Annotated in this window: 59 protein-coding genes and 1 pseudogene (1 of these 60 running past the window's edge); 36 read left to right on the forward strand and 24 right to left on the reverse strand. The window is 45.5% G+C overall.

Annotated elements, in window-relative coordinates; translation table 11 throughout:
* Positions 1-350: 350 nt before the first annotated feature.
* From ACMHLI_RS21960 to ACMHLI_RS22005, 10 genes are all read right to left on the reverse strand, one after another.
* Entirely contained in the window at positions 351-752 is a 402-nt protein-coding gene (locus tag ACMHLI_RS21960) for a type II TA system antitoxin MqsA family protein (protein WP_413531320.1), read from the reverse strand.
* 1 nt (position 753) lies between these two features.
* Positions 754-1,050, reverse strand: coding sequence for a type II toxin-antitoxin system MqsR family toxin (locus ACMHLI_RS21965; RefSeq protein ID WP_013578314.1), 297 nt, complete (start codon positions 1,048-1,050; stop codon positions 754-756).
* Positions 1,051-1,144: 94 nt separating this feature from the next.
* A complete protein-coding gene (locus tag ACMHLI_RS21970) occupies positions 1,145-1,594 on the reverse strand; it encodes a hypothetical protein (RefSeq protein ID WP_413531369.1) in 450 nt (149 codons plus the stop codon).
* A gap of 5 nt (positions 1,595-1,599) precedes the next feature.
* Positions 1,600-1,905 carry a hypothetical protein gene (locus tag ACMHLI_RS21975; RefSeq protein WP_183850747.1) on the reverse strand — a complete coding sequence of 102 codons (306 nt, stop codon included), beginning with the start codon at positions 1,903-1,905 and terminating at the stop codon, positions 1,600-1,602.
* A gap of 2 nt (positions 1,906-1,907) precedes the next feature.
* Entirely contained in the window at positions 1,908-2,150 is a 243-nt protein-coding gene (locus tag ACMHLI_RS21980; protein ID WP_056777926.1) for a DUF905 family protein, read from the reverse strand.
* An 816-nt stretch (positions 2,151-2,966) separates the two neighbouring features.
* Entirely contained in the window at positions 2,967-3,167 is a 201-nt protein-coding gene (locus tag ACMHLI_RS21985; RefSeq protein ID WP_413531321.1) for a hypothetical protein, read from the reverse strand.
* Positions 3,168-3,209: 42 nt separating this feature from the next.
* On the reverse strand, positions 3,210-3,710 hold the full coding sequence (locus ACMHLI_RS21990; RefSeq protein WP_413531322.1) for an antirestriction protein ArdA: 501 nt from the start codon (positions 3,708-3,710) through the stop codon (positions 3,210-3,212).
* A gap of 405 nt (positions 3,711-4,115) precedes the next feature.
* Complete coding sequence (locus ACMHLI_RS21995; protein WP_413531323.1) at positions 4,116-4,586, reverse strand: hypothetical protein; 471 nt, start codon at positions 4,584-4,586, stop codon at positions 4,116-4,118.
* 218 nt (positions 4,587-4,804) lie between these two features.
* Positions 4,805-4,939 (reverse strand): hypothetical protein, encoded by a 135-nt coding sequence (locus tag ACMHLI_RS22000; protein ID WP_413531324.1) that lies wholly within the window; start codon positions 4,937-4,939, stop codon positions 4,805-4,807.
* 1,132 nt (positions 4,940-6,071) lie between these two features.
* Positions 6,072-6,503 (reverse strand): hypothetical protein, encoded by a 432-nt coding sequence (locus ACMHLI_RS22005; RefSeq protein WP_119823513.1) that lies wholly within the window; start codon positions 6,501-6,503, stop codon positions 6,072-6,074.
* 419 nt (positions 6,504-6,922) lie between these two features.
* Between ACMHLI_RS22005 and ACMHLI_RS22010 the strand changes: the two genes are divergently transcribed.
* Positions 6,923-7,351, forward strand: a complete 429-nt coding sequence (locus tag ACMHLI_RS22010; protein WP_119823517.1) for a transcriptional regulator — start codon at positions 6,923-6,925, stop codon at positions 7,349-7,351.
* A gap of 309 nt (positions 7,352-7,660) precedes the next feature.
* Here ACMHLI_RS22010 and ACMHLI_RS22015 read toward each other — a convergent pair whose 3' ends face one another.
* On the reverse strand, positions 7,661-7,996 hold the full coding sequence (locus ACMHLI_RS22015) for an FxLYD domain-containing protein (RefSeq protein WP_413531325.1): 336 nt from the start codon (positions 7,994-7,996) through the stop codon (positions 7,661-7,663).
* A gap of 249 nt (positions 7,997-8,245) precedes the next feature.
* Positions 8,246-8,548, reverse strand: coding sequence for a hypothetical protein (locus ACMHLI_RS22020; protein WP_413531326.1), 303 nt, complete (start codon positions 8,546-8,548; stop codon positions 8,246-8,248).
* Between the two features lie 216 nt (positions 8,549-8,764).
* On the opposite strand from ACMHLI_RS22020, the gene ACMHLI_RS22025 reads away from it, so the two are divergent.
* Positions 8,765-9,205 carry a hypothetical protein gene (locus tag ACMHLI_RS22025; RefSeq protein ID WP_119823523.1) on the forward strand — a complete coding sequence of 147 codons (441 nt, stop codon included), beginning with the start codon at positions 8,765-8,767 and terminating at the stop codon, positions 9,203-9,205.
* Positions 9,206-9,229: 24 nt separating this feature from the next.
* Here ACMHLI_RS22025 and ACMHLI_RS22030 read toward each other — a convergent pair whose 3' ends face one another.
* On the reverse strand, positions 9,230-9,760 hold the full coding sequence (locus ACMHLI_RS22030; protein WP_119823525.1) for a hypothetical protein: 531 nt from the start codon (positions 9,758-9,760) through the stop codon (positions 9,230-9,232).
* A 50-nt stretch (positions 9,761-9,810) separates the two neighbouring features.
* On the opposite strand from ACMHLI_RS22030, the gene ACMHLI_RS22035 reads away from it, so the two are divergent.
* Positions 9,811-10,110 (forward strand): hypothetical protein, encoded by a 300-nt coding sequence (locus tag ACMHLI_RS22035; RefSeq protein WP_119823529.1) that lies wholly within the window; start codon positions 9,811-9,813, stop codon positions 10,108-10,110.
* A 1-nt stretch (position 10,111) separates the two neighbouring features.
* Here ACMHLI_RS22035 and ACMHLI_RS22040 read toward each other — a convergent pair whose 3' ends face one another.
* The 3 genes from ACMHLI_RS22040 to ACMHLI_RS22050 are packed head-to-tail and all read right to left on the reverse strand — an operon-like array spanning position 10,112 to position 12,904.
* Complete coding sequence (locus ACMHLI_RS22040; protein ID WP_413531327.1) at positions 10,112-10,828, reverse strand: hypothetical protein; 717 nt, start codon at positions 10,826-10,828, stop codon at positions 10,112-10,114.
* 7 nt (positions 10,829-10,835) lie between these two features.
* Entirely contained in the window at positions 10,836-12,038 is a 1,203-nt protein-coding gene (locus ACMHLI_RS22045) for a ParB/RepB/Spo0J family partition protein (protein WP_413531328.1), read from the reverse strand.
* Positions 12,035-12,904, reverse strand: a complete 870-nt coding sequence (locus tag ACMHLI_RS22050; protein WP_119823535.1) for a ParA family protein — start codon at positions 12,902-12,904, stop codon at positions 12,035-12,037. Before ACMHLI_RS22050 ends, ACMHLI_RS22045 begins: the two co-directional genes overlap by 4 nt.
* Before the next feature lie 247 nt (positions 12,905-13,151).
* On the opposite strand from ACMHLI_RS22050, the gene ACMHLI_RS22055 reads away from it, so the two are divergent.
* The 3 genes from ACMHLI_RS22055 (at position 13,152) to ACMHLI_RS22065 (ending at position 15,947) form a co-directional block, all read left to right on the forward strand.
* Positions 13,152-13,451: a hypothetical protein gene (locus ACMHLI_RS22055; protein ID WP_119823538.1), complete on the forward strand. Its 300-nt coding sequence runs from the start codon at positions 13,152-13,154 to the stop codon at positions 13,449-13,451.
* 717 nt (positions 13,452-14,168) lie between these two features.
* The gene (locus tag ACMHLI_RS22060) at positions 14,169-15,026 is read left to right on the forward strand and encodes a RepB family plasmid replication initiator protein (protein ID WP_119823540.1); all 858 of its coding nucleotides are present in this window, start codon (positions 14,169-14,171) and stop codon (positions 15,024-15,026) included.
* A gap of 426 nt (positions 15,027-15,452) precedes the next feature.
* Complete coding sequence (locus ACMHLI_RS22065) at positions 15,453-15,947, forward strand: GNAT family N-acetyltransferase (RefSeq protein WP_119823542.1); 495 nt, start codon at positions 15,453-15,455, stop codon at positions 15,945-15,947.
* Positions 15,948-16,360: 413 nt separating this feature from the next.
* On the opposite strand, the gene ACMHLI_RS22070 is transcribed toward ACMHLI_RS22065, so the two are convergent.
* The 3 genes from ACMHLI_RS22070 to ACMHLI_RS22080 form a co-directional block, all read right to left on the reverse strand.
* On the reverse strand, positions 16,361-17,101 hold the full coding sequence (locus ACMHLI_RS22070; protein WP_413531329.1) for a hypothetical protein: 741 nt from the start codon (positions 17,099-17,101) through the stop codon (positions 16,361-16,363).
* Between the two features lie 1,860 nt (positions 17,102-18,961).
* Complete coding sequence (locus ACMHLI_RS22075; RefSeq protein ID WP_413531330.1) at positions 18,962-20,014, reverse strand: hypothetical protein; 1,053 nt, start codon at positions 20,012-20,014, stop codon at positions 18,962-18,964.
* 209 nt (positions 20,015-20,223) lie between these two features.
* Positions 20,224-20,505, reverse strand: coding sequence for a hypothetical protein (locus tag ACMHLI_RS22080; RefSeq protein ID WP_119823548.1), 282 nt, complete (start codon positions 20,503-20,505; stop codon positions 20,224-20,226).
* A 115-nt stretch (positions 20,506-20,620) separates the two neighbouring features.
* On the opposite strand from ACMHLI_RS22080, the gene ACMHLI_RS22085 reads away from it, so the two are divergent.
* The 26 genes from ACMHLI_RS22085 to ACMHLI_RS22210 all read left to right on the forward strand — a co-directional run bounded on the left by ACMHLI_RS22085 (position 20,621) and on the right by ACMHLI_RS22210 (position 46,839).
* Positions 20,621-20,971, forward strand: a complete 351-nt coding sequence (locus tag ACMHLI_RS22085) for a hypothetical protein (protein ID WP_413531331.1) — start codon at positions 20,621-20,623, stop codon at positions 20,969-20,971.
* Between the two features lie 77 nt (positions 20,972-21,048).
* The gene (locus ACMHLI_RS22090; protein WP_119823550.1) at positions 21,049-21,387 is read left to right on the forward strand and encodes a hypothetical protein; all 339 of its coding nucleotides are present in this window, start codon (positions 21,049-21,051) and stop codon (positions 21,385-21,387) included.
* Between the two features lie 542 nt (positions 21,388-21,929).
* Positions 21,930-22,295 carry a hypothetical protein gene (locus ACMHLI_RS22095; RefSeq protein WP_413531332.1) on the forward strand — a complete coding sequence of 122 codons (366 nt, stop codon included), beginning with the start codon at positions 21,930-21,932 and terminating at the stop codon, positions 22,293-22,295.
* Positions 22,292-23,203 (forward strand): DsbC family protein, encoded by a 912-nt coding sequence (locus ACMHLI_RS22100; RefSeq protein WP_119823551.1) that lies wholly within the window; start codon positions 22,292-22,294, stop codon positions 23,201-23,203. Before ACMHLI_RS22095 ends, ACMHLI_RS22100 begins: the two co-directional genes overlap by 4 nt.
* A 15-nt stretch (positions 23,204-23,218) precedes the next feature.
* The gene (locus tag ACMHLI_RS22105) at positions 23,219-23,620 is read left to right on the forward strand and encodes a conjugative transfer protein TraE (RefSeq protein WP_413531333.1); all 402 of its coding nucleotides are present in this window, start codon (positions 23,219-23,221) and stop codon (positions 23,618-23,620) included.
* A 12-nt stretch (positions 23,621-23,632) separates the two neighbouring features.
* A complete protein-coding gene (locus ACMHLI_RS22110; RefSeq protein WP_119823555.1) occupies positions 23,633-23,914 on the forward strand; it encodes a hypothetical protein in 282 nt (93 codons plus the stop codon).
* Between the two features lie 3 nt (positions 23,915-23,917).
* Positions 23,918-24,547 (forward strand): TraE/TraK family type IV conjugative transfer system protein, encoded by a 630-nt coding sequence (locus ACMHLI_RS22115; RefSeq protein WP_413531334.1) that lies wholly within the window; start codon positions 23,918-23,920, stop codon positions 24,545-24,547.
* A 3-nt stretch (positions 24,548-24,550) separates the two neighbouring features.
* Entirely contained in the window at positions 24,551-25,345 is a 795-nt protein-coding gene (locus tag ACMHLI_RS22120; protein WP_119823559.1) for a type-F conjugative transfer system secretin TraK, read from the forward strand.
* Complete coding sequence (locus tag ACMHLI_RS22125) at positions 25,345-26,616, forward strand: TraB/VirB10 family protein (RefSeq protein WP_119823561.1); 1,272 nt, start codon at positions 25,345-25,347, stop codon at positions 26,614-26,616. Before ACMHLI_RS22120 ends, ACMHLI_RS22125 begins: the two co-directional genes overlap by 1 nt.
* A complete protein-coding gene (locus tag ACMHLI_RS22130; RefSeq protein WP_119823563.1) occupies positions 26,616-27,125 on the forward strand; it encodes a TraV family lipoprotein in 510 nt (169 codons plus the stop codon). Before ACMHLI_RS22125 ends, ACMHLI_RS22130 begins: the two co-directional genes overlap by 1 nt.
* Position 27,126: 1 nt before the next feature.
* Positions 27,127-29,667, forward strand: coding sequence for a TraC family protein (locus ACMHLI_RS22135; RefSeq protein WP_119823565.1), 2,541 nt, complete (start codon positions 27,127-27,129; stop codon positions 29,665-29,667).
* A gap of 2 nt (positions 29,668-29,669) precedes the next feature.
* Complete coding sequence (locus tag ACMHLI_RS22140; protein ID WP_413531335.1) at positions 29,670-31,691, forward strand: conjugal transfer protein TraN; 2,022 nt, start codon at positions 29,670-29,672, stop codon at positions 31,689-31,691.
* A gap of 8 nt (positions 31,692-31,699) precedes the next feature.
* Complete coding sequence (gene traN, locus ACMHLI_RS22145) at positions 31,700-33,568, forward strand: conjugal transfer protein TraN (protein ID WP_413531336.1); 1,869 nt, start codon at positions 31,700-31,702, stop codon at positions 33,566-33,568.
* 159 nt (positions 33,569-33,727) lie between these two features.
* Positions 33,728-35,320, forward strand: coding sequence for a TraU family protein (locus ACMHLI_RS22150; protein WP_413531337.1), 1,593 nt, complete (start codon positions 33,728-33,730; stop codon positions 35,318-35,320).
* A 38-nt stretch (positions 35,321-35,358) separates the two neighbouring features.
* The gene (locus ACMHLI_RS22155; RefSeq protein ID WP_119823573.1) at positions 35,359-35,712 is read left to right on the forward strand and encodes a hypothetical protein; all 354 of its coding nucleotides are present in this window, start codon (positions 35,359-35,361) and stop codon (positions 35,710-35,712) included.
* Positions 35,705-36,454 carry a type-F conjugative transfer system pilin assembly protein TrbC gene (locus tag ACMHLI_RS22160; protein ID WP_119823575.1) on the forward strand — a complete coding sequence of 250 codons (750 nt, stop codon included), beginning with the start codon at positions 35,705-35,707 and terminating at the stop codon, positions 36,452-36,454. The genes ACMHLI_RS22155 and ACMHLI_RS22160 overlap by 8 nt, the downstream gene beginning before the upstream one ends.
* On the forward strand, positions 36,454-36,951 hold the full coding sequence (locus ACMHLI_RS22165; protein ID WP_119823577.1) for a S26 family signal peptidase: 498 nt from the start codon (positions 36,454-36,456) through the stop codon (positions 36,949-36,951). Before ACMHLI_RS22160 ends, ACMHLI_RS22165 begins: the two co-directional genes overlap by 1 nt.
* A 48-nt stretch (positions 36,952-36,999) precedes the next feature.
* Positions 37,000-37,824 carry a conjugal transfer protein TraF gene (locus ACMHLI_RS22170; protein WP_413531338.1) on the forward strand — a complete coding sequence of 275 codons (825 nt, stop codon included), beginning with the start codon at positions 37,000-37,002 and terminating at the stop codon, positions 37,822-37,824.
* A complete protein-coding gene (gene traF / locus ACMHLI_RS22175; protein WP_119823581.1) occupies positions 37,821-38,309 on the forward strand; it encodes a conjugal transfer protein TraF in 489 nt (162 codons plus the stop codon). Before ACMHLI_RS22170 ends, traF begins: the two co-directional genes overlap by 4 nt.
* Positions 38,310-38,321: 12 nt before the next feature.
* Complete coding sequence (locus ACMHLI_RS22180; protein WP_413531339.1) at positions 38,322-39,710, forward strand: conjugal transfer protein TraH; 1,389 nt, start codon at positions 38,322-38,324, stop codon at positions 39,708-39,710.
* Positions 39,710-44,164: a conjugal transfer protein TraG N-terminal domain-containing protein gene (locus ACMHLI_RS22185; protein WP_413531340.1), complete on the forward strand. Its 4,455-nt coding sequence runs from the start codon at positions 39,710-39,712 to the stop codon at positions 44,162-44,164. The genes ACMHLI_RS22180 and ACMHLI_RS22185 overlap by 1 nt, the downstream gene beginning before the upstream one ends.
* A gap of 117 nt (positions 44,165-44,281) precedes the next feature.
* The gene (locus ACMHLI_RS22190; RefSeq protein WP_413531341.1) at positions 44,282-44,488 is read left to right on the forward strand and encodes a hypothetical protein; all 207 of its coding nucleotides are present in this window, start codon (positions 44,282-44,284) and stop codon (positions 44,486-44,488) included.
* Positions 44,489-44,570: 82 nt separating this feature from the next.
* A complete protein-coding gene (locus tag ACMHLI_RS22195) occupies positions 44,571-44,915 on the forward strand; it encodes a hypothetical protein (RefSeq protein WP_413531342.1) in 345 nt (114 codons plus the stop codon).
* On the forward strand, positions 44,912-45,421 hold the full coding sequence (locus tag ACMHLI_RS22200; protein WP_413531343.1) for a hypothetical protein: 510 nt from the start codon (positions 44,912-44,914) through the stop codon (positions 45,419-45,421). Before ACMHLI_RS22195 ends, ACMHLI_RS22200 begins: the two co-directional genes overlap by 4 nt.
* A gap of 423 nt (positions 45,422-45,844) precedes the next feature.
* A complete protein-coding gene (locus ACMHLI_RS22205) occupies positions 45,845-46,372 on the forward strand; it encodes a hypothetical protein (protein WP_413531344.1) in 528 nt (175 codons plus the stop codon).
* 98 nt (positions 46,373-46,470) lie between these two features.
* Complete coding sequence (locus tag ACMHLI_RS22210) at positions 46,471-46,839, forward strand: hypothetical protein (RefSeq protein ID WP_413531345.1); 369 nt, start codon at positions 46,471-46,473, stop codon at positions 46,837-46,839.
* 193 nt (positions 46,840-47,032) lie between these two features.
* Here ACMHLI_RS22210 and dnaB read toward each other — a convergent pair whose 3' ends face one another.
* Complete coding sequence (gene dnaB, locus ACMHLI_RS22215; protein ID WP_119823649.1) at positions 47,033-48,376, reverse strand: replicative DNA helicase; 1,344 nt, start codon at positions 48,374-48,376, stop codon at positions 47,033-47,035.
* Positions 48,377-48,720: 344 nt separating this feature from the next.
* Here dnaB and umuD point away from each other — a divergent pair, with 344 nt between their 5' ends.
* The 4 genes and pseudogenes from umuD to ACMHLI_RS22235 all read left to right on the forward strand — a co-directional run bounded on the left by umuD (position 48,721) and on the right by ACMHLI_RS22235 (position 51,762).
* The gene (gene umuD, locus ACMHLI_RS22220; protein WP_413531346.1) at positions 48,721-49,140 is read left to right on the forward strand and encodes a translesion error-prone DNA polymerase V autoproteolytic subunit; all 420 of its coding nucleotides are present in this window, start codon (positions 48,721-48,723) and stop codon (positions 49,138-49,140) included.
* A 6-nt stretch (positions 49,141-49,146) separates the two neighbouring features.
* Positions 49,147-49,248: pseudogene (locus tag ACMHLI_RS22225) on the forward strand (ImpB/MucB/SamB family protein); the annotation flags it as partial.
* A 384-nt stretch (positions 49,249-49,632) separates the two neighbouring features.
* Entirely contained in the window at positions 49,633-50,373 is a 741-nt protein-coding gene (locus ACMHLI_RS22230; RefSeq protein WP_413531347.1) for an SDR family oxidoreductase, read from the forward strand.
* Positions 50,374-51,009: 636 nt separating this feature from the next.
* Positions 51,010-51,762 (forward strand): alpha/beta fold hydrolase, encoded by a 753-nt coding sequence (locus ACMHLI_RS22235; RefSeq protein WP_413531348.1) that lies wholly within the window; start codon positions 51,010-51,012, stop codon positions 51,760-51,762.
* Positions 51,763-51,968: 206 nt separating this feature from the next.
* On the opposite strand, the gene ACMHLI_RS22240 is transcribed toward ACMHLI_RS22235, so the two are convergent.
* The 4 genes from ACMHLI_RS22240 to ACMHLI_RS22255 form a co-directional block, all read right to left on the reverse strand.
* Complete coding sequence (locus tag ACMHLI_RS22240) at positions 51,969-55,052, reverse strand: efflux RND transporter permease subunit (RefSeq protein WP_413531349.1); 3,084 nt, start codon at positions 55,050-55,052, stop codon at positions 51,969-51,971.
* Positions 55,049-56,188, reverse strand: coding sequence for an efflux RND transporter periplasmic adaptor subunit (locus ACMHLI_RS22245; protein ID WP_413531350.1), 1,140 nt, complete (start codon positions 56,186-56,188; stop codon positions 55,049-55,051). The genes ACMHLI_RS22240 and ACMHLI_RS22245 overlap by 4 nt, the downstream gene beginning before the upstream one ends.
* Positions 56,189-56,297: 109 nt before the next feature.
* Positions 56,298-57,467 (reverse strand): sensor histidine kinase, encoded by a 1,170-nt coding sequence (locus tag ACMHLI_RS22250; protein ID WP_413531351.1) that lies wholly within the window; start codon positions 57,465-57,467, stop codon positions 56,298-56,300.
* Positions 57,464-57,671, reverse strand: partial view of a response regulator gene (locus ACMHLI_RS22255; RefSeq protein WP_413531370.1) — the 3' end only. The gene runs 500 nt beyond the window's last position; 208 of the gene's 708 nt are visible here — the last part of the coding sequence; its start codon lies off the right edge, out of view; its stop codon occupies positions 57,464-57,466. The genes ACMHLI_RS22250 and ACMHLI_RS22255 overlap by 4 nt, the downstream gene beginning before the upstream one ends.

A 57,671-nucleotide genomic window follows, 5' to 3' on the forward strand; every position in this document is an offset into this window, starting at 1 on the left:
GAGGGATTCCGCGAAGCTTACCGGCTTGCCGGTTAGCGCAGTCGGGCTCGACAACCGGCCGCAGGTCGGGAGCCGAAGGGGGCCATGCCCTGGGGGGAATTTGTCTTGGAGAAAATGATCAGGAGACGTTCGGAGAGTGATAACAACAACAGAATGACGCACAGCAGCTGCACAACGAAGAATATAGAATGCCCGGAGAGGAAGAGACAGTAAGGGAAGAGAGAGACAAGCCCCCGACACATACCGGGGAAGAGGGGCGGCGCAGCCGCCGCCTGTCTCAGGAACTGGCGGGCGTAGCCCGCTGGGGTGTTTTAAGCGCGGCAAAAGTCAGGGAGCGCCCCCCTGCCCACTTATGCCTGATTGCGCACTTCATCCAATAACTCGGGATGGTGATCGAGTACGCGCAGGAGTTTGATAATAGAAGGGTGTGGCTGTGCCTTACCCTTTTCATAACGCGAAAAGGCATTCACGCCCCCGCCAAAAATCTCGCTGGCCTCTTTCTGCGTGAGTTCAAGTTTTTTACGCACCTGAATGATGTACTCAGGTTCGATGGTTTCCGCGATGACTTTGGCCTTAAATGACTTCACCTTTGCCATGTAGGCCATAGACTGCTCACGATCCATCACGACTTCACCACACGCCGGACAGTGGTCACCTTCTGCCTCGATAACTGTTTTACGGCCACGGAATGAGTAAGGGACTTTTTTGATACCAAACTCAAGTTCTGCACCGCCACAAACGGAACATTTCATATTACTTCTCCTTGAATGAGACGATCAAAACACCGTTACTGACCGTTAGTTTTAGATATACGTCACCACACGACAACTTCGGGCGGTATACGTCCTGCCAGACAGTATGATCATTATAGGTGGTCATACTTTTAAAAAAATCAGCTGCCGTTAATCCCAGGATCGCACTGCACATATCATCAAATGTCAGCCCTAAATCATCCGCGCCGTTGAGCGCCGTATTGGTGGCTTTCACCTTCCCTGCTGCAACAAGTCCCTGAACGATATGAAGGCGCGTATGTGGAGTTCTCTTTTCCATGTTCACTCGGATTATTGGTTTTTGAGAGGTAATTATAACCTCAAAGGTTAGTTTAGACTACAAATATAACCTTTGAGGTTAGTTTCAGGTGACACTATCCCCAGCGTGGTTCGACGTGGTTCGCCTTCATTGCATTTATACGCCGCACGGCTAACAGAGCCATCATCTCGCATTCTGCGAGTGATTCGGCATCATGCAGTGGCTGCACGCCCGCAAAATCTGACGACTCGGCAACGCGGGAATACAGCGAAAATGCGTGAACCCGCTCAGGCTCCGTTATGCTTTCTTCTAACGTGAATGTTTCTACATACTCGCCGTCATCGTAGATGGGGGCGATCTCCAGCTCGATGGAATAAATATGGTCATCGCCTAACACCGAATTGGTCTGGCAATTCCAGCCAACGGTGGGGTCGGCGGATAACTCGTCGATCACCTCCTGTAAAAATTGCAATGCCTCAACGGTCTTAAGCAGGTTTTGCAGGTACTGCGCCGCATGGTTGCTGTAATACGCCACGTCCACCACGCCGAGGGGAACCACGTTCATCGCGTTCACTGTCCGGCCTCCGCTAACAACGTGCGGTCGAGGACATAGGTAAAATGGTCAAAATAATCACAGGCCATCACCGGTCGTCCGTTAACAAACCAGACCAGAATCCACGAAAGAGATTCTTCGCACCTGTACATCTCGGCCTGTGCGCCCGCCGGTAAGAGTCTCGGCTCGAATTTTTGGAAGAATGCCCCGTAGCAGAGGATGTGATAAACCAGATCGCCAAGCTGGGCAGGCGTACAGGTTACGGCCCCCGCTGCGGGGGCCTCAGTGCTGATATTTTGGTTAGAATTTACCGGTGTATTCATGATTAATTCCCCGCCGTCTGGTTTTTTACGCCGTAGCTTTTGATGTAACGGTTAAGCCAAAATCCTGCACCGGCCTCGAAATTCCACCCACGCCACACCATCTCGCCCCCCTCGCGCACGACAAGACGAAAATCTTTCCCGTTATCGTCTTCAATCGCAACGTTACTGTACTGAGACGCGACGGCGGTTGCCTGTTCGCGGGTAAACTCACCCTCCTCCGGTAATACACATTCCTGATCGCACATAAGCCTTTCCTTTTCGTTTGGGGTTACACACATCACCCGTTGAGTTTCTCTTGTCGCGGTTTTGACGTTTGCGGGAACCTGCTGTTTGGTCCCTTCTGGTATGCCATCACCCGTTTGAGACCCCTCGCCGCAAGGGCGTAAACGACACCGACTGACGAAGATGACCAGGGCGAGCGGATAATTTTTGGAGGACTAACGAAGTGGCCGAGAAAAATTCTCAGCGAGTGTATTTACCCTGGACAGCGAGGAGGACTGTGTCGGTATCAGCCCAGGCGAAGGGACTTAAACGGAAAGAGGATGCCGGAGTACCAATGAGCGGGGATCCGCCGCAACGCCGGAGCGCGACAGCGAAACGGGGGTGCGCCGAAAAGTGCCGGCGGTACTATCGCCGGTACGGTTAGCGCGCTGGCGTAAGCCAGCTGCATGTGTTGACGTGCTCCATCAGACCCTAGCCGTCAGGTCGGAACCCCGCAGGGATTCCGCGAAGCTTACCGGCTTGCCGGTTAGCGCAGTCGGGCTCGACGACCGGCCGCAGGCCGCGAGCCGAAGGGGGCCGGAGTAGGATTTTGGGTCATGTCTTTAATCAGCATCGAGAAGTTCGGACATCGAAAAATCGGCACCGAAGCCGCATGCAAGATATTGGCGTTCAGTGAATGATTTGACCGGCCCGCGACCGTCCATTGTTATCTTCCAATCCATTACAGCGATAGCGGAGACGCGCGGCGCCGAAGGCGCAGAGCGGTCTGCTATCGCCAGGCGAAGCCAGAAAGGGGTTTTAGCGCGATAACAGGCGGCTCCCCGCCCGTTTCTTACCGCTTACTTATTGAGTTTTTTGATCCCCGCCTGCTGAATATAGGCTCCGCCGAGATATACCGCGTTCTGATATTTCAGATAAACACAAATATCGTCCAAAATCTGTGTCGTATTGAGCGGGGATAATCCGGCCTCGCGGCGGCTCGCGTTAATCAACAATTTATAGTGTTTCAGCGTTTCGCGGGTTTCAGATGTCAGTTTCATTTTTTTATCCTTACGGCAGGGTTCCCCCTGCCGGTGAGTGTGTCATTCAGAAAATACGTAGCCGTTTACTAAAACCAGCCCGTTCATGAACAGATCGCGCCCAAAAGCTTCATAATCGAAATAGCTCAGCAGTGAATCCGGCATATCATTGAGTAAGCCCGTTTCATCGGCATAATTGCGCGCATAGTCTTCCTCACTTTCGGCCTCACCCTGATACGCTTCCTGAAACGCGTCATAATCACAGGCGTTGAAATACTCGGCCCATTCAACAAACGCCTCCCCCTGCCCTTCCTCCTTTGCCTGCCGGTAGGCATCAATAAACGCCCAGTTCACATGACTTTCCGACGCCAGTCCGGACGGGATCCCTTCCCAGTCCTGAAACATCAGCTCCGGGTCTTCTTCATCGGCGTGCAGCTTGCTGCAAGCTGCCAAAAAGTCTTGCTCGTCGTCAAACTCGGTCAGATCGAGCCATTTCCCGGCGATGCTGCCGCAGTTGTATTTGTGGTACGTACCGACGTAAACGGCTGGTGTGGTTGTGCTCATGTGCCTTTCTCCGCTGGTTGTGGGATCACAGTTCCGGCTTACGCCGTGCCGACACGACAGACGGGCGGAAAGCGGAGGATGCAGGGGCGCTACCGGAGGCCGCAGCGCAAACGAAGGAAGGAGGTGGGCTGAACGGCGGGCGAGTGAATATTGAACGAGCACGCGACGGGAAGACCGCCGAGTGTATGAGTGCGAACGGGTGAGGATAGCGGCGAAGCGAACCCTTGCATACGCAGCGGCCCGTCTACAGTGAAGGCACGGCGTTAGCCGTCGCAGCTCAGGCTATCAGGGGGCGTTTTTAGCCGGGTTGGTGCGCGGTAGCGTGGCAACCCCTGAAAAAGCGGAGTATCACGACATCCTTATCCGCAGTCCAAAACTCCCCCCCGTCGCCGGCGGGGAAGCGCTTTATTGTTTGGCCAGCTCGGCGGCGTAACGGAGAGAGTCCCAGTTGTAACCAATACTGGCATCGTGATTATCGGTGGCGATCTCCATTGCCCGGTGTATTTCCTCCGACGTTAACGTTTCATCTACTTCAAGAAAGTCATCCTCAAGCCAGAATGTCCCGCAACAGAGCGTATCCGCAGGGTACGCCGACAGCCTGGATATAAAGCCTTCGACCGTCACCTCCCGATGGCTGTAGCCGCTCACTACCGGCGTAAAGATTTCTCCCGCCACGTCACCCCAGCTCCAATCCTGCTGATCCGGACAGGGGCGAGTGACGTCCTGGGCGCAGATGCCCGGCACCTTTTGCAATGCCGTCGCGATCTCATCCAGGGTAATGCGATCACCGCTATCATCTTCACTGCCCAGATAGTAGCCATCCAGGTACAACGCCATCTCGCCGTTATCGAGAATCACTTTTGTGAGTTTGTGCATCAGAATATCTCCGCTTCAACGGCACCATTGCCGTGCCGCCACTAAAGACCGGCGGAAAGCGGAAGATGCAGGGGCGGAACGCAGGCCACAGCGCAGACGTTAACGGGCTGAATGCACCGTTAACGTTGAGAATGGGCGAGTATCCGGCAACGCGCACCCTTGCAGCTGGAGCGGCCGGTCTACAGTGAAGGCACGGCTTTGGTGCTTTCACACTTCAGCTACCTGGCTTTGCCCGCATCCTTTGCGGCCCCGGCGTTGCCGGGAAGTGCCGCGTGGCGGTCACGGAATACATTCGGTGCTGTAGAAAACATGCCCTGCTCTTTGGATATTTTGAGATAGTTCCAAGTAGTCATCGGTGACGACCGTAGTCAGGCTCGACCCACCTGTTGTATGTCTGCAAAATCAAAGATGGGTCTGGGCAACGTATATAAGAAAGCGACCAGCGACCGACACAAGATGTAGGGAATGGTTGGAACAGCCTGCCCTGCTATCCAATATTTACTGCCGGTCAGGTCTCGGGTCCATTTTAGGTGAGTCAACTCCATACGTGGCGGGAATTCTGCTGACGATCACTAACCAGTATATGAGTAAAAAAGGGGGGAAAGCGCCTAGGAAATTAGTTGTGAGTTAATACAATAAACGTTTATATAAACATAAATCTAAACACAGTATTTATTGAAAAGGACTATTTTTGAGTCTGGATTTTCGCGTTAGAATTTTTAGTATTAGGTGCCGGCGCGTCTAACATGGAAGATACGGTGGTCACTTAACGTTTGTACCTTGTCTTCCTGCCACCAGTTTGCTCACACCTCGTATTGGGTCCAAAGATTGTAAATCACAGTAGTTATACCATTTCGCAAAGTATGTCGCCTATTCTGCAAAACCAGTTTCGATATCTCGGAATTTTGCAGTTCTCTGGCACGAATTTCTTGATGTAGTTTCCTGCAATCGACTATTGCCTAACTTATTAGTTGAAACTTCTAAAAGTATTATGGTGAGACGTGGCAGGAAATTCACATTACGTGAACTTTATACTGCAACGTTGAAATCAGAGATTTCATTAAGAATCGCTCTAATGCTTGATTCATTTTTTTGCGCATGCGCAAATATCCAAACCACGACACATCTTTTTTGCGCATGCGCAAATTCTCTAAACCAAAATCATTCAGTACCCAAGAAAAATTAGGACGTCTTTTGCAGGATATTGATTTTTACAGATATTTTCTGATTCGCCGAAAAACTCAAACCATTGTTTTGCTGTCAGTAAGTAATGGAGTTTTAGATAGTTAATCACCTCACGACGTGACAAAATTAGCGGCTGCCCATCATCCCAACACTCCACCTCTTCGTAAACATCTGTGTATTCGTACATTGTTTTCCCCAAAAATTCACCAACCTTATTATGATACTATTTTGTATCATAATAAGGTTTTTTTTTAAATCATCACCTTGATCTAATCCTTCCTGTGGCGACTGAATGAACCTTTAGCTTGCCATATCCAACTGTAAAGCCATTGCAAACTTCGACGTGCTCATCCATAGGTCCAATAGTCCAGGACTTTGTACTGCATTGGGGTAGTTGATGAGGCAATTGATCACCGCCTCTTCAATCGTATCGTATTCGCATTCACACAACGCTCCGGCATCCTGGTAGTAATGCGTGTTACGGATAGCATGAGCAGATTGCTTGGGATTAGGTGCAAATACAAATAGGCGTCTACCCGTGGCGAGCTCTAATCCATTGGTGCTTATATAGGTATTGATATGAGCTGATATCTGCTGACAATTCCACATATATATTTCATTATCTATATTATCAATATTTAAATTATTTGATTTGAAAGAAGTGACAAAAGAACCAAATGACCCTAATACGTTATCTCTGAATACTTCAGACAAGTAATCGAACTGCTCCATTTTATTATCCTATTAATTTTAACCAGCGATTAATAGTATCACATACGATTACTATTACTTATAAATTCACAAATTGTGAAATTTATTTTTTATTGTTTCAGTTCTGTGTTATACCTATCAGTATTAAACGACTAGGGAATTCATATGATTATACTATCAACCCTTACATTTACTGAATCTTATCAATCACATATAAAACAAAGGGCCGCGATATCGGCTACTTTTCAGCTACTTAAACGGATGAGGAAGGTATGTTCACCAGCAGTTCTGCAACAGGTCTTTCCTGGTTGTCAGTTGTACGACAAAGATACCTCAACTTGGTTGCTTCCTTTTTCCCAAAACTTAATTATTCTCACAGCACAAATAGATTTCGAGAACGAAGTTTTGATCGCCAAAAAAATTGAAGTGAAGAAGGTTGCATGAATACAGAAATCATACAAAAGCTAATTAATAGTCTGGTCACTGAATTACCTTGGCTTATGGGAATAAAAGATAACATCCAATACTCTGAAGCCCTGGAACTGGCTTCAAAACTGATTGGTGAAAAGGGCGACCATAGAATCCTACTCAAACTGGTATCTCAGTCCATTGTCGATTATGAAAAGCAATTGGCAGAAGTTATCCTATTTAATGCTGAGACAGGTGAGATGACCAGCGGCGTTCCGGCATTAAAAGTTTTAATGCAACACTATGGATTGAAAGCTGCTGATCTCCGGGAGGAGCTTGGTGTTGCATCGTTAGTTTCCCAGATTCTGAGTGGACAGCGCGCTCTGACTATCCCACATATCAAAAACTTATCTCAACGCTTTAAAGTTGATCCCATATTTTTCCTCGACCGTGGCCGTTAAACATAACCCTGGAGCCGCCAAGAAATCCTTTCTTAGCGGCCCCAGGGTTGGACAAGCCAACGGCGCGTCAGCATCCCCAGACACCATAGCTATGTACTTCATATGTGGTGGTTTGATGGAGAAACAGGCAGTCATGTACGATGTGAACTGAGCTCACAAAAGCAATCCAGCAACCTGATAGAGGGAAGGGCGCAAAGAGGGAAGCAAGAGAAGGGTGCTGATCCTAAAACTTACTGATCTTACGTCGTTAGATATCAAAAAAAACGGCCCGCTACGGGCCGAATTCTTTCTTATATCTGACTACCAGAGTTAGTCAGCAACGATTTGATCAATTAAATATTTATTAAACGTTTTAGTGGTTGGCGTTTGCCAGTTGGCAGATTGACCAGGCTCAACTGCTTTCACTACCGCTGTAATTGTATCAACAACACGACCGTGCTCATAAACGTTAATGTTGAGCTTTACGTTGTTAAGGGGTTTATCAGTAGTGTTCTTCACCACACCTTTCAGAATATAGAATGGCTGGTTATAGGCTACGGAAACGTTGGACACGGCAATCTCTTTGTCTAAGGCAGATGCAGGGGATGCGGAGGCTGAAAATGCCGTAAGGGCAGCAGCGAAAACCACAGATTTAATAGCGTTCATATAATTCATTCCTTAAATTAGTTTGCGTTAGTACTAACGTAAAAATTGTTATTAATTTATATTCGACTTGTGAAGTCTATTTTTTATACAGAATTTGCTTTGTGTAGCTTTATGAAGGCTGTTCCAGGGTACTTGTCTTTAATAAGAATTTTATTATCTATGAATATTTCCTTAAGGTCATCCGAATTTGACTTAAGTTTAATAATTCCTAGTTTTCGCCGAAAACTGCTATAGCAAACATAAGTACGCTCATGATGCATGTATGCCTCCGGCAACAATTCTTGTTGGTAACATACTGACAAGATGAGCTTTTCTTTGCAGATTCAAGTGGCTTTCATAGCACTGTCTTTCTACCAAACCTTTAGATTTAAGATACGCATAAAATTCTTGAAGGTAACTTTCATCGTTGCATGCGCGTTCGCGTTTGATGATCGCATTTTTAAAATGCTTGTCGAATGACAAAGCATCAGAAATTGTTTTACATTTAATAGCCGCTACTACTCCCGTATTATAAGTTACTTCTACGGTTCTAAATTTAACAATCACTTTCATGATTTTCTCCGGTTGTGGGCGCAATGCCCTTATCTGATATAACCTTAACATAGGTAATATTAACGAACAAGAGAAAATTCACATTTTGTGAAATTGATTTATCTTTTATTATAATGCGTCGCGTTCTCATAAATGAGTTTGGCCGGATCATACGTAGATTAGTGCCATACGCGGGTGATTACTGCTAGTATGTAATTTTAAATCTGGGATACAATAATGAATTATTTTGTTAATGACGTAACTCGTCAACTAACAATTATCAAGGGTCTTACACACGCTGAAGGTTTAATATATGCAGCCTGGGCATCTGAGAACTCTATATCGTCAGTTATCAAGGCAGAAACAGTTTGCTATGAACAGATCTCGGACGGAGAACTTATTCTTTCATATTATGGGTTTAGTATTGATACTCTAATTGAGGCCATTTTTGAACTTGTTCCTGCACGTTCTCAATCTGTCAATAACATCAAACTTTTCAAACTGTTACTGAAAAACCCTGAACTACCAAAATTACAGTGCTGCGTGCTTTCAAATAAACAAGCTACTCATTACAACAGGTTGGGGAGGGCGGTTGGGCATTACTGCCAGCGGGTGGCGGCATTGAGCGGCGGTAGAAATCCAATGAAATTATTGAGGGCTATACGCGGCGATATTTAACCCTCAATAATTGAGTAATAATTTTTACAGGCGTTCAATACGTGTTTCGAAATGATCTAGTCCTGTGCTGATCGTCACGGTGTTATCCGCGAATTTATAGTGAGTGACAAATTGCCCCTGCTGTTTACACAGGTCTCTTTCTGATTGTTGGCGTACACAGCTAGGCGTTTCACTGTAGTCGCGGAACATGTGCCTTGTGACAAGAACAGATAGGTTTAAGCCATCTTCGTCCGACATAGCTATCACTTCCTGGCTGACGCTCACTTTACCTTTCAATGGCAGAACCTTGGTCATGTCTGCCATTGCTAAATGCTTTTCAATAGTTTGAGAGCCTACTTTGTCTGTGATAAAAGAGATCATCTCTTCCAGATACTCAACCTTTACTCGCACTGAAGTGCTGAAGCAGCTGCTTAGTAGGTGTGTAAACGATTCTGGGGAGCGCGGGAGAACATTTATCAATTCCTTTGCAAAATCCCCTAAGTAAAAATATTTCCGTTGGTATGATTCTACATCACAACATACCGTTGGATTATTAACTACTTGTTCTTTCCACATTTTATGCCTCTGAGGTATTATTAATCAGTCATCCATGTGAGGATTTTTATATGAAAAAGTTAACCTTTGCCGAAAAGAAGAAACTCGAAGAAAACCTCAAATATATTGTTCTTCCGACAATCGCACATGCCGATGACTGTATTTGGATCAAATTACAATTGAAAGCTATACATGAGCGTTATCGGCAGGACATTGCCTTTCTTTATGGTAAAATTTTTTTTAAAACGCTTCATGACAGAATGATTCCAGAACTCCAAAGACAAGGTGTTGCCCGAAGTACAACAAACACCTGGTTGCGCACTATAGTGGAATCGGTAAATATCAGCAAAGGAGAAAGTAAAAAAGATTAGCTTATAATGTGAATTTAATATTACCGTTGCTAAGGCGCTCAGTTACTCCGAGATTTGTAAGCTCTTGAATTGTAGTGATTAATTTGCTCAGTAACTCTTGTTCCGTCAATTCATTTTTTGTTATGGAATCAATGTCCTCAAGCGTAAATTCGATATTAGCTTTCAATTTTTCGTTAACAATATTGAATACTTTTAATGATTGACTAATGTCCATATAAATCTGAGGTAGTGTAAAGGAGTCTAATTCATTTCCCTTGGCAAAAATTTCCACCTTCGCGGCTACATTAGGCCAGGAGCAATCTTTATGTTTCTTTCTTAAATTCCCCCGACTTTCATACATAGACCGGAAATGCATTGCCTTTTTAAACCATATCCCTTTTTTGCCAGTATACTTTGGAAGTTGTTCAGAACATGTGCTGCATTCCGCTGTTGCAAATGCCCAGAAAGCCCACTCCTGATCGCTGTAAGGAACTTTCCGATAATGTTCTAACAGTTTCATTGCACTAACAACAGCCCATAAGGGCGTATCTGTAGACCGACCCCATTCTGAAACAGTATTGTTTGCTGGAGGAGTTAACTGTTTCCGCATATCCAAACCTACCGCCGCATGAGTAAGCATCAGTATGGCTTCTGAGCGGGTGATTTCTTTCACCCGCATCATATAGCTTAGAAAAACAGAGATCGGGTAAGCCCGATCTTTGATTAGAAGTGAATACATCAATCCCTCACGAATGGTAACTGACGGACTTGAAAACGAAGTTTTCTGCTGGAACTGCCTTCACTTCACCACCGATTTGAACATAGGCGGTGCCTCCTTTACCCCTTGGGCCTGGAATAGGATTTTCATCTTCAATCTTAGTCACCAAGATGCAACTTTCACCATTAACTTCGCCAAAAATAGTTGCTTTTAGATATGCTTTTTTAGTTTTAGAATTAGTGTCTGGAGTTGTTCTTGTATCTGAATTGTCAGGGTCATTGCCACCTGTTTCTACATTTGTTTCTTGGCTACTTTCAGTGATGTTTTTGGCTGATTCATTCGGTTCTTGCTGGTCAATTCCAAAGCCGGATTCTGACGTGACAACTTCTGAATTTTGCGCATGCGCAATTTCAACATTGTTGGTTACATCAGCAACTACATTCTGGTTCGGTTCTAAACTCGGTGTTGGCGCTGTCGTGGATGGTTTTACTAGCACTGGTTGTTGAGCTAATGTCCCGCTTTTCTTCGCTTTGCGAACGATTGCACGATCCAACTCCGGTAATGCAATTAATTCTCTGAAAAGCTCAATATCGTCGTTATAAATTTCAACCAGATTAGCTAATGTTTCGACGTCTTCCGTTACTCCTGATTTATAAACTTCATTCAGCTCCATCGGCATATCTCGCAGCTTAAGTAGCCGCGACACAGCCGATGCTCCGCCGCTCATTCCAAGACGTTCTGCTATTTCAGCTTGAGTGACTTTAACACCTTCACTTTTGGCTAATTCCATATAGTTTGCGATGAAATTGGCACGGTCTGGCAAAGACATGTTATTACGTTTAATGTTGTTACTACCTTGCTCCCATAGTCTTACATGCTCAGGTTTGTTCTTAAGAGTGGCATCAGGGATAACCTTAAGCATGAAGTCTGGATTTACAAGTGCAGCTTGATTTGCGCACAGTAAGCGTGTTGCACCATGCTGCATTCTGTACCCTTTTTCATCCTTTGGATAGACATGGCAAGGCTCTTGCTGTCCAACAGTCGGGTCAAGGAAGTCTTTCGTAATTGATGCCACTAACAGAGCGTCGAACTCAGTACGCGGATTGCCGTCGGTATAGCACTCTGATGGTTTTACCAAAATAATCTGGCCAGCATTGTTATTTGTTTTTTTAGACGCCAGATTGGAAAGGTTGCTTAAAGATTTACCCAACGGATTGTTTAACTTGTTCATTTCGATACCTCAGTAAAAATATGATCCAAAACCAATTTCATTTCTTTTGCGGCCATTCGGGCATTTCCGTCTTTGTATTTCCACACCGGCTGAGCGTCACTTAGCGCTGCACTAATTGGCGCGCGATAAGGCAGCAGGGGGGTAAGATTTAGATCGAAAGACTTGAGCATTTCATAAAACTCTTTATCCCTCTTGCGCCGCGAATCATATTTATTTGGGACGATAATACAGTCAGGCATTTCGTAGCGTTCGTAGCCATAACTCTCATTGATTGCACTTATAAGAGAATCAGTGATCCCCAATACGTCGGTAACACCGTTCACTGAAATTTTGTTTAACTCACTGACTAAAACGGTAGTCGTCGAGCTCAACAACGTCGCCTGTTGCCTGTTACCTTCACTGGGAGGGGAATCAATAATGATTAGGTCGAACTGCTCACGTAATGTTTTTATTTGTTGTGCCGGATATTCATAGACGCCTTGGTCGAAGGAGATTCCATCGACATCTTTTAGATTGTGATCGGCTGGCAGAAAATAGAAATTTTCATATCCAGGGACCTGATAGATAGGCTTTTGAATACCTTCACTGGTGAACATGTCACTGGCTACGGCATAGTCAGGAAGTTCTGGAGTGGATGTTTCAAAAAATACATCCGTTAAATGTTTATCGAAATCAATCGCTAAAACCTTGAGTTTAAGGTCAACACCATGCCAAATTTCATGAGCTGCGGTAGTTGTTTTTCCTACGCCTCCCTTAGCATTGCCATTGGCAATGACAGGGCATTTTTTACGAATGTTCTCGATGACCTTACGTGAAAGGGTGCTTTTTAACACAGTCTTACGAGTAGTTGGAACTGGCTTTGCCATCTGACAAATCTCCGGTTATGGATTCACTATCCTGCGTCAGGTTCTTACCTGACGACTTAAAATATAACAGATAAGTGTTATACACCCAAGCTATTTCGACCGTAATAGCGTTGTTTTCAGCTTGCCATTTTGCGCATGCGCAAAAAAATTAATCCTCAAAGCGATTTTAAAATTTTGATTCTACTAACCACTTAATGATACAAATATATATCACATAAATATAACAGTAAAGTGTTACAGGTTCAAAATGATCACATCCAGCAAAAGGCCTGGCAGGCCAAAAGGGAAGAACGCTCCTTTAACATCCAAAGAGCGCTATCAACGGTATACGGAAAAATTAAAAGAATCTGGTGGAAAGACCGTAATCTATCACATAGATGGTAATGAGAATGCTGCATTGAAACAGTTAAGAATAGATTTGAAGATGCCTGATGATACAAGTGAAGTTGAAGTTATCCGGGTCATGCTCATTGTTTTAAGCGGTCGGACTTACATCAGTGGTAAAAGCGATATTACAGCAACTATAGATATCAAAATGCGTTACTAGGTATTCCGTGGCAAACGGCCACCTTCAGAATTCAATGTTTTATTCTGATTTGAAAAAATAATGCCTGCTTATGCAACATGCCAATAACTTTCAGTTGATAGGGCTGTTTTTGCAGCCGGCTTCAGAGTTAAAAATACCACAGTAGGTTAAGCCGGCGGTGACCCGGCTTTGCCGGTTTAGATCCAAAAAGATCCCTCGATCCACCTCCCTCCCTGCTAAGCTATGCTGACTTTCAGCAGACATATTTGTTGATGCGACGTCCAGGTTAGCGAGCTTGCGAGCTGTATCCTGGCGTAAGCGCCGCTTGCGGCGCTGTACGGTCGCTCTAGCTCGGATCCGGGGCCCGCTTGCGGGAGCTACTTAATAGGCGTTTACGCCACAGTAGAGGAGCTGCTTGCAGCGACATCCTTATACAAAGGTTATTTCATAAATAACAGTAGTAAAGTTATACACATATCTACAGGGTGTGACCCCTAAATAATCCTATTAGATCCTTTTTAGATCCCTAACTGATCCCACTCGCCAGAAATCTATAAAAATCATGGAAATACACCACTTTTGGTGTGTCGAAGTGGGCAAATGGTGTGTCGAAGCGGGAATTTGGTGTGTCAAAGTGGGTAAATGGTGTGTAGTATTGGGTAAAATGGTGTGTCAAAGCGGGAGAACTCTCGTTTTATCCACATAAATTCATTACTTATTATACACTTGGATTAGTCTATGACAGATAAGGTTTTTATTGGTGAGGCGATTAATAAAAGAGACGAAACTGTCAACACGAAACTCACAGTTACTAACAGCGCAACTGTACAGCCTGTAGCTCTGATGCGTCTTGATGTATTTGTCCCCGCGAGCAGGCCAGGTAAAGGAGTAAAGACGACAATTGATGCGTCATCAGTTCTATCTGGGCTGGAATTTGCGAAACGGGAAGGTTACGACAACGTAAAAATCACCGGTGAACGGCTTAACATGGCCGTGGATTTCAAGGTCTGGGTGGGTATTATCCAAGCATTTTCTAAGTATGGCCTCAATACAAACACGATTAGCCTACCTTTCAAAGAATTTGCTTCAATGTGTAAGTTCGAATCCAAACGCTTCGATAAACGTCTGCGTGAAAGCATAATGAATTCTTTGACTCGCATTCGAGGTAAGACAATAACTTTCTCGCGGGATAATGCTAAAGGGGCTTCAGTTACAGGGCTACTGAAAACTGGTTCATTTGACGTCGATAAAGACATTATTGAGCTCGAGGCCGACCAACGTTTATGGGAACTCTATGCCGCTGATTATACAGTTCTTCTTCGCTATAAACCCATCAATGCTCTCATGCGGAAAGAAGCTGCCCAGGCACTTTATACCTACATTGAAAGCCTACCAACCAACCCAGTTCCAATCTCCTTCAGTAGAATACGGTCGCGATTAGCGCTGCTTTCTCCTACTAAAGAACAAAATCGAATTATCCGTATTGCACTTGAGCAACTGAAGGAGATCGGCTATCTGGTTTATTCTGAGCAACCCAAGGGGAAAGAGATATTCATCATTGTGCATAGCCGTAACCCCACTCTTAAACCAATCTGAACCCGCTGGTCAGTGAACTGGCCAGCAATAGCAAACTCTTTCTTACTTCCCCGTTCAGCAATATACAGTGTGTAATAGCAATAAAAATGTTCCCACTCTGACACACCTCCACCAATTCCCAGCGGTAGGCGACTATGCAGGAAACTCTGATATTTCTGCAACAGCTTGGAGAGTCACATAAAGTAGCGATGGAGTGGCCGATTGAGACGCTAAATGCCCAGAGTGACTTGCTCAGGGATAGCTGATTGTTTTTTCTGATTCAGACAACTTACTAATAGTAAAAAAACGGATATTTTGGCTGGTTGCAGCTTACCCACTTTTTATGCGGGAATATAAGGTAGGCTTCATCAAAATCCCTACACATTTTAACGGCTTAATGCTTTTATAGGTAGAGAACATATTGGTTTAGTTATGAAAGGGGAAACTATGGGTGATTTATATTCGCGCGCTTTAACCGCACAAGATATGCCGTTTATCATGGACGAATTCGAAGATGGGGCAAGCATGGGCTCTTTCTCGAAAGAATTCTCAAAGGCAGGAGGAAGCAAGATTGTAGAAAAGCAAATCAGGGAGGTGATACGAAAGGGCGAAGCAGGACAATACACTGGGCATTTTTTCTATATCCTCACTCGAGAGTCTAATAAGCAAAGGATTGGCTATATCTGGCTTATGACAGTACCAGATCTGAATGGTCAACCTTGCTTGGAGATAAGGGCTATCGGTATTACTAAAGCTTTTCGCGGTAAGGGATACGCTTCAACGCTACTGTCAGATTGGATTGAAAACAATAGCCATCATCCTATGCAGGCAAAATGCTTGGCTAAATCAAAGCACATGACCGATATGCTACTGCGTCGAGGTTTTACGGTTCTTCAAACGACACCTTCCGGCTCTGTTTTACTTTTCAAGCCCCCGAGATAAATACTGAGTGCGCACACTGTATTGCGAGGTTCTGTCACGTATCTGGAGAGGCCAGGAGCAGAAAAAAATGGCCATTACGCCTTGCAGTATAGCAATGAGCTTTTGGCCTAGATGCAATGATTGTGAAGTTGAAGCTATCATGGCGTTTTAGACCCACTTGTTGGGCTAACTGTTAACTGCCCGCTCTGTTATACCCGCCGTGAAATATTTGACGGTGTTTAGTAACCGATACCCTCCCACTCACACACACCTCCGATGAAATGGTCTGTGGTATGTCTAAACTGGTAACTTCCCACTCTGACACACCCACCTTTAAATACTTTAGTCATAATGAAACTAGCAACTGCCCATTCGGACATGCCCACATCTAAGGGGTTAGAGGTCCTATGGGGCGAAAACCTACGCTAAGTTCATCATGGGCGGGTGAAACGTTTAAGCCTGCTGGCGAACCATTGTGGCTCAATTCCTTGATCTGATTCGTTGGCAAATTCAGGGAAGTTTTGCCAGAAGTTCGTTATAGCATCTGCAATTTCGACAAACTGCGCTTCACTTACCTTCAGTTCATCCGGTCGTGGGCCTATGCGCCCTCTTAGTTTTGGATTTGCTGATGGGTAATACTCGGGGTATTTGCTCACCAGGTCCCTATGAGAGCGTCCTTTCCCATGCTTATAAACATTTACCAGCAACTGGCAAGCGTCCAGCTTTACATAGAATGGTTTAGCCTTGATTTTTACCCCTGCCCATTCCAGCAAATCAATCAGCAGCGGAAACTCTACATTCCAGATCAAACCGTCTATCGCAGCCGGTTGCCAGTTCCGAAACTCTATGACCATCTTCTCACGCAAGGCTTTATCAAACTGATGGAACATACCAGCGGTCAAGGCCAAGGTGATGGTGTTATGCATCTCATGTAGGGCTTGGTAATGTGAGATGCCTTCATTAAATGCAGCTTCCGCTGAATCAGCCGGGTCATCCCGCTCGGGGTCAAAATACTGGCCCAACATTTCATAGTGTGCCTGCACCGCCTCGTCAGCCTCACGCGAGATGTCATGAAATTGAGAGAGTAGCCGCTTGCGTGCCTGTAAGACATAGAACTTGTGAGGCTCAAGAATTGTGCGGCTATCAAATTTATCAAACCAGAATGTATACCCCATGATGATTTCCCTATGAAATCAATATTCTTTAGGCCAGTACAATACACAACATAAGCCTATCTGGGGCAGAGTATTGGCGAGGCCGACTAACGCTAGCGTAGGCTTTCGCCCCATAGGACCTCAAACCCCTCTAAGTATCTTGTGGTGTGTCGAAGTAGGCAGATTCCCATTCTGACACACCCATCTTTAAGTATTTTGTGGTGTACCGAATCAGGTAATTTCCCACTCTGGCACACCCATTCCACAATATGGCGTGGTGTGTCGAAGCAGGTAACTTCCCACTCTGACACACCCATTCCACAATATGGCGTGGTGTGTCGAAGCAGGTAACTTCCCACTCTGACACACCCATTCCACAATATGCCGTGTTGTGTCGAAGCAGGTAACTTCCCACTCAGACACGCCCATTCCACAATATGCCGTGGTGTGTCGAAGCAGGTAACTTCCCACTCAGACACGCCCATTCCACAATATGCCGTGGTGTGTCTAAGTGGGTATCCTCCCACTCTGACACACCTCTCTCTTAGTATTCTGTGGTGTGTCGTAATCGGTAACTTCAAAATCAACCATACTCTAATCCGAAACGTTCGATAAAACAGATAGGTATCTTTCTGGTCGGATACTTTCTACAAATAGCATCTGAAGGCAATAAGTATCCTACTTGCCTACTGCCAACATGGTGGGTCGTAACAGGCAATCTCCCACTCTGACACACTCTCTTTATGTAAGAGGCAAGGTGTAGTTCCTGACTTTATGCACTTTACCTTGGCTGTAAGCTGCTGTGACTGGGGCAAGCAGCTCCGCACCTAGTACATACACTAAAACCTTAAAGTAAGTTCGGTGTGTCGAAATGGGAGGTTTCCCACTTTGCCCCACCTTTATTAGCGAGTGGGTCACAACGGGGAAGGGTTGTTGTTGGAAGACTAATGCTCTCCCATACTAAATGTGCCTGACTCGTTTCCAATACTGACACACTGAGGTAGTTTATCTTATGGGTGTGTCAGAACCGGCAACTTCCCAATCTGACACACTGTATTAGACTTACCCGGACATGTTGCACCGGTCGATATTGATACCACGTAGAGAACGCCTTACCGTACCCTCTCTGACATACCGTCTACTGCTTCTGTGATCACACTCAATTTCAACAAAATACATCCGCAACGTTCTTCGGGCATTTTTATGGTGTGTGGAAATGGGGAAAGTTTGAACTCATGGGAAAACGAACGGATGCGTCTGTGACGCATAAAGGCGCAGAACAATAGCAACAGTAGGGTGCAAGGCGTTAATCGCGCCGTAGCCCGCCACAGGCGGTGCAATACCTCATATTGCATCATCACCATCCCGCCCTGCTAAGCCTACGGGCTCGCTGCTTTCATCTTATGGTTAGTTAGCCAGTACGCAGTGGCTGAGCGTAGCGAAGCGTATCTGCGCCTTAGTGGTGCTTGCACCACTTAGGTGGCGTTACTATGTTTATCTGCCTGCCATATATGGCAGGTGCTACCTTTTTCATTTTGCCTATCATCTGTATTTCTGGAATAGGATTGTGCCCGTAGCGTAGCTAGGGTGGTGCTCCAGGCATACCCGGAGGGTTGCCAGAAGTAATCCCTTTTTAAAGGGCTTGTTAAGTTCAGAAACTACGTTCGAATTTAATTGAATTATCAAAAGGAGTTCGAAGCTAACTGTGTAATTAAAATACAGTTTGACGGCGAAAGCGGATAACGAATAAACCATCAGGGCATTAGGGGCCAAAAGTTGAAATGATCTAATTAGAAAATGGTTGCTTTGGGGCCGAAGTGGTTAGGGAATGCAGCACTAAAACCGCCTAGCGGCGGTGATATACACATTACGAACTGTGGGTTAGTGTTGGCCGGCGCGTTCGAGTAGAAGGCTATAGTAACGTTCCTCATCGTCCTGGCGGAGAGACGGGAATTCCCTATCTACATCACTTTGGATCCTCTTAGTCAAAAACGTTGGTGATGACCCACAGGACTCCCATTTAAACCAACGGTATTTGGCACTTCTCTGACGAAGAGGGACAACGACTGATTTTTGCTCAATTGCCCCTGACAGCGCACCAATGATTTCTTGTTTTTCGTTTTGCAGTTCAGGACTGGTGATTTGCCATTTAACTTTTTTCAACAATTTTTTGAGAGCGTGTTTCTTCTCAATACTTAAATTCAGCCGTTCCAAACGTAAAAGATGACGCTCATTACGTTGCTTAAGTGTCTGGGAAAGCCCATTTTTCCTTGCCCATTGCCGGAATCGATTTAAAGAACTGCGAAGTTCATCAATGTTAATACCCTTGGAGGTGAAAAAATCTGTAGTTAAGAAAATTCGAACTGCTTTGTATTGCCCCTTATCTGAGTCCCAGTCGCGATCGACGTATAATTGTTTTAACTCTTCTGTTACTCGTAGTGCGTGGAGTGCGACATCATAAGCAAGACGACCATTTTCATATTTATGAAGCACACCCATTTGGCGGGCGATCTCTTCGAAGGGCACCATAACTTCAAACGGGTATTCGCTCTCCGGGTTAAAATCACAATTCGCGGCAAGCACAAAATGCAGTGCAGTTAATGCCTCACGACTTTCCGACCTGACACTTATGCGCATCGGTTTGGGTTTAAAATCAGGGTCAAATTGGCGAGTAAAGGGGGTGTATCCTCTTTGCCTGAGTAAGATTAGCGCGGCGTTCCTGTTCCAATCATGGGTAGTGATGCAACCGAACAATTTCGAGGCCATACCTTTTGGCGCCGAAACATTACACAACGGTTGGTTACGACGGTGAATTTTAGATTTCCCTTTACGCAGCGAGTTTGACTCACCACGTCGCGAGGAACGGTAAAGAACCGTTTCGGGAAGATTGCAATGATACAAATTTGTATCATTATGATTTACTTGAAGTTTCACGCGTAAACCTACTATCCGATCCATGAATCGAAAGCAGCGCCGAGGGCTTTATTTTGACCAATATTTTGCTATACTGACCCTGTAAACCACAATGTTGCTTTGTTTGGCGACGAGGACAACGTTGATGGTGCTAAGGTTAGTATGCGGTCGGTGTTCGGCACTGCCGCCTTATTTAGACCCCGGTTATCGCAAGATAACCGGGGTTTTTTCTATTTATCCTTTACAACTTTTACTTCAGCACAGAGAAGCCTGTCATAGCCGGGGAATCTACTATCCAAAAAGCGGATAACCGACCCTCTCGAACTAAAGCAACGAACCTTTCGTTTTTCTTGCTGAGTATGCGTTGTAACCAACTGCGCAACATCGCCGCAGCGGGTTAAAAATTCCAGGGTGTAAGGCCGGTTAGAATCTGTATCAAATGCTATCTGGATACCAGATAGGAAGTTCTCGCTCGCCAGCTTTACAGCTGTGTCAAGTCTCCAATCGTACATAAACCAGTCCCTTACATTTCAAAACGTTTTTCAGAATACTATATTAATATTACATAGGGTAGCAGTTGGATTAAAAAGTGGTAAAATTTAGATCCAGGCAGAAAGGATGATCATCGTGAAAGACAAGTTGGAAGGGGTGAGGGGGTACAAGCAGATCTCCTTGAAAAGATTTAGTAGAACTATATCGCACAACCTGAAGCTGTTGGCTCTTTCCCGTGGCCGGAACCTCTATGAGTTGCATGATCAGATTGTTGGTGAATTTGTGTGTAGCGAAGCTAACTTGATCAAACCCATAGTAAATGAGACGTATTCTTACAACGTTTTCATAGGGCCAGAGGCTCAGGAACTTGCGGCAAGTTTGTCAATGAAGCTAAAAGTCACTGAATCAGAGATTATCTATTCAGCTTTAGTCTCCTTTGCCGATAAATTACTGCTGAATCACTCTTTAGCAGCACTAAAAAAGTGAAATTAGCTAAGAGTCTTATTGTGAATCCGAGTGTTTCACTATAGAACCATCACAACAACTATAAATGGGTTAGCGGAATGTCAAAGAATCCATCCAAGAATCCTTCAGATTGGAAATTCAAGCGGTTTAGGATTGAGCCTGAACTAATATCTCAGATCGAGAATCTGGCCAATGTCCGGGGTGAACAAAAAGGAGATATTATTGCCGAAACTATGGAGTGGTTTATCAAAAATCGCTCTGATGGTACGATCTCTCCACGTTACTTTGCGAGCCCTAATGAAGCACCTTACACGGGCATTTGGGTTACCCCAGATACCGCAAAAAAAATTGATAGCATGGCGCAGACAGATAGCCAAAACTCTAACAGAGTTATTTACACAGCTATCGCAAGGTACATCGACAAAGACAAAACCTGATTTTAACCGCTCAAACGAGCGGTTTTTTTTCGTACTTTCCTGTAACCGAAGAAACGGAAGGGATCCTTCCCTAACGTTTCTTCGGTTGGACAAGCCACCGGCGCGTCAGCATTTCCTGAGTTATGCCAAACTGAAATCTTTTTGCCGTATTTCGTGCTTAACGAGATCAGGGGCGTTACTGATTTAGCTCTTCAAAAATTGACAACGCTGGACAATTCAGTTTTGAATTTCGAACTCTACATCTAAATAGCCTAGGTAAGTTAGTTACGATCGCTTTGATGATTAGTGACCCTCATTCAAATTAACCGCCTTCTCTGTTTACTTTCGATATTTCCTGCTAAGACCATCCCTGAGTAATCAAGCCGAATAAATGTCGCGTTTAAAATTCATTAAGTCATTGTTTGTTAGGTATTTATTGAAAAGCCATCGTGTTTCCAACTAAGAAATTAATTTTTATCTAACCATTTATTGATTGATTTCAAATTCCGTTTATAATCCCTTCATGATACAAGTTTGTATCATGATAAAGAGATAATCAGCCGATGAAGATTAACAAGATTATGGCTTCGCTGATCGCAGTCATGGGGTCACAACTGTGTGCTCAGATTGCCCTGGCTGACCAGATTATTCAAAAACCATACGGTGCCTTTTATATCGTCAATGACCATGACGCGGAGCAAATTTTCGACCGCAATAATTTTGGCTTTTTTGTGATCCCTCCATCGGTTGATACACGTCCTGTTATCAAGCCGATGCGTAAGACCAAAAAACATAATGTTAAGAAACTGGCATCGAAGAAAACAGAACAATGTCCGCCTACAAATTGTCCTGTTAAACCACTTAAGCCCGTTACGACTGTAGAACCTGCCGAATCAATATTTTTAAGACTGGAGAGTATGAAAAAATGACTTTTAACAAGTGCCTTATCGCCGCAGCAATTGCCTTCGGCCTGACAGTAAATCTTGCGCATGCGCAAAATGACATCCCAAAAACTGATGTGTCAGCAAAGACAGAATCTGCTAAAGCGGTCGGCATTAATAAAGAACCTTTATCTAGTTCAGTTGATTTGAAAAAAGCGCAGGACCAACTGGCCACATCATTCAATGGCATGAGTGTTACCGGCTTTCATGAATCGCCAATTCCAGGTGTTTATGAAGTTAAAACAGGCGGGAATATTATCTATTTCCATCCTGGTGAAGACGGTAAGAAGGGTGTGTTGTTGTTTGGGGAGATGTACGACTCAACCGGCACAAATCTGACAGAACTCAGCAAAATGGGCAGTCTAAGTGACACGTTGAAATCAGTTCCTTTGGATACTGCTATCACTATCGGTCCTAAAAACGCTCCAATTTTTTATGAGTTTACCGATCCTGACTGCCCGTACTGCCATGCATATGACCAATGGATTAAAGAGTATTCAAAGACACACCCCGTCCAGCGAAAGCTGATTTTCATGGTAAATCCTGGGCACCCTCTGGCACGCGCCAAAATCGAGCACGTAATTTGTTCTAAAGATAAAGATGAAGCCGTGCGCTACGTCTATTCAGAAGAGCTCCCACACAACCCGGACAGTGCAGATGCCATGCAAATGGCTAAGCAGAAAGCACTAAAGACTTGTAAGGAAGCAGACCAGGTAATCGCAGAGCACGACAAAGTGCTGAAGGCTGTCGGCGTCAATGGTACTCCGTCATTCCTTTTCAATGTTGATACAAAACCTAATCTTATCGTTGGATTCAATCAGCAAAAGATTGCTGACGCCATCACCGAGCTGGAAAAACCCGCAGTAACAAAAGTCGATAAATCATCAACCAAATAAATCATGGAGTCTTATATGCACACAGCTTGCAAAACTAACTTTGCTGCCATTTCTGCCTTAACAGGCGCAGTAGAGAACGATTCAATTTGGGCAAAAGTACGCTCCGAAATGTTCAACAACTCTTTAGCCCGAAAATTAACAGTGGGGTTTGGAACGTTGTCCGCCTTGGCGATGAGTCAAGCCGCTGTAGCATTTGCCGCCCCTTCCACTGGGAGCTTTGCTTACAACATCTATGACATCGCTATCAATAAAGTCGCAAACGGACCAATCGGTTTCGTTGGCGGCGGCTGGTTGATTGCAATGGCCGCAACGAAAATGAATGAAGGATGGGTGCGAGCTCTTCCTTATGCCATCGGTGGTTCATGCCTGATCAAGATTGAAGAACTTACATCTTCATTGGGCGCAATTCTTAATTAATAGGGGGACAGGATGGAATACGGATTTAAAGAAGGGCGCCTATTTAGATATCCACACATGCCGATCCAGATCTTCTGGTTCGACCGTGACGAGTGGCTGATTCTGATCGCGAGTTATCTCGTAAGTATGCAACTAGGTGGTATTACCTGGCTTGTTGTCTTTCCCGTATCCATCCTTTCCATTTCTATTAAACGCACCAAGGGGCGTGGTTTTTTTCGACATACGCTCTATGAGTTTGGGTTAATTGAGATCCACGGTTATCCGAATTCGTCAGCCAAAAAGTTAGAGGAGTAACTAATGTTCAAAAAGGCGAAATCGGCGATGGTAAAACACTCCGGCGAGGCGATGAATAATGAGCAGAAAGACATTGCTGAAAAAAAGCAGACCCGCATCATGCTCATAATTCTTCTTGTTTTATGCGGTCTGATTTACCAGAAAGTCAGCAAATATGCATCACAGCAAACAACAGTTCTCGTTCCCTATGGCGCAAAATCAAGTGACATGCTAATCACCGGTGAGAGTGCATCTACAGGATATGTCCGGCAGCTGGCCCGCCTGATTGTTACCGACTATGGATCCGTATCTAAAGCCAGCGTGGATAATAAATATGCTGAGCTTTTGGGAATAGTCCATATCGACCGCGTTGAGGCAATGCGCGTGAAGCTGAACGAAAAAGCCAAATATTTTAAGCAGTTTAATACAGTGTCGCAAAGCATGGAGATTATGAATGACCAGCCCATGACGATAACTGAAAATCCAGAAGGTCGTGATTACAAAACGGATGCAAAAATAATCTATCGTCTGGTCCTCAGTGTTGAGCAAAGAAAGATAGTCGGTGACGTTGCTAAGACACCTGAAACGCTGAAATTATCTATCGATTATACAATTGCAGAAGGCCGATTCTGGATTCTGGATATAAAAGGCTAAAATATGAAAAAGTACATCACTACATTGCTGATACTCGTATCAGCAATGTCAACTGCTGCTGAAAAAAAGACTGTTTCACAAAATGTTCAGCGTGTATTACCTGAAATATCCACGCAAATTGTATTATCTAATCGTGATGTAAACCGTATGGTTTGTGAATCTGGTGAGGCGAGCAAACCTGTTTTCAGTAAAGAGAAACCTGTAACAGTAGAAGTAAGCAAAGACCGTCGTTCATTCTGGGTGAAATTCAAATACCTGGCTGAAGGAGGGGTAAACCATTATTACTCTGAACCAACTGAGTTATATGTAACCTGCGGCACAAGTACGTTCGAATTAATTGCCATCCCTAAATATGAAGATCCCCACAAAATCTTATTAGGTTCCGACACCAAGGACCGTATTAAGGATAATCAATCAATATTTGGTGCTTTGTCATTAGAAGAAGCGGCGGTAACTCTTTCGACGAAAATCATCACGGACGGGGATGCCACAGGTAAAGGGCTACCTGAAAGTTTTCAAGTAGTTCCCGACCGGACTAGCTGGACACGCAGCATTTATGACAATCGTGGCCGACAAATTCCAGTCGAAGTAAGAAAGGAGCGTGATGTTCTGGTTGATGGTACAGGTCTGCGTGGTTCTCAATACACTATTCGCGCTCTTAACTCAGTCCAACTAAACGAGGCTATGTTTTTAAATTCTCAGTTTGGCAGCAACATATTCGCCATAACTGCTGAGAGCTTAGCTTTAAGTGCTGGCCAGCTTACAACTCTAGTTATTATTCATCGGGAGACAATGTAATGAATGATAATAAATTCCCTTTAATTGAAAAATTGAGGGCGTCATTTCATAGGCGCCCATCAGCTGAACAAAAGAAGATTAAAAAATATGGAACCATTGGTTTCACTGCCCTTGTTTTGCTCGGCATCTATTATCTGACAGGTCAGAATGATAAAAAACCTCGAGTGCCTGAAGTTAAACAAGAAGTCACCGCTGATAAAACAGCCGGGCTTATTCAAGACGATATCATTACAACTCTCAACGGGAGAATTGATGAGCAGAACCAAAATATAAAAGGCTCTGTCCAAGATGCTGTCGCTCAAGCATTTAAGGAGGGCAAATTTGGTCTTACTCCGCCACCAGGAGGTATAAACCCAAACGCCCTGAACTCCACTGAATTGACTGCCGGTCCGGAGCAGCCGGTTGGCGCTGCACCAGGTAATGCTCAGGCAAACAACCCTAATGTCACTGACTATCCGGGCATGTCGAACTATCCAGCACCTGCGGGCTACGGCGGCGATAATTCCCGAGCATCACAAAATGCACAAGATACGCAGCAGGAAGAGAAATCTGTAATTTGGGTAGGCGATATTTCTGAAGGTAACGATGATGTTGGCCTATCCACGCCGGCTACGGATTCTGCTGAAAAAAAGAATACGATCCAGTTGCCGGTTGGATTTATGAAAGCAAAACTCCTGGTCGGCGTTAATGCCCTCACTGGGCAGTATGGTTCCGAAAACCCGCAAACACTTATGTTCCGGGTTCAGGCTCCGGCACAGCTGCCAAATTTCATCAGAATGAATCTCCGTGGTTGCTTCAATATCGCAAACGTCAGCGGCAATCTCAGCTCTGAACGGATCATCGTTCTGCCCGTTTCCATTCATTGCATGACTATGGATGGCAAATACATCGTCGAAGGCAATGTGAAAGGGTTCGTTTCCGATGCTGATGGTAAGCGTGATATGTCGGCACGAGTCGTTTCACGGGCCGGTCGTCTACTTGCAGCCACTGTATTTGCTAAATCAATTGAGGGTTTCGCCAACGTTATTGGCCAACAATCCATTCAGCAAAACACCTCCGCGCTTGGCTCAGTGAACACAATCAAACCTGGTGAAGCAACTCAGAACGCAGCAGCGACGGGCGTAGCCGGTGGTTTTACAGAGGTTTCTAAGTACCTCCTCAACCTTGCACAACAAACCTCACCGGCGCTTGAAACAGGACCCGGTAAAGACGTCATGTTGTTTATTCAAGAAACTGCCGAACTAACCATCCGTGAAGTAAGGATTAAATAATGAAACTACTTAAAATCACACTTATGGCCGTTGCAGTATCCTCGCTGTCTGGCTGTCTGCTTCCATACCACAATGATTTTGCCTGTAAGTTGGAAGACGGTTACGGCAAATGTATTTCTTCTAACGATGCTTACGATGAGGCCACGACTGGTGTCGATAAGGGACATGCAATAACGGAAGATGGTGTGGTCGATGACCCAAAGGGCTCTGCCGCTAAAACAACGGCGGCGGCGGCCCCAACCACTCCTGATCCTGCTTATCAGCAATACAAAGACCGCGTTTACAAAAAAATGGCAAAGCTTATTGAAGAGCCTCAAACACCTGTTGTTCGTCAACCAACGGTCGTTAGAACGCTGATTCTGTCATATTCGCCAAATCTTGATGACCAGACGGCATACATGCCTCGTTATGTATTTACCATGCTTAATGGCCCTAAATTCGTTATGTCTGATTACAAGCTGTCAACTGATGATACACCGCCAGGCTTTCTAATGGGGGGCAGGGGATAATATGTTAAAAGCCCTTTATAAAAGCGTGGAGAAAAACCTTCTATTAAAAAATGAAGTAACACGCTCCGATGTTCTCCAGCTGGCCAAGAGGGATCAACCCAGCGAATATTTACCTTGGCTCGCATTCATGAAACAGCTCCCCGGCCAGGATAGTGACACAAACGCATTCTTAAATTTTGATAATACCATTGGCTGGATCTTTGAACTCAAGCCTCTGGCATTTTTGGGAAACGATAAGTTAGACAAGCTCCACGGTATTGTTCGGGCACAGTTTCCTAAAGGCACGGTTACACAGTGGATTCTGTTCCCGGATCATAACCTTGATGATTCAATCCAAAGATATCGCGACGCCCGTACAACCGATAACCCTATTACTGCAATGAACGTAGATGCAATGGAGAAATTCCTCCGTGAGGGTACCGATGGTGTTGAGAAAATAGCCAACATTCCAATTAGGAACTTCAGGTTATTTTTCACCATTAAGCACGAACAAATAATTTCGGAAGAACTGCTCGTCACCGTAGAGCAGGGCTTTGACATGGCCGGAATGGAGCCTCGTCGATGGAATGCTGATGACCTCATAAAATGGGGCTCTGAATTCTTTAATGGTACTCCAAGTAAGCGAACTTACGATCCTAGTGTTCAACTTCGTAAACAGATGAACACTTCAAATCTTGATTTCAGCTCAGACGATTCAATTTCGTTTCTTGGCCATCGTCATGGGATCTGTCTTTATCCCAATGTTGTTCCCCAAAAAGACAACACGCCTCTACGAACCAATGAGCTATTCGGTGGTTTTATGGGGACTGAAGATGATATGAAGCAAATCAAATATCCCTTCATGTACACATTGACGGTTATTTATGAAGATCTCAAAAAGAACATCACAGACAAAGCTACGCAGACAATGTTTCAGCGTGTGGGGGCTGGACTCGCGGCATCACTAAATCAACGCATTATTGAATTCTCAATCATGCAGGACAAGATTGCGAAGGGGGCCAAATTTGCTTACATAATGCCGCAATTATGGGTGTTTGCTGATACAGAAAAAGAAGTCCGCGAAGCCGCTGGTCAAGCTAAAAACCTTTGGGAAGGTTTTGATTTTGAGATGATGTATGAAACCTCAATTAAAAAAGTGATGTTTTTTACCGCTCTACCTTTTGGCCTTTACCATATAGATAACAACGTTGAAACTATTGACCGTCACTTTTATCTCGATACGGAAGATATCGCCCGTTTCCTGCCAGTACAGGGGGATTTTCGTGGAGGTGGACGGCCCGTACAATCCTATATAGGTCGAAAGGGCCAAATAATATCTCTGGATATGTTCGACAAGCGTGCGAATGCCCACAATTTCTTTGTCATCGCGGAGACAGGTGGGGGTAAGTCATTTTTGCTGAATGATATGATCGACAATTATGCCTCCATTGGTGCGAAAGTACGAATCGTTGATTTAGGACGTTCATACGAAAAACAAACTCGTATTCGCAAAGGTCGATTTATCGACTTTAACCTGCAAGAACCTATCTGTATTAATCCCCTGGACTTTATTTATAACGACGAAGAAGACCTGGAAAAAAATATCTCGGCTGCACAGATTGTATTTGCATCCTGCGCTTACTCCTTTACAGGGAAAAGCGTCAGCGAAGTTGAAGCCAATCTTATCGACCACGCCTGCCATGCAGCAATTAAAAGCGGTGACCAGCTGCGCGGTACTGATGCTCTAATCGATTTTTTCAACACTAACAGCATTGCCACTGGTGAGGTTTCGGACAAACTACAAAAACCTCTAGCTGAAATAACCGAATCAGCCCAAAGGCTCGCCTTCCTACTCCATAACTTTAGCCGTGAGGGTGCATTTGGGAAATTCTTTACCGGTAAAACTACATTCAGCATAAAAGATGATGAATTTGTTTGTACCGACATTGAAAAACTGCGCGCTGTAAAGCAACTGTTCTTTCCGATGGTTATGAACCTGATGAATGCGGTAACACAGGATTTGTACCTCTCCGACCGTTCCCGCCCAAGTATCATTTTGTTTGAAGAGATTGCGTCGATTGTTAAAAAGACCGGCAACATTTCGATGGACGGTCTTAGCGCAATGATCGACGAAGGATACCGTCGCGCCCGTAAATATCGCGGATCAATGGGCATTGTGCTCCAGTCACCGCTCGACCTTGAAGCATTACCTGGCTTGGGTCCGGTAGTCAGGGCTAACGCCCAATGGCGGTATTACTTAGCTTCAGCCATGTATGAAGAGGCCGTTAAAAAAGGATTACTTCCAGGCATGACCGACGGTTTCCCACTGAAACTCCTCAGCAGTGTTCGAAACGCCCGCCCACGCTATGGTGAGGTATTTATCGATAGTCCTTTAGGAATGGGGGTAGCACGCCTTTGTGTTGATAAATGGCGTTACTGGATCAACACATCGGACGGTGATGACGTTGCTGCGTTTGACCGGCTTATGCTTCAGGGTATCGAACCTATTGATGCACTGATCCAGCTCTCCGGTGTAAACCCGATGATGAATACAGCGGGGTAAAAATGAACTTACTTAGGCTATTTCTGGGGGCAGCAATGCTCCCTGTTTTTTTTGCGCATGCGCAAAACCCAATCAAACCCAATGTCGCCGATATCTCAAAAAGTAAGGATCTGGCTTCATCCATTAATACCACTGTTCAGGGGCAAACAAACTCCGCTTCCCGACTTAATACCAGTCAAATAAGACCTGCTTCCGGCGATGCCACAATGACGACATATGATGGCAAAACATCCTTTAACGGAAAAGCCGTATGTCAGGGAACATCGGAATTCATGCGAATGCTCGTTCAACCTGCGGCGAATGGTGACCTGAAATTGCTAAATATCATGCAGGATACCGATATGAACGGCAGTCTCAATATGACTTCATCCCCAGGATGGAACATTTCCGTGGTATGCAGCAATGGTTTCCAGACATGTTCAGACGCTAACAATGCTGCTACCTGCAAATCTTGGGCATGGGTTGCAGACGCTCAGACGTATCAACTCGGCCGCAAAAGTGTGGCTATGAGTGATTTAGGGGGCTGCTACTGCATCAATAACAGCTGCGGTAATAATTTGGCCTGGAACAATCTGGGGCAAGTACTGAATGACTTGGGTGGGGGGGCTTCACAAGCACTTTCAAAAGCGAATCCTTGGTTCACGCTAAGCCAAATTAAAGTTGATGGAGTCTCCGCATCTTTCGTCGGGGGTGAAACCGCTTCGTGTTCTATGGGCGATTCAAAAAACTTCTTCGGTACCTCTGACGGTAAGAAGATCTTGAATTACCAGGATAACTATAACGCGATGAAAACCGATGCAGGCGATGCAACGACAACAAGCACAGCTTACAAGATGATCACTAATGGGAGCCTAAATCCAAACGAGCAATCAGACTTTCGTAATTGTGATATCACGCGTTCCGTCGCCCTCAATGAGCCTACCCTCAATGACGTGATCAGCTTTGACGGTGGAGAAGGGACCGTTCAGCAGTGTGGGGCCGATTGCTTACAGCTCGTTCTCGGCAGGTTAGGAGACGACTACTGGAGTGGTACATGTAAATATTTTGAGGTCACATCTAACTTCTTCGTGAAGCAGCCGGACCGTATTGTTAATGCCACTTTGATCAATGCTGTCTTCGATGACTGGATGCAGTTATGGGCGGGAGATAAAGTTGTTTGGTCTGGTCCTTATAATAATTGGAGCGATGCTGGCCCAGTTCCGGGAGCATGTGAATTAGGTAAATCTTGGAACCAGAATCCTAATATGGATTTTAAGCAGTATCTGAATAAAGAAGGTCAAATCTCCTTTAAAATTCGCGTGGAAGTGAGTGGTAAAGGTGAAGGTTATGCACTGGTTAGGATAAAAACAGACCTGTCCTGTAAAGAGGGCAATGAAAATGTCACCAATACCTGTACTGCTTACGAAAATGACCGAGACTGCCAACTAGTCGATGAAACAGTGGATGGAGTTAAAACATTCACCAGCAGCATTAACACCGGTCTAATCCCCCTCGCCCAAACTCAAGTAGTTCAGGGAAACTTCTGCTCAATCGCTGTTAAAAGAGACTGGTTCAAGAAGAAACGCACTTACCGATGCAACACCCGTACTGATAATAACTTCGACAACATAATTGCGCGAAAGGCTTATGTCGATAAGACAGTCACGCCTGGCGATTACAAAGACAAAATGTTTTCGAATGGGAACGTCACTTACGGAGCCGGTGAGTTGTTTTGGCCAGATATGCCAACCGTTGGTCCGTGCGTAAACATGTGCAAAACCCGCAAGCCGAAGATTGCACCCGACATGGCTATCAGCGGCCAAGTGGACAGAAATAATCAGACTGGAGTCACTAAATACGACAACTTCTATTACGAGTGCGGCAGTAACAATCAATGCCCAGCCAGCGCCGGTGAAGAAGTCGTAAAAGCTTGCCAGTGTCTAAATGAATTCGCAGAAGCCGCCGCGATCATGCAAGTCATCCGACAGGGTGGTCAGGACATGATTTGCAGCTCCGGGACTCCAAAAAAACCTGATGGTAAGTGAGAGACATAATGGAATTTATTAAAAAAATAATCAGTGCAATTTTAGTGGTCACGCACTTTGTCATGATTATTGGAGTAATGCCTGTCAGCGCTGCCGTTACACCGTCGCCGAATTACGTTTGTGGCCAAGACTTGAATAACAATGGATATCTCGGGGATGAAGGAGAATATCAGTCATGCAACATGGCAACAATAAAACATACGACGCCTGCTAATACCTCCTGTTTGTCGGGATACACCATGCTATCGACCGGCGCCTGCATGAAATATGACTACGCGCCTTTCGGTAGTCAGTGTCCAAGCGGCTATTTCATTCAGAATGGTCGCTGCCTTCAGGAACAATACCTTTCCCCTACAGCATATTGCCCTTCCGGCTATGTATCGACAGGAAGTGGATGTGCGCGTTACGACTATTCATCTCCGTCACAAAGCTGTCCCGCCGGAGGATTCATTCAAAATGGACGCTGCATAACCCAGTCTGAAATTGCACCATCAATGAACTGTCAGGGAAAGGGGAATGGTGGCATCGTATCTTATGCAGGCCAGCCCGCATGTATGAACCAATTACCTGGCAGCTGTCCCGCCAAAAATTCATCCGTGATCGCCACGCAGAATATCCCGATGCCAGGGGGCGGTGCGTGCATGATTTGGATGTATCCAAACTATATTTGTACCCAGGGTTCGTTAAGCAATGGTACGTGTCTTGTTCAGAACGATCAGGGTGTTCCACAACTCAATTGCCCTGGCGGAACCGTGCTTGAAGGTGGCCAATGTAAAAGAACGGAGAATACCGGATACAACTACCTGTGTAGCGTTGGCACACTTACCAACGGACAATGTAAAGTCGTCAACGACGGTGGGCCTGTACAAGCAGTCTGTCAGGCTGGCTATGTACCTGAAAATGGACAATGCGTTAAATCCACGCAGTCTCCAGTCCAATACAGCTGCACTCAAGGAGCATTGAACGGGACAGCTTGCTTATGGGACACACAAGAGAACTATTGTCCGATAGGTGTTAACAATTCATGCCTTAACAACAATGGGGGAGCCTCCTGCTCTGCAAATAAGTGCATTGATATCAGTACTAATAAACCAGTCGATGAGGGCAATATTGATGGTTCTATGCTGGTAAATGACGGCAAGAAAACCGAAGACGGGGTGTGCTTAGACCAGATTTTAATCTTCAGCGGCCGCGCGCAGGATTGTAAGCTTGCAGGTATCGATACAGCCTATAAAAATTGCTGCAAAAGTGAAGGGAAGGTTTTCACTGATTCTGTAGGCCCCATCAGTACTGTGGCATCTGCTGCCGGTAATATTTCAAAAGTTTACGGCGCGGCTCAAGAAGCATATACCTACTATTCTGTTGCGATGACAGCCACTGGCGATACCGCGGTTGCATCATCTATGGCAGCTCAAGGCTTTGGCAATGCCATGATCGTTGCATTTGACCCTACTACATTAGCAATTTCAGTCGCTATCTACTTTGCGATGCAGTACATGATGAAAGCCTGCGATCAAACCTCGATGGAAACCGCAATGGAGGCAGGTTCTGGGTATTGCCACGAAGTCGGCACTTACTGCAAAAAGAAAATTCCTTTACTCGGGTGTGTACAAAAAGCGACCAGCTACTGTTGCTTTAACTCAAAATTGGCCAGAATAATTCATGAGCAAGGCCGCCCGCAGCTTAAGAACTTCAATGGTTGGGGTGATTCAGGTTCACCACAGTGTAGGGGGTTTTCACCTGATGAGTTCCAAGCTCTTGATTTCGGTGCAATTGACTTAACTGAATATGTAGAAGACATGGTAAAAAATACCACTGATCAAATCCAAAGCAACGTTAATCAAATCACTCAGGATTTTTACGAAAAAACAAATTAAATGACCATGCCAAGGCATGCGCCTTGGCTTTTTTAATTGCTTATTTATCAAATGGATAATGAGATTTAATTTCAGATAAAAAATTAACCAAAATCTAGTGTGTGTCCTAATTAATTATAGTTTATGATACAAATATGTATCGTAACGAATAGACGCACCATGAAGAAATTAATCCCGCTTTTAGCTTCAGCAATACTATCGTTTTCAGCATCCGCTTCCGTCGTTGGGAACACTATCGGCCAGGTTTATGACATCGCTGAGCCTGATGCTTTGTCTGAAATAGAACAACGTGTTCAAGCGGTAGACTGGAATAAGGAACTCAATAAAAACCGTGATTCATGGGGAGCGTTTAAGGGCGTTCCTTTGCCGTATGCCAAAGAAACCCGGACACGAACCTTCGTGCCGTTTTATACCTCTGTTATCGACGTTCCTGATAAGGATGGCCGAATCATTTATCCGAAGGGGTACACCTTCAACCCACTCCAATATGTACATCTCCCACAACGCATTGTGATCATCTCACCTGGCCAGGAAGAATGGTTAAAGGGGAAACTACAAGCTACGGACATGGTGCTCTATACGCACGGGGACGTGACTAAGAAAGGTGAAAACATTGGGCGTCCCGCCTTCATTCTTGATTCAAACCTTCAGAAACGTCTCGATGTAAAAGTGACCCCTACCATTGTTGAACAAGAAGGTGCCCATTTAGTTATTAGTGAATTTGAATGGAATCCTAACCGGTCTACAGCCTTATTACGCTCGATGTCCAAAGACATGTTGGCTGCAACATCTGAGCTGATGACAACTGCTTTCAACGCTGTCATCCCAGCTGCACATGCTGAATGTAAAACCTCATTCTTAAATCCAATCACTGATATTGGGTGGAGCTGCATTTTCCCAATGCGCATTGCCGGCGTACAGATTGTTGGCGGTGAAGAAACGCCAACCAGTGGCAGCAGTCCAGTTTGTATTTGTAAGGGGGGGGCCGTTCCGACCATTGGCTTAAAAACGTCATTCTGGGAACCTAAACGCATTATAGATACGGTTTCAGATCCTTACTGCATGATGCCCTTGGGAACATCATTGAATACTCCAAAACCAGGCACGCTCTCCGGGGCGATGAATGAGAACAACACATCAAAACGAGTATTTCAGCAGACTCATTACTATATTTTCCCGGCCTGGAAAATTTTGAACATGTTCTACGACATTCCCTGCCTGGACGATGAAGGGTATGACGTGGCCATGATGACGGAGATTCTGCCTCAGTGGAACAATGACATTCTCAGCCTGATCATCAATCCTGAAGCGCTGCTTTTCGCGAATCCTATTTCGACCATTACATGTTCAGCCGATGCCGCAGCCGCCTCGTTTGGGATGCCAATCAACGCTCTGTTCTGGTGTATGGGGTCATGGGGGAATGCTTACCCTCTCTCAGGTTCAATCACTTCCACTGACTATGTAGAAGCAAATGCAGGCATAGCAGCCAGAACAATCTACATGATGGGAAGACTAGGTCTTCTTTGGAATACCTCTGAGGATGGTTGTTATCGCGAGCTCGCCCCAATTTGGCGAAAAGATCGCTTCAAACTGCAAATGATGCGCCCAACACGTAGCTCAACCTGCCTGCCAATTGGACGAGAAGGATTGCTATGGACCGGTGGCAAGCACGACCCACGCAAAGACAATTTCATGTGGATGATGTTTGAGAAGAAGGATTGCTGTGTTCGCTATAGCGGCTCAGCGCTTTGACATTTTATTGCGCATGCGCAAATTAGAGGACAGGTATTATGGGTTTGCTAAATAAACATTTTTTCTCAGTTCCATTAGTAATGATCATCCTTTTTTATTGGAAAGGTGGTTTGTTCGCGAGTTTATTATTAAAAAGCTCTGACTATATAAATTTTCTTGAGATGAATAAATTAACGCTTGCTTACTACGGCACAGATTTATCTCTCCTGCCATCTTGCATATTACTCATGACCATTTATTTCAGTGCTTATACAGTGGTCATCCTTATTGAATATTCAGTCGAGTTCTACGTTCTTCTAACAAAATCGCCTGCTGCTGATATCAATAATAAAGAAGCCATGAGTGAGGAACTTAAACAGCGTGAAATCAAGGAGGAGACTAAAGATGCGTAACATTCACATTTTCCTCATGGCTATCGTGGCAACTTTCGGCGTGTATGCGGCAGGCAACAACGGCCTGTCAATAAACATAGACAAAGAAATGATGGATGAAGCCACAAAGGTCAATAAAGAAATGTCGCAGGGACTTTCTGAAGACAAGCAGAAAGTTGCAAAACAATTTGCTTCTTCAATTGCTGACTTTTCACGCAGTGCAGCATTTCAACAAAAACAACATGCTGTGAAATCTCAGGTTCTTACTGCAACTGGTTTGAAAGACGAAACAGAAACGAAAAATGGACCGACGCTAGCCGGTAACCAGCTCGTAATGTTTGTATCAAGCAGCATGCCACTGGTTACACTCCGCAACTATGCCCGCGATTTATCAAAGGTCGGGGGAGTAATGGTTATGCGTGGTACCGTCGGTGGAATCAGCAAAATGGTAGATACCGTTACCTTAACCCGTAACGTGTTGAATGCCGATCCTACTTGCGAAGGCGCTAACTGTAAAATGTGGGGAACCGAGATGCTCATCGATCCGATGATATTTCGGATTTATGGAATTCATAAAGTACCAGCGCTTATTTATCAACCTGACATGAATATTCAAAGTTATTGTGATGGCTTAGAAAAAGTCACTAAAGCCTCAAGTGTTGTATATGGAGATGCATCGGTACGAACATTGCTAGAAAGGATGAATGTAATGACTCCAGATGAAAAGGTTAAATCACTTATCTCAACTCTGGAGAATATATAATGAGCTTAACTGCCTTATTGAAATTTTCCCGAGCATCACAGGAAACAAAAAAATTATTGCACACCACCACATTGGCTCTCACTCTTGCGGGAGCCTATACCCTATTTACCCATATTTTAGTCCCTGCAACACATAGTGTTCATCCGCTCGTCTTATATCGCACTGGTGATGTTGCGGCAAAGCAAAACCAATATGTGACATTCCTTCGTACCGATGAATATCTGCCTGGCGGCAAAGCTCACCTTGTCAAACGGCTGGGCTGTATTGGAGGGCAATTCCTGAGCAAAACGGGTAATCAGTTCTATTGCGATGGCACAGAAATAGCGCTGGCAATGTTGCGCGATAGCAATGGGAAGAGCCTGCCGCAGTTCAGTTATACCGGCGTTATCCCCACTGACATGGCCTTTGCTGTAGGTGACACGACAGACAGCTATGACAGCCGTTACTGGGGATTATTGAAGATCTCAGATACCGAACGCCTAGTTCCTATCTTCTAAGGTTTTGCGCATGCGCAAAAATGCCAAAATTTCAGTGTAGAGGAATATATGTACAAGAAATTCATCACGTTGTCCGTAGCGCTGCTGGCTTTTCAAGTATCTGCCAGTGTAAGTGCTGACGACGCAGCTAAAAGTCCAAAACATGGCCTGTTTTGGTATGAAACGCCCGTAAAAACAGAAGATAAAAAGGATGAAAAGTATCCACGACCAACAATACCCACTTCTGAAGAACTTTTTAGTATGCACCCAAAGGAAATCGAGGCGTTGCTGGATAAGACCAGAGACTACGCCATCTTTAAGCTCTCTCCAGATGCTGTTTTAGATTATTACAAAGTACAAGACGCCGCACGACGTAAGTCGGCTGCATTCACCAACTTAACCGGCTATGTCATGCTTGAAAATCCGCAAATGAACTCTGCGCAGGATTACCCTATTACCAATCCAGGAACAGCGGAAAAACAGCGTGAGAAGCAAACTCTCAAATCGCAAAACCTTGTTAAAAATAGAGAAGATTATGCGCTGATCTTCTTTACCGCACCTAATTGTGGCTTCTGCGTACAGCAATCCAAAGTCTTAGAAAGTTTTCAGCGAGATACAAATTGGTATATCAAAGAAATTGATATTACTCGCCAACCTGAAGTCCGTAAGAAATTCAACATCGACCGTCCTCCAGTAACCATTCTCATTAAACGCAATTCAGAGAAAGATAAATGGATGCCAGTATCCGTAGGCGTCGATTCTCTCGATAACCTCAAAACCAGCATTTACAACATGACTCGCGTATTGAGCGGCAATCTTGACCCTCGCCAATTCTTCACTAATGAGCAGCAGCAGGACGGGTTCTTTGACCCATTGAAAGGAGCCAAGAAATGAAGACATTAGCAGCTATATCACTCAGCGTAATGATGCTATTGCCTACTCATTTTGCTTTTGCAGGTGAGGATGTTTCGGCACTGCAAAATCCTGTGCCAAATAATTCCGTGACCGAGGGGTTATTTAAGAATCGTAATAAATTCGCTTTGCTCTTCTTTGTTCAGCCTGGCTGTATTTACTGCGCAAAACAGTTAACCGTTTTGCAAGAATTTCAGAAGATGACTGGGTGGTATATCAAAACCATCGACATTACCGAAAACCCCAACGCCAAAGCGGATTTCAATGTTAGTGGCACACCCGTTCTAGTCCTTATTAAGAAAAACATGCCTCGTAATAAATGGTGGGCTCTCTCTATCGGCTTCTCTCCTTTAGACACCCTCAGTTCTGATGCGTATACGGCGATCAGGATACTTAACGGCCAAATGCCTCAAGGCCATCTTTACGTTCGCAGTCAGGCGAGCGCGACCACTCCTATTACGCAATAGTTGGGTACCCAAATGAAAGATCTCAAAGGTATTTTTATAATTTTCGTGGCGATGCTTTCCCCCGTTACTTCCTATGCTGCCAATTGGGCAGACAAATGGTTTGATAACGCAATTTATGACACGCCAAGTAGTTTCAATAGTCAGACTCGCGGCTATTACACAATGGGGGGCTTTACCGCACGCACTACAACCAGTACCGACTATCCCATTACCATATCACCACCACGACTTTCAGTAGGTTGTGGTGGTATCGATGGATTCTTGGGAGGTTTCTCGTTCCTTGACCCGGATTACCTTGTAGAGAAAGCACAGCGGGCAATGCAAGCAGCTCCTTACGTTGCATTTGATATGGCTCTCAAGACGATGTGCAAAGAGTGTGCAGATACGCTCGGCAAGGTAGAACAGTTGACTAACTTCCTTAACGGAATTCAGCTTAATGAATGTTCACTGGCTAAACCTATAGCGACCGCTGCGATCGAGCGTGACCCAATGGCGCTTCAGGGATTGTGGACTGAGATGACCGGCACAAAAAACCTTGATGAAGCGACAGACCGCATGTGGTCTGACACTACGTCGAAAATTAAAGCAGCGGACGATAAACCAATCGCAGATCTTAAGTCGATGATTTCAGGTTGCCCGGTCGAATTCCGTGATCTGATGCAACACGGCTCCATTGTTCAACGAGCAGCAGCAAAAGTAGGTATGGCCGACTACGCAGATACCATTCGCGGTTACATGGGTGATGTCTGGATAGAGTCGAAAACCAACGACAAGATCCCCGTTGCAACCAGCGTTTCAAGTTGTCCACAGAACAAAAAGTTCAGCTTAGACGACATGCTCAATGGGCGATCTTTTGTAAAGACAATCGATAAGCAGTGTGTTCCATCCGGTGCCCGTCCAGTGCGGACGGTCGTATATCAGAAAATGGAGAGCATTGTCTCTCGGATGAAAAATAATCAGCCTCTTTCAACTGAAAATATCGCATTCATTAATTCTACCAATCTCCCCGTCATGGTGATGTTAAAGCAGGCCGTAGTTACTGGTCAGGAAGAGGTAGTCCTTAACGTATTGTCAGAGCTCGTCGGTTTGTATTACAGCTATTTCATTTTTACTGACCTTTATCGTAATACCGAAAACACCTTCGACAAAGTTAATGAAATGGTTTCTTCTCCGATGTCGGACCCGAATGCAGGTTCGAAGCCTTGTCGTATGGATTTGTTTAAACCTGCGATTGCAAAGTTTGATGACCTGATCCAGCAATCACATACGGCCAGTACCAAAGTAGAAGCCGCATATACCAGCCGCCTTCAGTCCTATGTTCTTAACCAAAACTTTGCTCAAACTTTTGAAAAAATGGAACGTCAGCAAAAAAGTGACAGCGCAGCTGAAGGATTACGCTAATGAATAAAAGAACATTACTCCTACTAAGTTTATTAGTCGTTAGTCCTGCTGCTTTTGCGATGGACGCTGAATACGTTGTAATGGGGGGGTTCACAACCATTGTGAATGCCTTCACGCGTATCAAGTTCATTTTTAATGACAACCAATACCAAGCGTTGGTGACAGCGTTTGTCGTGATGGGGATGATTTCGGCCTTACTCTTAAAATCAGCAAGGGGAGGGCTAGAGTTCCTTGAAACGGGTAAAGGGCAGATGGGCGTCGGTTGGTTGGGCTTTACCATTTTGGGAACAATGATGTATTTCGGATTGGTACAACCAAAAGGGACAATCCATATTTATGACCAAAGCCGTAACCAATACCAGGCTGTGAGCGGAATCCCCGATTTTCTGATCCTTACTGCCGGTGTAACGAACCAAGTCTATCAAGCCGTAGTAGAGATCTCTAATCGGGACACAGCATCTACAACACGTTTCACCGGTGAGGGAACTCCGATCAAGATGTTACTTGGTGTCCTAAACCGGAGCGGGGCGCAATATGACTCGTACTTGCGTGAAAACATTAAATCTATGTGGAATCAGTGTGAACCCATAGCAGAAACACGCGGTTTTGATCCGCGTGTTCTCAAATCGGGTTCTTCTGTTCTTGATGTCATATCCGCATTAAGTCCTTTGCGCAATCAGGCAACCTACACCACTTGGGTAAGCCCTTCAGTTCCTTCTGGAGTGGCTGTTACTTGTGAGCAGGCATATTTGAGCCTACGTAGCGATTTAGGCAATCCTGCTGCATATAGTGCCAGATTGCAGGACGTATGTTCTAAGAACGGATACAACGTGGTTAACGCCTCGCAGCTGGCTGATTGCAAAGGTCGTATGGAGTCTGGTTTCCAAACTATTTTTGGCGCATCTGGGCTTTCCCTTAGTTCTGCAATGAGCAACATCGTGGTTTCTCAGGCTATTACCGATGCCATGATGCAAAATAACCCGGATGTTGCTACGACAATGCTGACGAACCGCGCCATGATTAATGGTGGGATGGCCGATGCACTTACTAATCCTGAGTGGCTAAGTTTCATCATGGCCGGCGTACTCGCAATCATTCTCTGTATTACCCCGATGCTTTTGCTTCTTGTCTTTACCCCCCTAATGATGAAAGCCCTTGTTCTGCTTTTCGGCCTGTGGATCTTTATCACAACCTGGCAAATTGCGGACGCAATGCTACTACAGGCAGGAACAGACGAAATTCTTACAGCAATGAGTGAGATTAAGTCGATGGGTCTCGGTATCGATGCAGTGCAGATGGGTCCTTCCGCTGCGATGAAAGCAATGGCCGTAATGGCATCGGCCCGCGAAAGTGCTGTCCAGATAGCAATGTTGGTTGCCGGTATTTGCGGTGTCAGCGCCTTCGGTATTGGTGCGTTAGGTCAGAAGGCAATGGGTCGTCTTGATAAGGTTAACGAGGAAAGTGCCGAAAAGACGCTTACCCAAGAAGGTCGCGGCCACCAGTTAAACAGCATGCGTCAGGGAGCTGCAACCGAGAAAACCTTTGGGGAATTTGGCGGCAATATCGACGCCCTTAGCAACGCCTCCGCCTTCAATGATTCCCGCGATGTATATAACGCGGGCTCTCAGATAAATGCTCTGGGTGGAATGGGCAGTGCAGCCCAACGGACCGGTTCAGTTGATGCTGGCCGCGCGGTGGGTTCAACCAAAGGATATGAAGGCGGTAATGCTGGAAGCGGGTACACGATGGCTGAAAGTACCTCGATGACACAAACGGAAACCGGAGTGGGTGATAGCGCAGGACGTCGCGACTCGGCTGAAGCGCAGAATATGTCTGTTTCGAACCAGATGAGGCTTAATAGTGGTGTCACTAACACAATGCAAACAGCAGATTCTAAATCGAGCCTTGGAATAGCTGGCGGTAATTTGTCAGATCTCAATGATCAGCAAGGCTCCCTTCATAATGTTGAACGCCAAGCTCAGATTGGTGCGGCACAAGGTACTCAACAAGCTGCGGATACGACCGGTAAATCTGTTACGGACTTCTCCAGGGATAGAACCTCAGTAGACGCTACAAATGACCATGCCTCCGGACAGGGACAACTTCAAGCGGCCGGCGGCACACTTAGTGGGCTTCATTCACGTACACAGTCTGTCTCTTCAACTGAAAGCGCCCAACGTAAGGGTAATGCAGACGCCCTTCATATTGCATATGGTTCCAATGCAGGCATTGAGCAAGGCGTGGCCGAAAGCCAAGGTGAGCACTTAACCCAAAATTCTCATGATATGCGTGAGCAGAAAGCAAACGTTAAGGAAATTCAAGCTGCTACAGGTAAAAGTGAAAGCGATTCTCGTGACCTTCTTGCCGCTGGCCGTTCAGCTGAGCAAATGGGTGTTCTGGAGGGAAATGGCTACAGTCCTAAGCAGGTTCAGGAAAATACAGCTTACTCCACTGAAAAAGGTGCTGCGGTCATCGCTGGCGAGCAAACAGCATACAATGAGCGTGGCGTGCAGATGGTCGATACGGCACATCGCCGGGGTGAGATCGAAACTCATCAAGGCATTTCTGACCAAGGCGCATTCAATACTGTAAGCAAAGGGATCGGCGGAGATAAAGCGGCAACTGATGCTAAAGCGGGTGCGAATACAGTTCTGGCCGTCACGAAGCCAGAAGCAGAAAATTTACGAGACAACCAGTTAATCACTAAAACTCAGGCTGATGCAGTTCCACAAGATGGTGTCGGTGTAGTTCACATGTCTCGACGTGAAGATGCTGAAGGCAATAACATTTCGACTGGTTCACTCCAAACGGGTAATAACACAACCGTAGATAACAGTTGGAGAAATGATAGTGGTCAGACACTCGGCACCGAAATTAGCGCACAGCAGAATCTCCAGGATTACAAATCTGTAGAAGGTCTGATTAACGCGACAGAACGGGCTAATCCTGGCTCGGCTCCATTAGTTGTTGGAGCTGAAGCGGCACGAAGCCTCTCGCCAATTCTTCAACAACATAGTAATTCAACGTCACAGCAAACAATAAGAGGTGGCGTAGACGTGGGTGATGGTGGAGTCATCGGTGGTCTTGGCAAGGTGCTGGGCGTTAAACTAAACGCCGGAGTTGGTGCTGATCATATCAGCGCAGATGGAGAGACTTATAACAAAATTGCTGGAGCATTTAGCCAAAAGGTCGGGCAATTCCAGACAGCAGCCACCAAAGAGGCAGATGTCCGAGGGATGCAAGGTGCCGACCGCGAGGAGTTTATTAATCAGACCACCGCTATCAGGACCTCTGCTCTGTATAACGAAGCATTAGCTGTAACCAAGCAAAATGCTGAATCAGCATCAAGTGGTTCCATCATAAATGATATTAGTACCCCTAAGCCAGTCGGCAGCTCTACCCAGCCGACTCAAGCAAATGAAACTGGCTTCTCACGTAATGGTGTATCAAGTCCTCAAGAAATGGTTGAACAGATGAGAAGACAGCAACATGCCGCTGCATTATCAGAGCAACCAATCAAAACATCCGATATTACAAGTCCGCAAGGGACACCAGCACATATAAACGCAGCTACGTTAGTTAGTGGAGTGAACCCTGTGTCTGATGGAAGAGGGATGCACAACCAGAACACTACCTCTGAACAAACAGGCCATGTCGGTAACGCGCATACAACTCAAAATTCGCCAGCGACTAGTAATTCTATGACGCCAGGTTATGGCGAAAGTCGAGCTCCGGACTCAGCCTTAAATGAAAGAGGTATACATAACCCGAATGCAACCTCTGAACAAACAGGCCATGTCGGTGACGCTGATACAACTCAAAATTCGCCAGCGACAAGTAATTCTATGACGCCAGGTTATGGCGAAAGTCGAGCTCCGGACTCAGCCTTAAATGAGAGAGGTTTACATAACCCGAATGCTACCTCTGAACAAACAGGCCATGTCGGTGACGCACATTTAACTCAAAATTCGCAGGCGACAAGTAATTCTATGACACCAGGTTATGGTGAAAGTCGAGCTCCGGACTCAGCCACAAATGAGAGAGGTATTCATAACACGAATACTACCTCTGAAAAAACAGGCCATGTCGGTGACGCGCATACAACTCAAAATTCGCAGGCGACAGTAAATTCTATGACGCCAGGATATGTCGAAGGTCGAACTGCGGATTCGAACGTGCATTTCAATGAACATCAAAATACACCTGCTACGCCAGAACAAACAGGATTGAATACAGGAGGGTATTCACAATTGGACAACAGCCAGCAATGGGCTAACCAAAACACGGGGAGAGTAGCAAAATCAGAGAACACAAGCGTTAATCAAGACGAAAGTGTATCTCAACAAGAAGACACTGGGTCTTCGCAGCACCCCCCAGTTGCCGGAGGGTTAAGCGGCGCTGGAGTACCTACACAAGGGGGGACAATCGCTAAGGATCCTAAGGTTCCACGTTGAATAAAGGCCAAGGATGGCTTTCAATTTAGGTGGAAAATGTAACAGAAATATGTTATAGATTTGATGGTGGAAAATATCGCCTTAAGTTTTAAAAGGCAAGACAATCAAGGGGAACATATGAAAAAATGGATAACTGGATTTTTTGGCGACCTGCGCACTATATGGCGTGAGTTTCGCAAGGAAATAGATGATGCAAACGCTACTGAAACTGTTAATACAGTTAGTGACGAGCGTCGTAAGCCAGGTGAAGCTTTCGGGCCAGATTACAGCTACACGAAGATAAGTAATCAGCACCGCATTAATAATGGTTGGAAGTTTCCTTAAATTGCGCATGCGCAAAAAGATGCAGCATTAACTCGGCTTTTTTTTGACTTTAAATGATACATATTTGTATCATAGGTATGATATGAAACCACTAAATGTTTTGTTTTTAATGATCATTACCGCGCCTTGTATTAGCCACGCATTAATCCTTACCCCAGAAGACACCATTGTCTCGGAGAAAATCCGATATATGCAGGATGTCAGCGGTACTGACAATTCAAAAATGGCGGCGCTTGTACAGACTGACCAGGCATTTACCCAATGGTGCAACCGCCTATCGACGGTTATGGATCTGAAGAGGATTAGTCGGCAAGAAGGATTTCAAACGCTGTATGAGCAAGTTAAGCAGGGCAGAGCACTGGGCATGACCCAAACAAAAGCACTGCTCATCAAAGATAACCCTCTATTTTGTAAGGAAAAGGCATGAGTAATGATGTAATTAACGCGGTCGGAATTTGTGTTTTGGCCGCCTTAGTATGGTATGTGCATATTTATTTACCTCGTAAAAAGCGCAGCGACCCAGGGGAGCTGAAAGTAAAATCTGTAATGGATAACAAAGAGTGCGGATTATATCAGGCGATTAATAACACCTTCGGACGTGATTACATCATTAAAAACAACGTTTGCTTAGATGATGTTATTTACTCTCCTTCTTTAGATAAAAAACAACATTTTAGAAAATACCTACGTGGTCAATCAGTCATGTATTTGATTATTGACTATCAACTGTCACCCGTTCTAGCTGTAACTTTTACTGAGCCAGATGATGACGTGAAATTACAATACTTGGCTAACGCAGGAATAGGGTGTTGCATCTTCGATAGAGCAACCTCTGCGGAGTTGATTGAAAAAGAACTGAAATCCGTTTCAACCCTAAATGTAAAGCCAAATAAGGTGGCACCTGTAACACATACTTCTGTAGAACTTGGTTAGTGTACTCCTTAATAGAAATGCCTGGGTGTGTCAGCACCCAGGCATTATGTAGTTTAAGAAATGACATTAAAGTTTATATAAACGATAATTATTTCTTAGGCACAACGATATTGTAGATAGTGGTAACAACTAACACCGTCAACACAAATACAGCCTGCCAGAACATGATTGGATCAGTTTCCATAATCACTCCTTTCTTCAAGTTCAGTTTAATTATACGTTGTTTTTTGAAAACTATCCTGACTCGAAAATGTCGTGCTTTCTTTGCTTGAAATTTCTGGGCATTTCAACTCGGTAAAGCTCGTATAATACGGTTAATCCCGATTAAAAAAGGCCCCCAACACGAGTAATGCCAGTCAGTATCGTCAAGCGGTGAAGCAATTTCACACAGAGGACATCAAGCCATCTCGGTATGCCGATTCGATGGCCTCCCAATCTGGTGATGCCATTTTCAATATTCCCAATCAAGTTTATAAAGATAATGCCGATGTATTCTTGAAACTCTTTTCGCTCATGGTGACTATGAACATACGAACTACCGCCAATGCATTTGCGCTTATCCTCTTAGGTCTCTCTTACTCAGCTCTGGCTAATAGCGATCTATGCTCAACAGTTACGTTTGAAGCCTTTGGGGAACCTAAGCAGACTCTCAGAGATTGTGCTGACCCCTATGAATCCTTTTGGGTAGCGTTAACGATTGATGATAAGCGCTTTATGACCCAAGGATTAGGCTTGGTCGTGCCGCAAACGTCATCTCAACAGCGTGGTGACGAGATGCAATTCTTAACAATTCAGGTCACTAAGAATAATAATGAATATACTGTTCGCTTCCTGCGGGCGATCAATGGTCAATCAATTTACTGGTCTGGTATCATGTTGCCGGGTCATCAACAAGACGTGACCATCAAAGGGCATAAGGTTAATATCCGCTTTGAGCGTCAAAAAAACTGATATTCACCATTGGTACTCGCGACAGAACATTTCTTGTTTGTCGGTGAGTGCCATAAGTTAGAGAACATGATAATAAATATTATTTTAACGGCGAATCTATGAAAATTGTTGGTCTGTTGATTATTGCCTTTAGTTTTATGTCTGGCTCAGCGTATGCAAATGATTTGTCACCATCAGAAGATGCAGCCGTTCAAGTAAGCCAGTTTCTGAATATGCCTGGTGTTGCGGTTGAGTTGGGTGCAGTACCCGGTCATGAAGGGGCAGTTGCTCCTTTAATGCTAGGGGCTGCCCGCAAATTTAACGATCAGGCGAAAGCTCATGGCATGAACTGCGAGCAGGCTGGCCAGAATTATGGTTCTGTCATGAGTAAAATGAACGATGAGAATCCTACGCCTCATGGTGGTATTTTAGGCAGTCTTCTTTCTGCTTACCAAGCGGCAGATTGCAAAGAGCGAATTGTGAAATAAGCAAATAGAAAGGCTCCCGAAGGAGCCTTTCTATTTCGTGCTTAATGCTGGAAATTCTGTAAGGCCGTCACTCGGATGGCCCAAAACGAAGATCTGAAAATCAGGCTTCACTGGTATGCCGAATAGCTCTCCCAACTCAGCGGCTCTCATGCCGGCCGCCATGATCTCGATGTACTCAAAAGTCAGCTTGTCCCTACCCACCGGCATAGTTATCAAACCTAGCCCACTGGCCGTTAAAACAAAGGTTCACTGTGCCAATCGGACCGTTACGTTGCTTTCCAAGAATGATCTCGGCTACTCCCTTATTCTCACTTCTTTCGTTGTAGACTTCATCCCTGTAGATGAACAGGATCAGATCAGCATCCTGTTCTATAGAGCCTGACTCGCGCAAATCCGAGTTAAGCGGGCGCTTATCAGCACGCTGTTCTAAAGACCGGTTCAACTGAGATAACGCCACAACTGGTACGTCGAGCTCTTTAGCCAGGGCCTTAAGCGAACGCGAGATTTCTGCGATTTCCAGTGTACGGTTACCTTCAATTTCAGGAACACGCATTAGCTGAAGGTAATCGACCATAATCATGCTAAGCCCTCCATTGTCACGGAAAACACGACGTGCACGACTACGCATTTCAGTCGGAGTTAATCCAGCCGTATCATCAATGACTATATTATTGCGTTCAGTAAGGACACCGGCGACACCACCAATCCGCCCCCATTCATCGTCGGATAACATACCAGTGCGAATGTGGCTCAGGTCAACCTTACCGAGCGATGCAAACATGCGATTCATTAGCTGGTCTTTAGGCATTTCGAGGCTGAATATCAGTACCGGTTTTTCCTGCGTTATCGAGACGTTCTCACACAGGTTCATTGCGAAAGCTGTTTTTCCCATTGAAGGGCGAGCGGCTACTATGATCAAATCTGAATTCTGTAAGCCTGCTGTTTTCTGATTTAGGTCGAGAAATCCAGTATCAAGGCCGGTTACACCATCATGCGGCTTATCATGCAGCGCTTGCAGTTTTTCAACTGCAATATCGAGAACATCGCGAATACCGACAGGCCCGTTTTTCTTGTCTGACCGCACGGCAGAAATTTCAAATACTCGACGTTCTGCAAGGTCAAGTAACTCACCTGCCGTCAGCCCACGCGGTAAACAAGTTTGTTTGACAATATCGTTAGCCACGAACAAAAGTTCTCTCTTGACCGATGCCTCACGAACAATCATTGCATAAGCGTGAATATTCGCAGCTGAAGGCGTATTTTTAGACAGTTCGGCAAGATAGGCGAACCCACCACTCTGCTCCAACAAACCTTTGCTCTCAAGTGAATCAGTCAGGGTAACAAGGTCGATCGGAAAATGCCTTGCGATCAAAGCATGCATCTCGTTAAAGATGGTTTTATGAACTCTCGAATGAAAATCACTGACTACCAGCAGCTCTGAGACCGTATCCCAACGCTCATTATCAAGCATCAGTCCACCCAAAACGCTAGATTCAGCTTCATGCGAAAACGGTGTGGATTGAGCCACTACAGACATAGGCAGTGTGTTGGTAAGAGGGGCTTGGTTCACAGTGATACCTGAAGATAAAGAGTTGATGGAAGCGATGTATTGAAATATGAAATTGCTTAAAAATGATAGTTATAAAGTTTAAGACAATACATCGCATGATACATATTTGTATCACAAAGAATATAACAGAAATGTGTTACACACAAGAGACCACTGCATAACATCAACAGGAGGAATGGAAAGCAATAGGGAAATTATTTTCACTGATATAACAGCTATCTGCCTTAAATGACCAGGCATAAGCCTTGCCGATAGGAAAAATTGCATACATACTAAATACTGTATATAAACACAGTAAAGAGACTCCATTCATGAAACTCGAAACATATCTCCCATTAATTGGATCTCGTATAAAGCTGCCACTTTATGGGCACACCTGCCAAGCTGGATTTCCATCCCCAGCACAGGATTATGTAGAGGCGCAGCTCGATCTCAACGAGCTTTGCATTCGTCACCCCGCAGCAAGCTTCTTCGTCAGAGCGGAAGGGGACTCAATGATAGAGTCAGGGATTTTGTCAGGTGACCTTCTCATTGTGGACAAAGCAGAAACCCCCACACACGGTGACATCGTTATTGCAGCAGTAGAAGGCGAGTTCACAGTCAAAAGACTCTGCACACACCCGGTTCTATGCCTGCAACCGATGAACCCTGCATATAAACCTATATTCGTAGAACCTGACGATTTAGAAATTTTTGGCGTCGTTATCCATGCCATTCACACTTTCAGGTAATCCGCTATGTACCTGCTTTGCGATGTAAATGCGATGTACGCTAGCTGCGAGCAGATCTTCAGGCCTGACCTGAAAGGTAAGCCGGTTCTCGTCCTTAGCAACAATGATCTGAGTGGTGAGAATCGTTAGTTAATTTGATGCTATTCATGTCAGCAGCTCTGGAGTGTTGTTTGGTCTGCTATGAGCCTTGCATTCATTGGCTTGAGAGACATCCTGGACAATAAGCGTCTCGGTGCCTGCTGAAATTGGCAGATTCATCAGGAAGAACGGGAACAAGTGGGCAAATGTGATTGCGTATTAAGACCATGCCACAATGCTGGGCACAGACCAAAGCGTAGGAACTGCTGAGAACGATTAGCCCGGTGCTTGCGAACCTGGAATGCTTCAGACAAAGTTCGGAAATTATTTTAACAAGACATGACTTGGTTAATTGCGTGATTTTAACTAGAATGTAATACGGTGCATTTCTAAACATCATATTAAGGGCAAGTTATGTTACACGGGAAGAAAATAGTAGTAACCGGCGGCGGACGCCATTTTGGGAGGGCATTATCGATATGGTTTGCCAGAGAAGGCGCTGATGTTTCGCTCTGTAGTCGTAACGTGCAACAGGCCGTGGCAACGGCCAATAAGATCCAGAATGAAGGAGGAATTGCTAGGGCTTATCAATGTGATATCGCCGATATTGTATCTGTGCGACAATTTGCAGCGCTGGTGGTTGCTGACCAAAAGCCTATAGATATCTTAGTGCTAAGCGCGGCCCAATGGCTTGATGGTGCCTTAGCAAGCGGCGAAAGTGATGAAGAGATCTTCAGTACTATAAATTCGGGATTAACAGGATCTGTTTTGCTGACCAAAGCGCTTTTACCTCATATGAATCGAGTTCAAGGCAGCGATATCGTTGCTATAAATTCTTCATGCGGTGTACCTAACTTTACGGAATCAGTAGCTCATCCGGCTTTCTTTGCAGCCAAGCAAGGGCTGGGGGCATTTTGCCATAAAATCTCGAAAACTTTATCAGCTGACAATATTCGCGTTACTTCACTGTATCCACCAGATTTTGAAACCTTGGATATTGATGAAGATATTTCTCTACATGACAGAACGGGGCAGAGTTTGCTCACCGGACAATCCGTATGGCAAACATTGAAATTTGTTGTAACGCAGCCACGCAGTTGTCATATAAGCGCGATTCATTTTCAGGGACCTACTAGGGAAGATTTGATAGCGTAAAGCATGGACTCGATTAACTTAACGTTGTATGCGGATAGCAGGCAACGTATTTTGGTAAGTGAAAAATGTCTCTTCTCCACTATTGTTTCAGAAATTTTCTGAACTTCTTCCCATAAATTAAAATAGCACGATGTAAGCAACATTCTTTTTTAAAACAAAGCGGTCTGACACGACGTAAAGGCAGCTTTGCGCTAGAGGCGGACGTTATGCTTGTGCACAAATTGTCGGACAGTGTCTAGGTAAACTCTTTGGATTCAACGCATTGCCAGTGAAATTAATAGATGACCTACCAAGATTAGATTCACTGGCTATTCGTCATTTCACCGTAATGAGCGTTTAGGATTTTTTCAAAGCCATTTTTAGCACACAAATACCCGTGCAAGAAATTTGGGCAGCGATGACTGATGCAACGGATCGCGAAAAAAATTGTTCAGTCCTAAAGTATAAACTTTCTGGCAACATGCAAGGGTAGGCGTGTTATTAATGTGCGCTAGAGGAAAAGCATAAGCCTATCCAGAGCCTGTAACGAATAAAATTTTCACTCTCTGCTTTTACCAAGACAATGCAATTGTATTTTTATTGGCATGAATAACAGCTCCTAGTACGAATTGTATTTTGACTATAATGAATCAACGGATGGTAAAAATGGTTGACACGCCAATGCGCTCTTTTACATCGTCAATACCAGCTAATCCGCAAGCATGGGTGTTAGTGCATGGGGCATGGCACGGTGGGTGGTGTTGGGATAAGGTGGTTGCATTGCTACAAGCAAGGGCGCTGTTCGCCAGCGCACCAACACTTACCGGTCTGGCTGAGCGTGAGTCAGAACTATCAAGGAGAGTGACGTTAGAGACTCACGTTGAGGATATTGTTAAACATGTTCGCAGCCTACAACGTGCGGATATTACACTCGTTGCACACAGCTATGGGGGATTTCCCGCAACCTTGGCGGCCAAAAAACTAGGAGGTATAGTCAGACACCTTATACTGCTCGATGCTTTCTTACCTATTAATAAGGAGAGAGTCCTTGATCATGCCCCTCAACTAATCGACTCCTACACTGCATCTGTTTTGGCTGATAAGAAATGGCATATTCCACCGCTTCCCTCAGAGATGTTTGGTGTGGACAAAGCTGATCGCATGTGGGTCGATGCGTTACTGACGCCGCAGCCGGTCAACACTTACTTCCATGCTGCGGAGCTACCATTTACCATAGATAAGTTCAGGAAATCTTATATTCGCTGCTTACAGGCACCCGGCGATTTGCTGTCTCGATCACTTGAGCGAATTCATGCAGATTCTTCATGGAAATATTATGAAATCGATGCGCCCCATGACGTGATGATCACAGCCCCAGAACGGCTCGTTAAGCTGCTTTTACAGCTATGAATGCCCCCCCTTCTCTCACGAAACTTTTAGTACCGCAGACGCCGATTTTAGATATTTCATCGAATTTCATCAAGTTTGTTCTAATAGTCAATTGCCGCCTTATTCAGCAACTCCTCACCCCAGCAATAAATTAAGAACCTAACTGGGGTGAGGAAAACTCGGAAGTTACTCCATAACCGCCACACCCATTGCCACGTTAAAGATGCTTATGACATTTCTTTGTCCTGAGCATTTTTCCAGCGTTCCGCGGCTTGCATTACCAGGCTCATAGCTGCGGGAAGAACTGTTAATGTAATAAGCGTTGCGATAATAAGCCCCCCTATAATCGCGAGGGCCATAGGTCCCCAGAATACCTGATGGGAAATAGGGAGCATGCCCAGAATCGCTGCACAGGCAGTGAGTACAATGGGGCGAGCTCTATGCTCGGCGGCTGCAACAATCGCGTCGTCGTTAGCCATTCCGTCACCGGCATTCACATCAACCTCATGGATCAGGATCACTGCGTTACGGATAATCATTCCCGCCAGCGCGATCACACCCAGCAGGGCTACAAATCCCATAGGCGTTGCGGTAGGTAACATCGTCAGAACGATGCCAATTAAACCGAACGGAGCCATCAGTAAAGCGAGGAAAATGCGCGAAAAGCGCTGCAGCTGCACCATCAGGAGGATCAACATTGCAAATAGTGTCAGTGGTAACATGGCATAGACAGATTTATTTCCTTTGGCAGACTCTGCAACTGAACCGCCTTCCTCTATAAGATAATCAGGAGGCAGTGAGGCCTGCAAACGGGAAATGACTGGCGAAAGTTGTTGCGACAGCATTTCCGCTCTCATGCCAGGTGCAAAATCGGTTTGTACCGTGATAAAAGGCAGCGTCTGACGACGCCAGATAACTGGATCATCCACGCGCCACTGTGGTTTAGCAATCTGGCCTAAAGGGATTTTCTGCCCTCCTGACGTTGTCAACATTATGTGTGAAATAGTATCAACATCCTGACGCTCTGCGTCATTTGCACGCATAACGATATTAACTAATCGATTATGATCACGAACTGTGGTGACAGTCGTGCCGGAATATAAAGTATTAAGAGTATCGGCAAGACTTTCAGAGGACACACCCACTGCCCGTGCTGCTGTCTGGTTAACCGCCATTGATATTGCACGCTCCGGTTCTCCAGCAGTCAGATTGACTTGTCGTGTTCCCGGATTGTCCCCCAATTTTGCCGCCAGCTCCTGTGCAATCATTTGCACTTTCTCATAGTCAGGGCCACTTACACGGTACTTCAGTGGCCAACCGACGGGCGGACCTAATTCCAGCGGTGATACGCGGGTAGTAATGTCGCTAAAATCCAGCGCCAATACCTTATCAAGTTCATTTTTTAACTGATCGCGTGCTTCAAGATCTTTTGCAACTACTACCAGCTGTGCTGTGTTTTCATTGTCAGTCAGAATATCTAACGGCAGGTAAAAACGTATTGCCCCTCCCCCGACATAGCTGGAGAAGTGATCAACATTTTTATTACCCCGAATGATACTTTCAACCCTCTGTGTTTGACGCAACGTCTCTGTTTGCGAAGCATTTGCGGGGAGGGTTAGGCTAACAAGAAGCTCTGGGCGGTCCGATGCAGGGAAAAACTCGCCTTGCATAAAGGTTGTGGCATACATCGCGAGTGCAAGCATCACGGATGCACTGCCCAATGTTATGAGGCGGTTTCTCAGCGCTAAATGCAAGATCCGGCGGTAAAAACGCTTCACTCTTCCAGGTTCACTGTGTTTGACCTTATGTTTGTCTGACAATAACCAGGTTCCCATGAGTGGTGAGAATAATATAGCCACAACCCATGAACTGAGCAGCGAAATCAGAACGACAGCAAACAGAGAATAACAGTATTCACCGGCGCTTGAAGCCGCAAACCCGACGGGTATGAATCCTGCAATCATGACCAGCGTGCCTGTAAGCATAGGGAAGGCTGTAGTTTCAAAAGCATAGGTGGCAGCTTGCCATCGTGTATCTCCAGCCTCCAGCCGCGAGACCATGGCTTCGACGGTGATCATGGCATCATCCACCAATAATCCGAGGGCAATAATCAAGGCTCCAAGGGATATACGCTGCAGGCCAATATCAGCAATCGTCATGCCTACGAATGTCATCGCCAGTACCAAAGGGATTGCTGCGGCAACAACCAGGCCCGCGCGCGCGCCTAGTGACACAAATGAGACAGCCAATACAATCGCGACAGCCTCCATCAATACCTTCAGAAATCCGCTGACAGCATCCTGGACAACCGCGGACTGATCGGCCACTTTAGTCATCTCAATACCGTAAGGGAGCTGGTTTTGAATGGTGTTCATCTGCTGATTAATCGACTTACCAAAGGCAAGCATATTTCCGGTTGATGCCATAGAAATAGCTAAACCAATCGCGGGTTGGCCATTTACCCGAAAAGCCAGGGCTGGCGGTATCTGTCCTTCTCTGCTTATTGTGGCAATATCGGTCAGCGGAATATAGCGATCCGAAATATGCAGTGTGATCTCTTGCAATGTCTGTTCTGAACTGAGAGCACCGCTGACCCTGAATGAAATATTTTCTTTATCACTGCGTAAAGTACCGGTTGGTATGACTGCATTTTGTGCTTTCAACGCATCGGTCACTTGTTGCAGATCAATGCCCATACCAGCCATCTTGCGCGGTGAAAAAGCAATGACAATCTCTTCTTCTTGAACACCGAGCAAGTTTATCTTGCCAATATCAGGCAGCGACATCAGGCTGCGGCGAATATTTTCAACCCGGTCGCGTAATTCGCGCGCGGTAAAACCTTCAGCAGTAAAACCATAGATCGTGCCAAAAGTATCGGCAAACTCATCATTCACAGTCACGCCCTGTGCCCCTTGGGGCAGCGAAGGGGTAATATCCTGCATCTTTTTACGTACCTGATACCAGATATCCGCAACAGAGTTGGGAGGTGTATCATCCCGAAGGTTGACCATTATTACCGACAGCCCAGCCCGAGTTTCGCTTTGTACATAGTCAAGATAGGGGATCTCCTGAAGTTTCTTCTCTAAAGGATCCGTGAGCAGGTTGACGGTGTCGTGAACATTTGCACCCGGCCACTGGGCAGAAACGACGGCTGTTTTTATCGTAAAAGCCGGGTCCTCATTGCGCGGAAGATTTTCATAACTCATCACCCCTGCGGCCATAATGAGCAACATGAAAAAGATCATCATTTGCTGATGCTTTAGGGCCCACCCGGATAAGTTAAAAGTTTGTTTCAGTGAGGGATGGCTCATTTATCCTGCTCCTTAAAGACCACTTTTTCACCCTGGCGTAATTTACTGACACCCGCAGTGACGACAGCATCACCGGTGTGAATACCCGAGGTGACAAAAATGTTTGCTGTAGTGAATTTAGTGAGCTCAACCTCGCGCAATTGCAGGCGTTGCTGTTTTTTATCCACAACAAATACAGCAGGCTTGCCTGCACTCCGTGTCAATGCGGAAGCGGGTAATACAATCATCTCTTGGTCAGATTGCTTCCATATTCCCTGCACGCTGGCACCAAGAGACAGTGCATCAGGTGGATTGCTCAGAGTGAGGCGAACTCTCCAGGTTCGGGTTTGAGGATCTGCCTGAGGACTGATATCACGAAGGCGCCCTGATGCTTGTACTGTAGGATCGGAGAGTAATGACACCGCGACCGGCGTCGCCCCTAACTTTGCAATGAGTTGTGGTGTAGGTACGTTAAATACAGCGTCACGCACGTTGCTGACGGCAAGAGTCAGCACCGTTTCACCCGTGCCTAATACTTGTCCCGCAGAAGCATTCACGCTGGTGATGATGCCGTCATCAGGTGCAATGAGGTGCGTCCATGCCAAACTTTCCCGGGCATTTTTCAGGCTGGCCTCACTGCTCTGACGACGTGAAAGGGCAGCTTGCCAGTCTGATTGGGCTGTATCAAACTGGGCGCGCGAAATGGCTCCCTTCGGCATGAGGATCCTCATCCTGTTCAGATTTATCGCCGCCACTCTTTCTGCTGCTCGTGCGCTGTCCAGATCGGCACGAGCGCTGTTAAGCTGATTTTGGGAAGTCTCACTTTCCTGAATTGCCAGTATTTGACCTGCTTTGACGCGGTCCCCTACGTCAACACTGCGGCTAAGTAATCTTCCTCCCACTCGAAAGCTCAGCACAACTTCATCATGAGAGCGGATTTCGCCCGTTTGGACATACTGATTGCCGGAATTTGAGGCTTGTGCAATAACATACTTCACAGGTCGTGCGGAGGGGGGGGAATTGTTTTGATCATGGCATGCGACCAGTGTAATCATGACCGGCACAAGCAGTAAAAATGGCCAAAGGGTGCGCCATCTGTGTGTGGCCATCAGATGGTGCATTGCCTGTTTGGCGTAATCGGTGAAAGTTTCTGTCATGACATTAATCCTGAGCGAATAAATGTCTATTGAACCGAGGTTATGTCCAGATTCCCTGTATATTTCATCAAGAGATAATCAAGAGGGTATAAACTTTTAATTAATCTCTTCACTTGTTAGGTAAGAATATCAAAATCAACAGACCGCCTCCGTCAGGAAGCACCGCACTGATTGTACCTCCGTGTGCCACACAAATACCGCGAGCAATCGAAAGACCAAGTCCGCTGCCACCGGAGTGGCGCGCTCTGGAGGAATCAGCCCGTGTAAATCGTTCAAACATCGTTGGAAGAAAGTCCAGCGGGACCCCCGGCCCGTTATCGCGAAAAGCAATGGTCAGCCCCCCTTCACTCTTTTGTAGCGAGATATTCAGATCTTTGCTCTCTGAGGCGTACCGCAATGCGTTCTCCATCAGGATCGTGAAAACCTGACTTAGGCGGAAGGCGTCACCTATATACCAACATGGCAGAACCGGAGACACTGAAATTGACATGCCCGCCGCCTCTGCCTGAGGTTTCAACCAGCCAGCCCGCTCAAGTAGTAATTCAGTAAGATTCATCTTTTTTTTGTTTAAGGTCAGTTGCCCTGCGTTTGCCAGTGATGAAAGGTGCAATTCATCAGTTAAACGACTAAGGTGCTGAAGTTGTTTCATGACCATATTTAGTTGACGAGCATCTGGAACAAAAACACCATCTAGCATCCCCTGCAACCGTCCGATAGCCGCCGTCAAAGGTGACCGGATTTCGTGTGCCATGGCCACATGCGACGCTCGGAGCTCTCGATCGTAACGTTCAAGCTGCTTTGTCATCGCATTAAAATCCTCTGTAAGGTGGACGAGTTCCGCCGGTACTTTTTTAACTATGCTGGCACGCGTACCAAACTCTCCACGAGCTACCGACCTGGCAGCTCTTGCCAGACGGCTAACCTGTGCCGAAAGAGGGCGCGCAGAACGTAATCCCAATACGACAATAAAGGGAATAACAGTCAGAACCATGACGCCAACCATAATCCAGTCAGATGAAGCTATTGTCGGATCGGCGTAACTTACTCCCCAGCCCTCATCCACAATTTGATGAAAGCGTGCCAGATTAAGTTCGGGCTGTTCGCGCAGCAGTGTAAATTCCTCCCTCACCGCTGGTGACATTTGGTGAATTATCCAAATGTTCTGTATGAAATAACGTAGCCACATGCAAAGGGCGATAACAATGACCGACCCTATAGCTAACGTCAGCACTCGGACACAAATCCAACGCCAAAGTGATTGATGCTCTTGTTTTATCATGGTTGTCTAAACCGGTAGCCGATACTGCGCACGTTAATCATCACACCATAAATACCAACGCTTTCAAGCTTCTTCCGAATATTATAGACGTGTGTGTCTACCACACGTTCGAGTGCATCGCTTTCTGGAAGGCATGATTCAAGAAGATATTGCCGTGTAAAAGGACGTGTCGGGGCACGCATCATGAGAATCAGGAGAGAGAAT

Source organism: Rahnella inusitata (assembly GCF_965118895.1).
Lineage (GTDB): Bacteria > Pseudomonadota > Gammaproteobacteria > Enterobacterales > Enterobacteriaceae > Rahnella > Rahnella inusitata_A.

Coding starts and splice junctions, on each gene's coding strand:
- ACMHLI_RS22110 (WP_119823555.1), top strand. CDS start 23,633: ATGGAATACGGATTTAAAGAAGGGCGCCTATTTAGATATCCACACATG.
- ACMHLI_RS22005 (WP_119823513.1), bottom strand. CDS start 6,503: ATGGAGCAGTTCGATTACTTGTCTGAAGTATTCAGAGATAACGTATTA.
- ACMHLI_RS22080 (WP_119823548.1), bottom strand. CDS start 20,505: ATGTACGATTGGAGACTTGACACAGCTGTAAAGCTGGCGAGCGAGAAC.
- ACMHLI_RS22150 (WP_413531337.1), top strand. CDS start 33,728: ATGAAGAAATTAATCCCGCTTTTAGCTTCAGCAATACTATCGTTTTCA.
- ACMHLI_RS22210 (WP_413531345.1), top strand. CDS start 46,471: ATGAAAATTGTTGGTCTGTTGATTATTGCCTTTAGTTTTATGTCTGGC.
- ACMHLI_RS22120 (WP_119823559.1), top strand. CDS start 24,551: ATGAAAAAGTACATCACTACATTGCTGATACTCGTATCAGCAATGTCA.
- ACMHLI_RS22010 (WP_119823517.1), top strand. CDS start 6,923: ATGAATACAGAAATCATACAAAAGCTAATTAATAGTCTGGTCACTGAA.
- traF (WP_119823581.1), top strand. CDS start 37,821: ATGAAGACATTAGCAGCTATATCACTCAGCGTAATGATGCTATTGCCT.
- ACMHLI_RS22245 (WP_413531350.1), bottom strand. CDS start 56,188: ATGACAGAAACTTTCACCGATTACGCCAAACAGGCAATGCACCATCTG.
- traN (WP_413531336.1), top strand. CDS start 31,700: ATGGAATTTATTAAAAAAATAATCAGTGCAATTTTAGTGGTCACGCAC.
- ACMHLI_RS22140 (WP_413531335.1), top strand. CDS start 29,670: ATGAACTTACTTAGGCTATTTCTGGGGGCAGCAATGCTCCCTGTTTTT.
- ACMHLI_RS22170 (WP_413531338.1), top strand. CDS start 37,000: ATGTACAAGAAATTCATCACGTTGTCCGTAGCGCTGCTGGCTTTTCAA.
- ACMHLI_RS22125 (WP_119823561.1), top strand. CDS start 25,345: ATGAATGATAATAAATTCCCTTTAATTGAAAAATTGAGGGCGTCATTT.
- ACMHLI_RS21960 (WP_413531320.1), bottom strand. CDS start 752: ATGAAATGTTCCGTTTGTGGCGGTGCAGAACTTGAGTTTGGTATCAAA.
- ACMHLI_RS22180 (WP_413531339.1), top strand. CDS start 38,322: ATGAAAGATCTCAAAGGTATTTTTATAATTTTCGTGGCGATGCTTTCC.
- ACMHLI_RS22130 (WP_119823563.1), top strand. CDS start 26,616: ATGAAACTACTTAAAATCACACTTATGGCCGTTGCAGTATCCTCGCTG.
- ACMHLI_RS22250 (WP_413531351.1), bottom strand. CDS start 57,467: ATGATAAAACAAGAGCATCAATCACTTTGGCGTTGGATTTGTGTCCGA.
- ACMHLI_RS22090 (WP_119823550.1), top strand. CDS start 21,049: ATGTCAAAGAATCCATCCAAGAATCCTTCAGATTGGAAATTCAAGCGG.
- ACMHLI_RS22155 (WP_119823573.1), top strand. CDS start 35,359: ATGGGTTTGCTAAATAAACATTTTTTCTCAGTTCCATTAGTAATGATC.
- ACMHLI_RS21995 (WP_413531323.1), bottom strand. CDS start 4,586: ATGCACAAACTCACAAAAGTGATTCTCGATAACGGCGAGATGGCGTTG.
- ACMHLI_RS21980 (WP_056777926.1), bottom strand. CDS start 2,150: ATGTGCGATCAGGAATGTGTATTACCGGAGGAGGGTGAGTTTACCCGC.
- ACMHLI_RS22095 (WP_413531332.1), top strand. CDS start 21,930: ATGAAGATTAACAAGATTATGGCTTCGCTGATCGCAGTCATGGGGTCA.
- ACMHLI_RS22160 (WP_119823575.1), top strand. CDS start 35,705: ATGCGTAACATTCACATTTTCCTCATGGCTATCGTGGCAACTTTCGGC.
- ACMHLI_RS22050 (WP_119823535.1), bottom strand. CDS start 12,904: ATGGCAAAGCCAGTTCCAACTACTCGTAAGACTGTGTTAAAAAGCACC.
- ACMHLI_RS22020 (WP_413531326.1), bottom strand. CDS start 8,548: ATGAAAGTGATTGTTAAATTTAGAACCGTAGAAGTAACTTATAATACG.
- ACMHLI_RS21985 (WP_413531321.1), bottom strand. CDS start 3,167: ATGAAACTGACATCTGAAACCCGCGAAACGCTGAAACACTATAAATTG.
- ACMHLI_RS22070 (WP_413531329.1), bottom strand. CDS start 17,101: ATGGGGTATACATTCTGGTTTGATAAATTTGATAGCCGCACAATTCTT.
- ACMHLI_RS22035 (WP_119823529.1), top strand. CDS start 9,811: ATGAAAAAGTTAACCTTTGCCGAAAAGAAGAAACTCGAAGAAAACCTC.
- dnaB (WP_119823649.1), bottom strand. CDS start 48,376: ATGTCTGTAGTGGCTCAATCCACACCGTTTTCGCATGAAGCTGAATCT.
- ACMHLI_RS22200 (WP_413531343.1), top strand. CDS start 44,912: ATGAGTAATGATGTAATTAACGCGGTCGGAATTTGTGTTTTGGCCGCC.
- ACMHLI_RS22015 (WP_413531325.1), bottom strand. CDS start 7,996: ATGAACGCTATTAAATCTGTGGTTTTCGCTGCTGCCCTTACGGCATTT.
- ACMHLI_RS22105 (WP_413531333.1), top strand. CDS start 23,219: ATGCACACAGCTTGCAAAACTAACTTTGCTGCCATTTCTGCCTTAACA.
- ACMHLI_RS22030 (WP_119823525.1), bottom strand. CDS start 9,760: ATGTGGAAAGAACAAGTAGTTAATAATCCAACGGTATGTTGTGATGTA.
- ACMHLI_RS22055 (WP_119823538.1), top strand. CDS start 13,152: ATGATCACATCCAGCAAAAGGCCTGGCAGGCCAAAAGGGAAGAACGCT.
- ACMHLI_RS22230 (WP_413531347.1), top strand. CDS start 49,633: ATGTTACACGGGAAGAAAATAGTAGTAACCGGCGGCGGACGCCATTTT.
- ACMHLI_RS21970 (WP_413531369.1), bottom strand. CDS start 1,594: ATGAACGTGGTTCCCCTCGGCGTGGTGGACGTGGCGTATTACAGCAAC.
- ACMHLI_RS21990 (WP_413531322.1), bottom strand. CDS start 3,710: ATGAGCACAACCACACCAGCCGTTTACGTCGGTACGTACCACAAATAC.
- ACMHLI_RS22060 (WP_119823540.1), top strand. CDS start 14,169: ATGACAGATAAGGTTTTTATTGGTGAGGCGATTAATAAAAGAGACGAA.
- ACMHLI_RS22115 (WP_413531334.1), top strand. CDS start 23,918: ATGTTCAAAAAGGCGAAATCGGCGATGGTAAAACACTCCGGCGAGGCG.
- ACMHLI_RS22025 (WP_119823523.1), top strand. CDS start 8,765: ATGAATTATTTTGTTAATGACGTAACTCGTCAACTAACAATTATCAAG.
- ACMHLI_RS22190 (WP_413531341.1), top strand. CDS start 44,282: ATGAAAAAATGGATAACTGGATTTTTTGGCGACCTGCGCACTATATGG.
- ACMHLI_RS21965 (WP_013578314.1), bottom strand. CDS start 1,050: ATGGAAAAGAGAACTCCACATACGCGCCTTCATATCGTTCAGGGACTT.
- ACMHLI_RS22185 (WP_413531340.1), top strand. CDS start 39,710: ATGAATAAAAGAACATTACTCCTACTAAGTTTATTAGTCGTTAGTCCT.
- ACMHLI_RS22240 (WP_413531349.1), bottom strand. CDS start 55,052: ATGAGCCATCCCTCACTGAAACAAACTTTTAACTTATCCGGGTGGGCC.
- ACMHLI_RS22205 (WP_413531344.1), top strand. CDS start 45,845: ATGGCCTCCCAATCTGGTGATGCCATTTTCAATATTCCCAATCAAGTT.
- ACMHLI_RS22045 (WP_413531328.1), bottom strand. CDS start 12,038: ATGAACAAGTTAAACAATCCGTTGGGTAAATCTTTAAGCAACCTTTCC.
- ACMHLI_RS22235 (WP_413531348.1), top strand. CDS start 51,010: ATGGTAAAAATGGTTGACACGCCAATGCGCTCTTTTACATCGTCAATA.
- ACMHLI_RS22040 (WP_413531327.1), bottom strand. CDS start 10,828: ATGTATTCACTTCTAATCAAAGATCGGGCTTACCCGATCTCTGTTTTT.
- ACMHLI_RS22065 (WP_119823542.1), top strand. CDS start 15,453: ATGGGTGATTTATATTCGCGCGCTTTAACCGCACAAGATATGCCGTTT.
- ACMHLI_RS22100 (WP_119823551.1), top strand. CDS start 22,292: ATGACTTTTAACAAGTGCCTTATCGCCGCAGCAATTGCCTTCGGCCTG.
- ACMHLI_RS22000 (WP_413531324.1), bottom strand. CDS start 4,939: ATGACTACTTGGAACTATCTCAAAATATCCAAAGAGCAGGGCATGTTT.
- ACMHLI_RS22135 (WP_119823565.1), top strand. CDS start 27,127: ATGTTAAAAGCCCTTTATAAAAGCGTGGAGAAAAACCTTCTATTAAAA.
- ACMHLI_RS22165 (WP_119823577.1), top strand. CDS start 36,454: ATGAGCTTAACTGCCTTATTGAAATTTTCCCGAGCATCACAGGAAACA.
- ACMHLI_RS21975 (WP_183850747.1), bottom strand. CDS start 1,905: ATGAATACACCGGTAAATTCTAACCAAAATATCAGCACTGAGGCCCCC.
- umuD (WP_413531346.1), top strand. CDS start 48,721: ATGAAACTCGAAACATATCTCCCATTAATTGGATCTCGTATAAAGCTG.
- ACMHLI_RS22195 (WP_413531342.1), top strand. CDS start 44,571: ATGAAACCACTAAATGTTTTGTTTTTAATGATCATTACCGCGCCTTGT.